The sequence below is a fragment of the Citrobacter sp. NCU1 genome, assembly GCF_010231475.1.
GTDB lineage: Bacteria > Pseudomonadota > Gammaproteobacteria > Enterobacterales > Enterobacteriaceae > Citrobacter_D.
The window spans coordinates 1-57,671 of record NZ_NRDO01000036.1 but is presented as its reverse complement, the minus strand read 5'-3'; the positions used below and the strand labels follow the sequence as shown (position 1 = coordinate 57,671).

Here is a 57,671-nt window from a genome sequence, read left to right as displayed (position 1 = left end):
GACCCCCGCGATCCCTGTCAGCAGACCACAGAAGGCGTAGACGAAAACTTTGACACGCTGGACTTTGATCCCGGAAAGGTGAGCCGCCACTTCATTACTACCAACAGCGTAAACATAGCGACCAATAACGGTTTTCTTCAGAATGTAGCTGGCCACCAGCGCCACGATGACGAGGTAAAACACGGGATAGGGAAGTACATCGAATAACCGTCCCTGCGCCAGCATTTTGAATGACGGGTAGTCAGCAAAATAAATCGCGCGACCATCGGTCATGACCATATTGATCCCTCTGATAGACATCATCAGACCCAACGTCGCAATAAAAGGAGGGATGGTTGCTTTCGTCACCAGCAGCGCATTGGCATAACCGCACAGTCCGCCCGCCAATACCCCCGCCAGAATGCAGACAGGCAACGGCATACCAAAACTGGCGCAAATCCCGACAGCGACGCCGGAAAAAGCCACCACCGATCCCAGAGAAAGATCGATCCCGGCAGTAATAATCACAAAGGTGACGCCAATGGCCATAATCCCGATAACCGACGTTTGCAAAGCAATTGTCATAATGTTTTCGGTGTTAAAGAAAAAAGGTGAACTGAAACTGAAAAACACCACTAAAATAATCAGACTAAAGAGTGGCGCAAGGCGCATTAAAAGTTCTTTATTAATTTTAATCTTCTTATTATTGCTGTCTGAAGAGGTTACAGAGATAGTCATAATTTAATCCTCTAACGTCGCATATTGCATGATTTTTTCTTGTGTGGCGTCATCAGAAGTTAACTCTCCGGTAATACGTCCATTACGCATCACTAAAATGCGATCGCACATACCCAGTACTTCCGGTAATTCAGAGGAAATCATAATAATTGATTTCCCTTTTGCCACAAGGCGATTCATTAATTCATAAATTTCCAGTTTGGCACCGACATCAATACCTCGGGTAGGCTCATCAAAAATGAGAATATCGGTATCCTTACACACCCAACGAGCAATAATTATTTTCTGCTGATTGCCACCACTTAAATTTAAGGCCGCTTGTTCCAGGTGCGGAGTTTTAATCCTTAGCGCGCTGACCTGCTCCTGGCTTGTGGTCTGACAGCGTTTGCTGTCCACATTGCCATAGCGATCGGAATATTCAGGGTAATTTCCCAGCATGATATTGCGTTCAACGGATAAGCCTAATGCCAGACCTTCTTTTTTACGGTCTTCTGTTAAATAGCTAATCCCCTGTTTGATCGCATCCGGGATATCTTTAATCACCGTCACTTTACCGTTGAGTTTGAGGGTTCCGGCATCAATCGGGTCTGCGCCAAAAATGGCTCTGGCCAGTTCCGTACGCCCGGCGCCCATCAGACCGGCAAATCCTAAAATCTCACCACGATAAAGCGTAAAATCGATATTGTTCAGGACGCCTTTTCGCGTCAAGCCGCTGACTTCCAGGACAGGCGTCGGGTGAGGCTGCGCTTCACGACGCGGATAGATGTTCCCCAGATCGCGTCCAACCATCATCGCAATCAGGTCACTGATATTGACCGCATCATAGTCGACGGTATCAATGTACTGCCCATCACGCATCACCGTGGCGCGATCGGCAATCAACGCCAGCTCCTCCAGTCGATGCGAAATGTAGACAATTCCCGTCCCCTGTGATTTAAGCAAGCGCGTCACCTGAAATAAACTTTCTATTTCAGTTTCCGTCAGGGCAGCCGTTGGTTCATCCATAATAAGGATTTTGGCATTTACCGAAATCGCTTTCGCAATTTCAACCATTTGCTGTTGTGCAACAGTCAGGTCGGCAACCAGAGTATCCGGTGAAATATTCAGGTTCAATTTTTGCAAAATTTCCGTCGCAGCCTGCCGCTGTTGTTTTTCGTCCAGCCGCCAGCGATTATTTTTGCAAAACTCCCTGCCAATAAATATATTTTCTTCAACTGTTAATTCGGGGAAGAGATTAAATTCCTGGTGAATAATCGTAATTCCAGCCTGCTGCGCACTTAGCGGGCTTGAAAATGAAACGGGCTGATCTTCAAAAACAATATCACCTTCATCAGGCTGGTAAACACCTGATAAGATTTTCATCAGAGTGGATTTTCCCGCACCATTCTCACCTAATAGCGCATGAACTTCGCCTCTGCGTAAACTAAAATCCACATTACTCAACGCCAATACGCCAGGGAATCGTTTAGTAATATGACTCATTTGTAAAAATGTTTCGGACATTGCTGCTTTCCTCAATCATCAGAAATGGCAGTCAGTGAATCAGGCGCAGAACATGCCAGGGAACCCTCGTCACCGTTAATGCGAATACGTCCAGTCAACACACCTTATTTTGCTAACTCGAGTTAGCGATTGCCTTTTAAAGCTATTTTAGCCGCCCAAAATAACCAAATCATTTGAATTAAAATTGTGACGGCGAACAAGCAATTTATTATAACTAGATGATTTTAAAAGAATTAAAATCAATAAACCACCGTTATTTATTTGACGGAGATCGAATTTCAACCAGTTCTCGTGAAGCCACTCACATATCCACAATAAAAAAGTTGTGTAAAAAACGCCACAATACCTAAGCTAACTCGAGTTAGCAAAATGAGCAATTCAGCCGACTGCTGAGGTGGGGTCCAAACGTCACCAGAGCAGAGCGCCATAAAGTGAGATGAGGAACCACGAATGAAGAAAATCAGCCTACCGAAAATTGGTATTCGCCCGGTCATTGATGGACGCCGTATGGGCGTTCGTGAATCGCTGGAAACGCAGACCATGAATATGGCGAAGGCCACCGCGGCGCTTCTTACAGAGAAGCTCCGCCACGCCTGCGGTACCCCCGTTGAGTGCGTCATTTCGGATACCTGTATTGCAGGTATGGCAGAATCTGCAGCCTGTGAAGAGAAATTCAGCAGTCAAAATGTTGGCTTAACCATTACCGTCACCCCGTGTTGGTGCTACGGCAGTGAAACAATCGACATGGATCCCACACGGCCAAAAGCCATTTGGGGATTCAATGGTACGGAACGTCCGGGAGCCGTGTATCTCGCCGCCGCGCTGGCCGCCCACAGTCAAAAAGGGCTCCCCGCGTTTTCGATTTACGGTCAGGACGTACAGGACGCCAACGACACCTCGATTCCGGCCGATGTTGAAGAAAAACTGCTGCGCTTCTCCAGAGCGGGTTTAGCGGTCGCCAGTATGAAAGGCAAAAGCTATCTCTCACTGGGCGGGGTTTCGATGGGCATTGCGGGTTCCATCGTCGATCACAATTTCTTCGAATCGTGGCTGGGTATGAAAGTACAGTCCGTTGACATGACTGAACTACGCCGCCGCATCGATCATAAAATTTATGACGAAACCGAGCTGGAAATGGCGCTGGCCTGGGCCGATCAGCACTTCCGCTATGGTGAAGATAAAAACGCCGAGCAGTATCAGCGCAACGCCGAACAAAACCGGGAGATCCTGCGCGAAAGTCTGCTGATGGCAATGTGTATTCGCGACATGATGCAGGGCAACAGTAAACTTGCGGAAATCGGTCGCGTAGAAGAATCATTAGGCTACAACGCCATTGCTGCGGGCTTCCAGGGACAGCGTCACTGGACCGATCAATACCCCAATGGCGACACCGCCGAAGCGCTGCTGAACAGCTCTTTTGACTGGAATGGCGTACGCGAACCTTTTGTCGTTGCGACCGAAAACGACAGTCTGAATGGTGTGGCGATGCTGTTTGGGCATCAACTCACCGGCACGGCGCAAGTGTTTGCCGATGTGCGCACCTACTGGTCGCCGGAAGCCGTACAGCGCGTGACGGGACAACCGCTGACCGGGCTTGCGGAACACGGCATCATCCACCTGATCAACTCAGGTTCTGCCGCCCTCGACGGCACGTGCAAACAGCGCGATAACGAAGGCAGACCGACCATGAAACCTCACTGGGAGATCAGTCCTAAAGAGGTGGATGATTGTCTGGCTGCAACCGAATGGTGCCCGGCGATCCACGAATATTTCCGTGGCGGCGGCTACTCTTCGCGCTTCCTGACCGAAGGTGGCGTGCCGTTCACCATGACGCGCGTAAACATCATTAAAGGTCTGGGCCCGGTACTGCAAATTGCCGAAGGCTGGAGCGTCGAGTTACCGAAAGAGGTTCATGACACCCTCGACAAACGTACCGACTCCAGTTGGCCAACGACCTGGTTCGCTCCACGTCTGACGGGACAAGGCCCCTTCACCGATGTCTATTCCGTGATGGCAAACTGGGGAGCAAACCACGGTGTGCTGACCATTGGTCACGTCGGGGCTGATTTCATTACCCTCGCCTCGATGCTGCGCATTCCGGTCTGCATGCACAACGTGGAAGCGGCGAAGATCTATCGTCCCTCTTCCTGGTCAGCGCACGGTATGGACATCGAAGGCCAGGATTACCGCGCCTGCCAGAACTACGGTCCGCTGTACAAACGTTGATGCATCCCGCTCTCTAATTTCTTTGCCCGGTGGCGCAAGCTTGCCGGGCCTACATCACCGCATTTTTGAGTGATTTTGTAGGCCGGATAAGCGCAATGCCATCCGGCAAAGATCCAGGAGTTTTTATGAAGCAAGAGGTTATTCTGGTTCTCGACTGCGGCGCAACCAACGTGCGGGCCATCGCCGTCGACCGCCAGGGAAACATTGTCGCCAGGGCCGCAACCCCTAATGCCAGCGAGCTCGCCACGGAAAATACCGCCTGGCATCAGTGGTCGCTGGAGGCCATTTTGCAACGCTTTGCCGATTGCTGCCAAACGCTCTCTGCCCAACTCTCTGCATGCCAGATACGCGGTATTACAGTCACCACGTTTGGTGTCGATGGCGCGCTGGTTGATGACCAGGGCACGCTGCTTTATCCGATCATCAGTTGGAAATGTCCACGCACCGCCGTGGTGATGAACACTATCCGCCACACGATGACGCCACAGCAGTTGCAGGAAATTTCCGGTGTCGGCGCATTCAGCTTCAACACATTGTATAAGCTGCTGTGGCTCAAGGAGAATCACCCTCACCTGACTGAACAGGCTCACGCCTGGCTATTTATTTCATCCTTAATCAACCATCGTCTGACCGGTGAGTTCACCACCGACATCACCATGGCAGGAACCAGCCAGTTACTGGATATTCACCAGCGAGATTTCAGCCCGGAGATCTTGCAGGCCGCCCGTTTGCCTCGCCGTCTGTTTCCACGCTTAGTCGAAGCGGGAGAGAAGATCGGCACGCTACAGCCCGATACTGCTCATCTTCTGGGATTACCTGCGGGTATTCCGGTTATCTCCGCCGGGCACGACACGCAATTTGCCTTGTTTGGCGCAGGCGCCCAACAGGATGAGCCCGTGTTGTCATCCGGAACATGGGAAATTCTAATGGTACGCAGTTCCCGGGTGGATACCCCGTTATTAAGTCAGTATCCCGGTTCGACCGCTGAGCTGGACAGCCAGCGCGGCCTCACGAATCCGGGAATGCAGTGGCTGGCGTCCGGGGTGCTGGAGTGGGTACGCAAACTGCTGTGGACCCCAGAGACACCGTGGCAAACGCTGATTGATGAGGCGCGCGCCATCCCCGCAGGCGCCGACGGCGTGAAAATGCACAGCGATCTGCTGACCAACGCGCATGCAGGATGGCAGGGCGTCACGCTTACCAGCACCCGGGGGCACTTTTATCGTGCCGCGCTCGAGTCACTCACCGCGCAACTCAGGCAAAACCTGCACACGCTGGAAAAGATCGGTCAGTTCAAGGCGACAGAACTGCTGCTGGTGGGCGGTGGCAGCCGTAACGCGCTGTGGAATCAAATCAAAGCCGACACGCTTGGCATTCCGATCAAAGTCCTGGATGAGGCAGAAACCACCGTTGCCGGTGCGGCAATGTTCGCCTGGTTCGGCGTGGGTGAATTTGCCAGCCCGGAACAGGCCAGAGCACAGGTACGTTATCAGTATCGTTATTTTTATCCGCAAACCGAATTCGAACGCATTGAGGAAGTGTGAAATGCTGAAAACAATTTCGCCGTTAATTTCCCCTGAACTATTGAAAGTCATGGCGCAAATGGGCCACGGGGATGAAATTATCTTTTCTGACGCCCATTTCCCGGCTCACAGCCTGGGGCCTCAGGTTATACGTGCCGACGGTCTGATGGTCAGCGACCTGCTCAGGGCGATCATTCCACTGTTTGAACTGGACAGCTACGCGCCGCCGTTGGTGATGATGGCCGCCGTTGAGGGGGATTCGCTCGACCCGGCGGTAGAGTCTCGCTATCGTGATGCGCTCTCATTACAAGGAGTCTGCCCTGATATTTCCCGTATCGACCGCTTTGCATTCTACGAACGGGCGCAAAAAGCCTTTGCGATCGTCATTACCGGTGAACGGGCAAAGTACGGCAATATTCTTTTAAAGAAAGGTGTTACGCCGTAATCTCATCCCCAGGCAGGTGTACACGAATGAGGGAGTGGAAACATGAAGACGACACGCCAGCAAGCGATTGTAGACCTGCTCATTCATCACCAGAGCCTGACCACCGGGGAGCTGGCTGTACGGCTTAACGTCAGTCAGGAGACCGTTCGACGCGATCTGAACGCGCTGCAATCGCAGGGAAAAATACGACGTCATCACGGATGCGCCACAGTGATTCATCGGGAAAATCCGGACGGTGGCGCGCCCTTTCATCTTCGACGGAAAAGTCACTACGCGCACAAAGCGGATATTGGCCGCGAAGCGCTGACCTGGATAGAAGAAGGTATGGTGATAGCCCTGGATGCCAGCTCGACTTGCTGGCATCTGGCCCGTCAACTCCCGGACATAAACCTGCAGGTGTTCACCAACAGCCACCCGATTTGCCTTGAATTGGGTAAGCGCGAACAGATCCAACTCATCAGTTCTGGCGGCACGCTACAGCGCAAACACGGCTGCTATGTCAATCCGTCGCTGCTCTCGCAGCTAAAACCGCTCGACATTGACCTGTTTATTTTTTCCTGCGAAGGAATCGATAACAGCGGCGTGTTGTGGGATTCCAGCACCTTCAATGCGGATTTCAAATCAACGTTGCTCCGGCGTGCATCGCAATCGTTATTGCTCATCGATAAGCGTAAATTTAATCGCTCGGGTGAGGCACAGATTGGACATCTGGATGATGTGACACATATTGTGTCGGATACACGGCAGGTCGAGGCCGGGTAACACACCCGGCCTTCAGATGTTATCGTTCGTCGCGACGACCACCGACGGCAGCCCACAAACGACGTACATGCACCGTCACTTCTTCACGGTCATGATAAAGCTGACGCGCCTGAATTTGCGCATTCACGCCGTGTTCATCCAGTTGTGCCTGAATGTACGCCAGGTTCTGCGAAACCTCTTCATAACGCTTTTTCATTGGCAGCTTGAGGTTGAAGATCGTCTCACGGCACCAGCCATTGACCAGCCACTGCGCCATCAGCGCGGCCACTTTTGCTGGCTTCTCTACCATATCGCAGACCATCCACGAGATGTTGTTGCGATTCGGGCGGTACTTAAATCCATCTTCACGCAACCAGGTCACCTGCCCGGTGTCCATCAGGCTTTGCGCCATCGGACCATTATCAACGGAGTAAACCCACATATTGCGTTTCACCAGTTGATAGGTCCAACCGCCAGGACAGGCACCTAAATCCACCGCATACATCCCGTTTGCCAGACGCTCATCCCACTCATCTGCCGGAATAAAGACATGCAGCGCTTCTTCCAGCTTCAGCGTTGAACGGCTCGGCGCATCGGCCGGGAACTTCAGACGCGGGATACCCATGTAAAACGGTGAGTTATTGTCAGGCCAGGAATAACCGGTGTAACAACACCCTGGCGCAATAAAGAAAACATGGACGACCGGACGTTTTGGCGTTTCATATTTTGCCAGTACGCCTGCTTCGCGCAGCGCCGCGCGCAGCGGTACGGTAAATTTGCGACAAAACTTGACCAGCTCTTTGCTTTCGTTGGTGTCAGCCACTTCGACACGCAGGTCACCGCCTTTCTCCACGACGCCCTGCAACATACCGACAATCGGTGTAATGCGGTCTTCCGGCGGCAAATATTGTAGCAACTCACCGACGACAAACATTTGACGGGCAAAAATCAGCGAACTGAACGGCAGTTCTTTCACTAACTTTTCAGCATCATCCTGTTGATAGCACTCAAAAATGACGTAACCCGCATTGTCTTTTACGCGAGCGAAACCAAACACTTCCCGACGAGTTGCTTTATCCGTGATTTCTGCGGCACACTCTTTTTCAAACCCCGGGCGACACAACAACACAACCTTATTCATGACTAACGCTCTTACGTTTCAAACGGATGGCGCCAATTAACATCAGCACCCAACCTGCCAGAAAACTTACGCCGCCGACAGGAGTAACAAACGCCCACAGGCGTAAATGGGACAGCGCCAGACAATAGAGGCTGCCGCTAAACAGCACCGTGCCTAATGCCAGAAAAACACTGCTCCAGTAAAACCAGATACTGATGCGTCGCTGCATTGCAACGGCAAGACCAAAAATCGCCAGCGTGTGGAATGCCTGATATTCAAGGCCGGTCTGGATCCACCCCATTTCAACCACGCCAAGGGTCTTGCTCAGGACATGCGACCCAAAGGCACCCAGAGCAACAAAAATGAAGCCGCTAATGGCGGCGAAAATCAGCATAAAACGGCTGGTCATTGGCAGTACCTACGTAAATTATTGGTCGTAACGAAAGCGGAATTTTTCTTGTTCAGTGGCCGCTTTTGCCAGTATCCACTGACGAAAAGCAGCTATTTTACCCAGTTCTGCCTGACTGTCATGACAAACCAGATAAAAAGCATTTTTGCTGACCAGAACATCATTAAACGGACAAACAAGGCGTCCAGCCTCAATTTCGGACTGCGCCATCACGTTATTGGCCAACGCAACACCCTGTCCATGGATGGCAGCCTGTAGCACCATTGCGCTATGACTGAAGATAGGTCCCTGCTGCACATTAATATGATTCAGCCCCAACTGGCGCGTATAGGTTTGCCAGTCACGCCGCGACGCATCATGCAGTAACGTATGCTGTGCCAGATCCTCCGGCGTCTTCAGCGGTTTGTCGCCAGTGAGCAGCAAAGGCGAACAGACGGGCAGTAAATATTCTGCGTACAATTTTTCGACACGTAAACCCGGCCAGTTTCCACGGCCATAAAAAATGGCGACGTCGACATCATCCGCCAGTTTATCTTCCTGGCGATCCACTGCCTGAATTCTGACATCGATCCCCGGATAAGCTGAATTAAAGCTTGTGAGTCTGGGCACCAGCCATTGAATGGCAAAACTGGGCAATAAACTGACCGTTAGAGCGCCTTTTGCACTACGCGCCTGAAGTTTACGCGTCGCTTCGGTTAATTGCGAAAAAATCTCTTTGATGTCGAGGAAATAGCTTTGCCCTTCCTCCGTCAGCAAAAGCGAACGGTTGCGACGGCGAAACAGCTTAAGTCCCAAAAAGTCCTCAAGAGACTTGATTTGGTGGCTTACTGCGGCTTGCGTCACAAAAAGCTCTTCTGCCGCGCGAGTGAAGCTCAAATGCCTTGCTGCGGCATCAAAAACACGTAATGCATTCAGGGGTGGTAATCGTTTTGACATGGCTTTTAAACTTTGATGTTAAAAGAATTTAACAATTAGGTAACGCTATGTAACCTATTAGTTTTTTTAATCTGAGCCATTATAATTTGTCCGTTGAGGTTCTACCAGCAAATACCTATAGTGGCGTCACTTCCTGAGCCGGAACGAAAAGTTTTATCGGAATGCGTGTTCTGGTGAACTTTTGGCTTACGGTTGTGATGTTGTGTTGTTGTGTTTGCAATTGGTCTGCGATTCAGACCACGGTAGCAAGGCTACCCTTTTTCACTTCCTGTACATTTACCCTGTCTGTCCATAGTGATTAATGTAGCACCGCCAAATTGCGGTGCTTTTTTTTGCCCATGACTGACCGGTTACTGATCCAGTTCTACCATCTCTTTCACGTCAGTACGATTAATCTGCTGCTTGTTGCCGTTAGCGTCCTGATACGAAATCATCCCCGTTTCATCATCAGTCTTCGGTTTCCCCTCAGAGACAATGGTTCGCCCATCATTGGTGTGCATCACGTAATTGGAACCGGAACAGGCGCTGAGGGCAAACGTCAGCATACAGGTAGAGATAATGGCGGCTGTCTTATTCATCTTCTTCTCCTTACAGCGATTTATGCTATCTAAATAAATGTTCAAAACAGGCAAAAGTATTTGCCCAATACTGTTCAGCATAAACAACTGGTCGGATTTCACATGGATAAGCAGACGATTCCGAGGGTCAGGACAAACCTTGTATCAGGGCTCTTTTTGCGCCACGATCTGTTGACTGAACAGAGGAAATCCATGAACGCTTTTAATCCCGCACAGTTTCGCGCGCAGTTTCCCGCACTCGTTGATGCCGGTGTCTATCTCGACAGCGCCGCTACTGCCCTCAAACCGCAGGCGGTTATCGACGCCACGCATCAGTTTTACAGTCTGAGCGCCGGAAACGTCCATCGTAGCCAGTTTGCCGAAGCCCAGCGCCTGACCGCACGTTACGAGGCGGCCAGAGAAAAAGTCGCTCAGTTGATCAATGCCCCCGACGATAAAGCGATAGTCTGGACCCGCGGCACCACCGAAGCGATCAACATGGTGGCGCAAAGCTATGCCCGCCCTCGCCTGCAACCGGGTGATGAAATTATTGTGAGCGCGGCCGAGCATCATGCCAATCTCGTGCCCTGGCTGATGGTGGCAGAACAGACGGGCGCAAACGTCGTCAAACTGCCGCTCGATGCGAATTTTGTTCCTGATATTGAGTGTCTGTCCGACCTGATTACCCCACGCAGTCGCATTCTGGCGTTGGGACAAATGTCCAACGTGACGGGCGGATGCCCGGATTTGGCCCGCGCGATCGCGCTGGCGCATGCTGCTGGGATGATCGTGATGGTCGATGGCGCGCAAGGGGCTGTGCATTTCCCCGTCGACGTACAGTTGCTCGACATCGATTTCTACGCCTTTTCGGGTCACAAACTGTATGGCCCGACCGGTATTGGCGTGCTCTATGGTAAACCCGCACTGCTGGACGCGATGTCGCCCTGGCTCGGTGGCGGCAAAATGATCAGCGAAGTCAGCTTCGAGGGATTTACCACGCAATCCGCACCGTGGAAGCTGGAGGCCGGCACGCCGAATGTCGCTGGGGTTATTGGCCTGAGTGCCGCGCTGGAATGGCTGGCGGAGATCGATATCGTGCAGGCCGAAAGCTGGAGTCGCGGGCTGGCTACGCTGGCTGAAGAAGCGCTGGCGACACGTCCGGGGTTTCGCTCATTCCGCTGCCAGGACTCCAGTCTTCTGGCCTTCGACTTTGCCGGGGTACACCACAGCGATATGGTGACGTTACTGGCAGAATATGGCATCGCGCTGCGCGCCGGCCAACACTGCGCTCAACCGTTGTTGGCGGAAATGGGCGTCACCGGGACTTTGCGCGCCTCTTTCGCGCCGTATAATACAAAGAGCGATGTCGATGCGTTGGTCAATGCGGTTGACCGCGCGCTGGAAATACTGGTGGATTAATGACAAACCCTCTGTACGCTGGACACCCGTTTGGCACAACCGTAACCGAAAAGACGTTACGTAATACATTCACCCCACTGACACAGTGGGAGGATAAATATCGCCAACTTATCTTGCTGGGTAAGCAGCTTCCCGCATTACCGGAAGCATTAAAAGCGCAGGCAAAAGAGATTGCCGGATGTGAAAACCGTGTCTGGCTGGGGCATACCCTGTCGGCCAATGGCACCCTGCACTTTTTCGGTGATAGTGAAGGCCGTATTGTGCGCGGCCTGTTGGCCGTATTGCTGACCGCTGTGGAAGGTAAAACGGCGGCGGAAATTTTGGCCCGCTCGCCGCTGGCGCTGTTTGATGAGTTAGGCCTGAAAGCGCAACTCAGCGCTTCGCGTAGCCAGGGGCTGAACGCACTTAACGAGGCTGTTATGGAGGCGGCCCGCAACGTGTGAGGGTTGTTGTGCCGGATGGCGCTATCGCGTCAGATCCGGCCTACAACGCCGTACGAACCGTGGTCGGATACGCGTAGCGCCATCCGACGCCATCAAGCCTCGCGCGCCGCTTTCGCCATCATCTTCTTCAGCGCATGGGAAACAGCGACAAAACCAAAAGTGGCGGTCACCATCGTCGCCGCACCGAATCCAGAAGCGCAGTCCATGCGCTTTGGCCCTTCTGCCGTCGCTTTCATGGCGCAGACAGAACCGTCCGACTGTGGATACACCAGCGCTTCGGTTGAAAACACGCAGTCAACGCCCAACTTACCTTTGCTGTTTTTCACCACGCCAAAATCACTTTTCAATCGCTCACGCAGTTTTGCTGCCAGCGGATCCTGAATGGTTTTCGCTAAATCGACGACCTGAATCTGCGTGGGGTCTACCTGACCGCCCGCACCGCCGGTGGTGACCAGCGGAATTTTATTACGCCGGCAATACGCAATCAGCGCCGCTTTCGGCCGCACGCTGTCAATCGCGTCAATCACATAGGAAAAAACTGCATTCATATATTCAGCAACGTTATCCGGCGTAACGAAATCATCAACAACATTCACCCGGCATTCCGGGTTAATCAGACGAATACGATCCGCCATCACTTCCGCTTTCGCCAGCCCCACGTTATCGCGCAGGGCATGAATTTGACGATTCGTATTGGTGACGCAAACGTCATCCATATCAATCAGCGTGATCGCGCCGATTCCGGTTCGCGCCAGCGCTTCTGCCGCCCACGAACCTACACCACCGATCCCGACCACGCAGATATGCGCGTCGGCAAACAGTTGCAGCGCTTTTTCACCATACAGGCGCGCGGTGCCGCCAAAACGCTGACGCCAGGCATCACTTATCACAACAGACATACAACCTCAGAATTAAAAAGGGTGAGAATATCCTCACCCTGTCTTATTCGTAGAAATGGTGTTCAGAATACCATAATCAGCCGCTAAACACGTTACCTGCGCCCGGCGCGTTCTTCAGCACCCAGACACGACCATAGTGATTATACCAGCCTGCACGGTGCCCGGCGTCCGCGCCGATACCCTGGTAAATGTCAAAGTGTTGGCCTTTAATTGCGCCGCCGACGTCCAGCGCCACCATCAGGCGCAGTTCATACTGGTCGGTAAACTTACCGTCATTATCCAGCAGCGGCACTTCCGCCAGCAGCGTTGTACCCGGTGGAATAATGCTACGGTCAGACGCCACAGAGGCGCGACCAATCAACGGTACCGCGCTGGCGCCTTTCACCGGGGCATACGATTGTGGTTTAAAGAAGACAAAAGAAGGGTTCTGCTCCAGCAGCTCACGCACTTCTGCTTCGCTGTGCGTTTCACCCCAATGGCGAATCGCCTGCATCGACATATCTTCTTTCTTTACTTCACCACGGTCGATCAGCACTTTACCGATACTGCGATAAGCATGGCCATTTTTCCCGGCATAGCTGAAGAAGTTGAGCGGGCTGCCGTCGCCAAAATCAATATAACCGCTGCCCTGTACATCCATGATGAAGTTATCCATCAACGAGTTACTGTAAGCCAGAATGTAGCTGTCGCTCAGTGCGCCAGAGTAGATCTCCGCACGGGATGGCAGGCGTCCGCGTTTTGGCGGCATCCGGTAAATGGGGTACTGGAACTCTCCCTGACGCGTATGGCGCGCCTGGATAACAGGCGTGTAGTAGCCGGTAAACTGTACGTTGCCGTAGTTATCCGCGCCTTCCATCTGCCAGGCATCAATGCCGAACTGACGCATACTCCGCGTATCGCCGCCAGCACGCAGCCAGTCCTGAACAGCGTTATAAACGTTACTCTGATTACCATATAAACGCGGTGATGCACTGCGAATCTGATTCACCTGCTCGGCAAAATCGCCCGCGTTAATCGGTGCGCCTACCGCATCAGGTTGGTTCACCAGTGAGAAAGGCTGGGTAAACTTCCCGTCTTTATACTGCTGTCCGCGATCGGTGGGTTTAGAGGAACACGCAGCAAGCATCGCCACGACGGCTCCGGTGAGAAGATATTTTGCCCAACGTCCTTTCATTGTTCTCGTCTTTAAGTTGCCAATAATGCGAGATGAAGATAACAAACCCCCGGAACTAATGAAATGCGCATACGGCCCTTGTCGCAAATTTTGTGCAAAAAACGAGCCGAACAGAACCATTTTTAACCACACCCGTACCAAATTTATGATCTGGTTAAAAAAAGGGTTGCATGAAAATGTTAGCAGAGTATAGTGCGCATCCACGGACGCGGGGTGGAGCAGCCTGGTAGCTCGTCGGGCTCATAACCCGAAGGTCGTCGGTTCAAATCCGGCCCCCGCAACCAATACAATGTGAAGAAAGAGTTACTTGATAGCAGAGTAACAGACGGACGCGGGGTGGAGCAGCCTGGTAGCTCGTCGGGCTCATAACCCGAAGGTCGTCGGTTCAAATCCGGCCCCCGCAACCAACACATTGTGAAGAAGAAGTTACTCGATGGAAGAGTAAAAGACGGACGCGGGGTGGAGCAGCCTGGTAGCTCGTCGGGCTCATAACCCGAAGGTCGTCGGTTCAAATCCGGCCCCCGCAACCAACAACATTAAGCACCCTTACGGGTGTTTTTTTGTTTCTGGCGTCGGTAAAAATAGCTGTAAAAAAAGCGCTTTTCAGCGCTTTTTTATTATCCCCTTCTCGCCAACGTCGCCCCATCGGCAAAGTAAGCTTTGATCCCCGCCAGTATCGACTCCGCCACTTCTTGCTGGAACGTCGCTGTTTTGAGCTTGCGCTCTTCTTCAACGTTACTGATAAAGGCGGTTTCAACCAGAATCGAGGGGATGTCTGGCGCTTTCAGCACGGCAAACCCTGCCTGCTCAACCTGATTCTTGTGCAGATTGTTGATCTGGCCAAGTTTTTTCAATACCGCTTTCCCGAACTTCAGGCTATCGGCAATGGTCAGCGATTGCACCATGTCGAACATCGTATGATCGACATAGCGGTCGCCGCTTTTACTGACGCCGCCGACCAAATCCGAGGCGTTCTGGGTTTGCGCCAGGTATTTTGCCGCCGTACTGGTTGCGCCTTTAGTAGAAAGGGCAAACACCGACGACCCGCTGGGCTGTCGACTGGTAAATGCATCCGCATGAATTGAAACGAAAAGGTCGGCGCGCTGTTTTTGGGCTTTCGCTACGCGCACTTTCAGCGGAATGAAGATATCTTCGTTTCGCGTCATATAGACCTTCATGTTGCCCTCTTTCTCGATCAACGCCCGCAGGCGACGAGCAATCTGCAACACCACATCTTTTTCACGCGTCCTGTATTTGCCCACCGCGCCGGAGTCTTCGCCGCCGTGCCCTGGATCGAGCATGATCACAATCGGACGATCGCGCCCCGCCTTACCCGGCTGTGGACCGCTCTGCGCGGGCGGGACCTGTTTCTCCAGATCGCCTTTGTTGTAATCCTCAAGCAACGCCAGCAGCGGATCCTGCATGTCCTGCGCATTAGCAGGATAGAGATCCATCACCAGACGTTCTTTAAAACCCGCCACCGGCGCGAGGGCAAACAGCTGCGGCTTCACATTCTGCTTCAGTTCAAACACCATGCGCACCGTCTGCGGATCAAACTGCCCCACTCTCGCCGACTTGATGTAGGGATCATCCGGGCGAATTTGGGTTCCGATGCCTTTGAGTACAGAATTCAGATTCACCCCTTCAATATCCACCACGACGCGCTCAGGATTACTCAGGGCAAATTGTTTGTATTTCAACTCGCGATTCGATTCCACCGTCACACGGGTGTAACTGGATGCTGGCCAAATACGAACCGCAACGACCTGACTGACCGCAGCCAGACCGACCTGGCTTACGCTCAATAGCCACATGGCGCCCGCCCCTTGCAGTAATCGACGGCGGCTGATTGCTGGATTGGTTCCCGACATGCTTCTCCCGAGCAAAACAAATCTAACGGTGCTGATTTACAAAACATCTGAAGTGACCGGAAACTTTAGCGAATGACGCATAATCTGTCATCTATAAAAGGGTAAACTTTCTTTTTATATTCACGGTATTACTGATAAATACCTTCGACAACAGGCAAATTTGCACTTGCGCCGGAAGAAAAAACAGAATAAAAATACACTTATTACGAATAATCATGCAATGAGGGTGTGCCGTGGTGAAGGAACGTAGAACCGAACTGGTACAGGGATTCCGCCATTCTGTTCCCTATATCAATACCCATCGGGGTAAAACGTTTGTCATTATGCTGGGCGGCGAAGCCATCGAGCATGAGAATTTCTCCAGTATCGTCAATGACATCGGGCTTCTGCATAGCCTCGGCATTCGCCTGGTGGTCGTGTATGGCGCGCGCCCGCAAATCGACGCGAACCTCGCCGCACACCATCATGAACCGGTGTACCACAAAAATACGCGTGTAACGGACGCCAAAACCCTGGAGCTGGTCAAGCAGGCGGCGGGCACATTACAGCTGGATATCACCGCCCGTTTGTCGATGAGCCTCAATAACACGCCCCTACAGGGCGCGCACATCAACGTGGTCAGCGGCAACTTTATCATCGCACAACCCTTGGGCGTTGATGATGGCGTCGATTATTGCCACAGCGGACGTATACGCCGTATTGATGAAGAGGCGATTCACCGCCAGCTCGACAACAGCGCGATTGTCCTGATGGGACCGGTCGCCGTCTCTGTCACCGGTGAAAGCTTTAATCTGACCTCAGAAGAGATCGCCACCCAACTCGCCATCAAATTGAAGGCGGAGAAAATGATTGGCTTCTGCTCCTCACAAGGGGTTACCAACGACGATGGCGACATTGTTTCTGAACTGTTCCCGAATGAAGCGCAGGCCCGTGTTGAAGCTCAGGAAGAGAAAGATGATTACAACTCCGGCACCGTGCGTTTCCTGCGCGGCGCGGTGAAAGCCTGTCGCAGCGGCGTACGTCGCTGCCATTTGATCAGCTATCAGGAAGATGGCGCGCTGTTACAGGAATTGTTCTCGCGAGACGGTATCGGCACGCAAATCGTGATGGAAAGCGCCGAGCAGATCCGCCGCGCCACCATTAATGATATTGGCGGAATTCTCGAGCTTATCCGCCCGCTGGAACAGCAAGGGATTCTGGTGCGCCGTTCCCGCGAACAACTGGAGATGGAGATCGACAAATTCACGATTATTCAACGTGATAACCTGACCATCGCCTGCGCTGCATTGTATCCTTTCCCGGAAGAGAAGATCGGTGAAATGGCCTGCGTGGCGGTACATCCGGATTATCGCAGTTCATCGCGGGGAGAAGTCCTGCTGGAGCGGATCGCCGCGCAAGCCAGACAAATCGGGCTCAGCAAATTGTTTGTGCTGACCACGCGGAGCATTCACTGGTTTCAGGAACGTGGCTTCACGCCGGTCGATATCGACCTGCTCCCCGAAAGCAAAAAAGAGATGTACAACTATCAGCGCCGTTCAAAAGTGTTGATGGCGGATTTGGCGTAGCTGCCTGATAAGTTGTTGGCGCGATACAACGCTTTCGCGCCGACTTCAGACACACTGCCGGATGGCGCTAACGCTTATCCGGCCTACAGTATCGGTCTGATAAAACAGTTTCACGTTGCCCTCTGACACACTGCCGGATGGCGCTAACGCTTATCCAACCTACAGCATCGGTCTGATAAGACAGTTCACGTTGCCCTCTGGCACATCGCCGGATGGCGCTAACGCTTATCCGGCCTACAGTATCGGTCTGATAAGACAGTTCACGTTGCCCTCTGGCACATCGCCGGATGGCGCTAACGCTTATCCGGCCTACAGTATCGGTCTGATAAAACAGTCTCACGTTGCCCTCTGGCACATCGCCGGATGGCGCTAACGCTTATCCGGCCTACAGTATCGGTCTGATAAAACAGTTTCACGTTGCCCTGGCACATCGCCGGATGGCGCTAACGCTTATCCGGCCTACAGCATCGGTCTGATAAAACAGTTTCACGTTGCCCTCTGACACATCGCCGGATGGCGCTAACGCTTATCCGGCCTACAGTATCGGTCTGATAAGACAGTTTACGTTGCCCTCTGACACATCGCCGGATGGCGCTAACGCTTATCCGGCCTACAGTATCGGTCTGATAAGACAGTTCACGTTGCCCTCTGGCACATCGCCGGATGGCGCTAACGCTTATCCGGCCTACAGTATCGGTCTGATAAAACAGTTCACGTTGCCCAGGCACATCGCCGGATGGCGCTAGCGCTTATCCGGCCTACAGCATCGGTCTGATAAAACAGTTTCACGTTGCCCTGGCACATCGCCGGATGGCGCTAACGCTTATCCGGCCTATAAATCCTGGTGTACAATCCCCTCGTTAAACAAGGCCGACAGTCCGCTACGGCGTTCAGTACGGGTTGCTATCGCACCATTGAGCACCCGTTCATCGGTATATAACGACAGGCGACGGCGCGCGCGGGTCACTGCGGTATACACCAACTCACGCGTCACGACAGGCGTACGCTGAGTGGGTAGAATAAGTGCCGCATGATCAAACTCCGAGCCCTGAGATTTATGTACCGTCATCGCCCAGGTCGTTTCATGCTCCGGCAGACGACTCGGCTGCACTGACTTAATGGTACCGTCCGGCATGGCAAACCAGACTCGCAGCCCCTGGCCGCGATCGAGCGCTATGCCGATATCGCCGTTAAATAATCCCAACGCGCTGTCGTTTCGCGCAATCATCACCGGCCGCCCTTCGTACCAGCGCGAGTGCGAAGGCGTGGTAATTTTACGTTTTTCCCGCATCACGTGTTCGATGCGTTCATTCAGTCCTTTCACGCCAAATGGCCCTTCGCGCAGCGCGCACAGCAGTTGGTAATCATTGAACGCCTGAATGATGGCATCGGGTGCCGCGCCCGCCCTCACCAGCTCAAGATACCACCCGTATCCCGCCATGACTTCATCCAGCATCGCCGCATAGTCTTCGCTGCTCAGCAGCGTCCGTTTTTCAATGTCGCTAAATCCCTGCTGGAAGACCGCGTTAACGGCAGATTTATCGCCGCGATTAATGGCGATAGCCAGTTGACCAATGCCGGAATCACTGCCAAAACGGTAGCTTTTTTGCAACAGACAGAGACTGTCGCGCAGTGAAGCGGCGGCGTCTGTTTCTGCTCCAGCCGGAACCCGACTGCTGGTAAGCCGACTGAGCTGCTGCGCACGCGCAGGGGTAAAGCCGTCCTTCACACAGGCACAGATATCCCCCAACACCGCGCCCGCCTCAACGGAGGCAAGCTGGTCGCGATCGCCGAGAAAAATGACCCGCCCGTGCGTCGGCAACGCCTCGATCAGGCGCGACATCATCGGCAAATCGATCATTGATGCTTCATCGACCACCAGCACATCCAGATGCAGCGGGTTGCCCGCATGATGACGCAGGCGCTGACTGCCAGGTTGCGCGCCTAACAGTCGATGCAAGGTGCTGGCATCATCCGGGATCCGTTTTTTTTGCTCATCGGTAAGCGGTAGCTGACGTAATGCTTTCCCCAGCGATTCCGTCAGTCGCGCCGCGGCTTTGCCCGTGGGCGCCGCCAGCCGGATACGACAACGCTCGCCATCAGCCATCTGAATTAACGCCGCCAGCAGCTTAGCCACGGTCGTCGTTTTGCCCGTGCCCGGACCGCCTGAAATCACCGAGATACGGCGGGTCAACGCCACGGCAGCCGCCACTTTTTGCCAGTTGATTTCATCCGTGGCGGGGAAAAGCGCATCAAGCGTCTGGGCGAGCTGCTGCTCATCCAGCGCAATGGGCTGATTCACCTCGCTAAAAAAGCGCGCTACCGTACGTTCGTTACGCCACATCCGGTTCAGATAGAGGCGATCGTCATGCAAAATGAGCGGCGTTGGCCGTTCGCCACGGCTAACCGCCGCAGACGTTAACAGGCGTTGCGTCCAGTCAATGTGCTCTGACGCGTCGTCGAACCATGTCTGCAACAGCGGATGCGCGTCTTCCGTTAAAGCCAGGCGCGAAAGCGGCAGACAGACATGGCCTTCACCCGCATCACGACTGAGTAACGCCGCCGCCAGCGTCACCGCCGGATCGTCATTACCCGCAACCGCCAGCGCAAACTGAGCATCCAGCGGTCTTAACTGCTTTTGTTCTACCGCATCCAGTAAGCGTTTCTGGATTGTCATTACGCCTCCTCCTGTACCGCGCCAGCAAACATCTCGTCCATCTGCGCAATTAATTCGACGTCCGGACGGGTCGCGTAAATGCCTTGCTGCGGTTGTTCGCTATCCACGCCGCGCAGGAAGAGATAAATAACGCCGCCGAAATGACGTTCGTAATCGTAGTCTGCGATGCGATGGCGCAAATACCGATGCAGAGCCAGCGTATACAACTGATATTGCAGGTCGTAACGGTGCGCCTGCATTGCAGAGGCCATCGCCTGTTGGGTATAAGCGGCACTGTCTTCGCCAAGCCAGTTAGATTTGTAATCGAGCAGGTAATATCGCCCTTCATGGCGAAACACCAGATCAATAAAGCCTTTCAACATGCCGCGTACCTGCATGAAGTCCAGCGGCGGACAGCCTGCAGAGAGCGGATCGTACTGGCGAATGAGAGCATCCAGTTGGCTGGCATTCAGCGGCTTCGTTATCGGCAGATAAAACTCCATCTCTACCTGTTTGTCGCGATCGGATAGATGACGCAGACTCACGCCGGTATCGTTCAGCGGCGCCTGTAAAACGGCCTCCAGCCACGCGGTCAGAACCGGTTCCCAGTGCGCGTCGAAGCCTCCCAACGCCAGTTTTTCTTCTACCCAGACGCCATCGACAGGCTGAGTAAAATCAAGATCTTCAAACAAGCTGTGCAGGAATGTGCCCGGCGAGGCGCCGCGTGGAAACTGATGGGGGGTTAACCCCGGCTCAACCGTCGTCTCAACCACACCGGCGGCATCAACATCAAGCCGAGGGATTAAGTCCTGAGCAACGCTGTGACCCCGCTGTTGTAGGCCGGAATAACTGGTTACGCGCCAGCTATCGCTCAGGGCGCGTTGTAACACTTTCGCACTCAGTTCGGCGCGGGAGGCTTGCGCCACCTGCCAGCGTTCGGTATCAGGCGCACCCGCGATTTGCAGGGCGATATCGTCACCACACAGCGATTCAATACAAGCGCGAAGCCCGGCGGCATCTTTCGGTTCACCTTTTTGCAGAAGTCGGCCCAATGCGCTCTGATGCACATCCGTCTCACCTTTTTTATCACTACGCCGACGCACCAACGGCGCAACGCCAAGACTGCAATGCCAGACCGAACGGGTCAGCGCGACATAGAGCAGGCGGAGATCTTCCGCCAGCCGTTCGGCTTCAGCCAGTTCAATGCTCTCCGTAGCCTCGTTGAGATCCAGTACCGCTTCAAATGAGCGGCGATCATGATAAAACGCCTGATCCTGAATACGGAAATGGCTAATAAAGGGCAGCCAGACCAGCGGATACTCCAGCCCTTTTGATTTATGAATAGTGACGATTTGCACCAAATGCTTATCGCTTTCCAGACGCATTTGTTGGCTGGAGGCATTGCTGTCGGGTTCCAGAATATGCTGCGAAAGCCAGCGAACCAGCGCATGCTCGCTCTCCAGTTGCGATCCTGCTTCCTGCAACAGTTCGCTGATGTGCAGAATATCGGTCAGACGGCGCTCGCCTCCCGCTGTCGCCAGCAGGTTTTCCGCAATATTTCTCTGTGACATCAGCGCACGCAACATGGGCATCACACCGCGTTTGCGCCAGGTCTGACGGTAGCCGTCAAACTCCTCCACCACCGCGTCCCAGGCGTTCTCATCATTATTGAGTGTGTCGATGTCCTGCGCATTTAGCCCCATCATCGAGGCGGCAAGCGCGCTGCGTAGCGTGTTTTCACGCTCAGGCGTCATCACCGCCTGTAAAATCCACAGCAATTCTTGCGCTTCCAGGGTGTCAAAAACGCTGTCGCGGTTAGAGAGGTAAACTGACGGGATATCCAATTGCGTCAGCGCATCGCGAATCTGGGCGGCTTCCTGACGACTGCGCACCAGTACGCTGATATCCGAAGCGCGGACGGGTCGCGAGGTTTTACCGTTGTTCAGCAGCACCTGACCGGTTTGCCCGGCCTTCAGCCAGTCACGGATTTGCGCGGCGCAAACCTGCGCCATCGTGGTTTGGTAGTCGCCAATGCCACAGCTCTCGCCGTCCATTAACCACATGCGTATGGCGGGTTGCGTCTCGCCGTTCAACACAAATTGCAGCGCCTGATTTTTATCCGCGGACTTCACCGGCGTAAACGGGATCTCACGAAACATGAAGGCATCATCCATCTGACCAAACAGCGTATTAACGCTGTTGACCATGCCCGGCGCGGAACGCCAGTTCGTGTCGAGCGTATAGTGCGCCGTCACCTCGCTGCGCGCCTTCATGTAGGTGAAGATATCCGCGCCGCGAAACGCGTAAATCGCCTGTTTGGGATCGCCAATCAGCAGCAGCGCCGTCTCCGGCTGATGCTGCCAGATGCGGCGAAAAATTCGGTACTGTTGCGGATCGGTATCCTGAAATTCATCGATCATCGCCACCGGAAAACGGCCGCGAATGGCCGACGCCAGCGCCTCACCGCTTTCACTTCGCAGCGCCGCATCAAGGCGGCTGAGCATGTCATCAAAGCCTAATTCCCCCCGACGCTGCTTTTCCCGGGCGACGGTATCGCGAATCTCCGCCAGTGCCCGGGTGATCACCAGGTCGCGAATCGTCAGCGGCTCGGCAAGAAGCTCATCGATTGCCACAAACAATGCGTGCTCAGGCGTGACACCACCCGCTTTGGTTCGCTCTTCTAAAAAACGTTGGGAGAATTTCTCCAGGGCTTCAGGTAACTGATAGGTCTGCGTTTCTGCCTGCGCCCATGCGCTGATCTTCTCGATCCATTTCGCCTGGTTGCCACGATTGAATTTTCTGCGATCGATACCTGAGGATTCGATCAGCGCGTCAATTTCATCAACCGTTTCGCACCATTGCTGTTTTATCCGGGTGATTCGCGCCAGAATCTGCGCATGGCGCGATGCCAGCGTCTCTTCGTCCGGCGGGGGCGCTTTAATCACCGGCGCTTCACCTTGCAGGTAGCGGTCAATATCCTTCAGCAGCGCCTGCGGGCCTTTCCATGTTTCAAAGACAACCTGAGCAATTTCACGCGGGAGAGGGTAACAGTGACGACGCCAAAAATCCGCACAGGCCTGATAACGCAGAAGGGATTCGTCTTCGATAAGTTGTTGCTCGAACAACATCCCTGACTCAAACGCGTTCAAACTCAGCATCCGCTGGCAAAAACCGTGAATGGTGAAGACCGCAGCTTCATCCATCTGCCGTTCGGCCAACAATAACCACTGTGCGGCCTGTTTTTTATCGTTAATTTCGTCTAACAGGCGGGCATATAGCGGGTTATCGGTCGATTCCCGCAGACAGGCAATGCGCAGTTCATGGATGTTACTGCGGATTCGACCGCGTAGCTCTTCGGTGGCGGCCTCGGTAAAGGTCACCACCAATAACTCTTCGACGGTTAACGGACGGGGAAAGGCGGCAGAACCGCCCAGTCCAAGCAGCAGACGCAGATAAAGCGCTGCGATAGTAAACGTTTTGCCAGTGCCTGCGGATGCTTCAATCAGGCGCTCGCCCGTGAGGGGCAAGCGGAGAGGATCAAGAGACTCAGCGGCATCATTCATTCTTTTCACTCATCAGGGGCAAGGTTTGCTGCAACGCGCTGACGGTCTTCCACACTTTCCCACCATCCAGGCTCGCATATTCTGCTTTCCCGTTCTGGCTTCCGGAAACCTGTGACAGTATCGCCATGCCTTGCGGCTCTACCACCGCCTGATGGAAGAAGTCGGCAAGTTTTTGCGGCGTCAGCAGTTTAATCTGAGCCACGATTTTATCACGCGAATCGAAGTGCATATTACCCCGATCGAAATCTTTGCTTAACTGCGAGGCCTCCGCGCCCAGCGTTTGCGGCGCTTCTAACATTTGCGCAATGACCGCCTGCTGAATTTGTGCAAACTCAGCGGGTTTCATTGCCCGCAACTTTGCTTCCGCCGTCGGGAAAAAGGCTTTATAGCGCTCCCAGAGATAAGCAGGCTGTTTGTCGCTGCTTTGTAACAGGAAACCCATCCCCCACTGACGGCCCACGTTCATCGGAAAAGCAAATACCGCGTAGCCTAACTGTTCTTCCGTACGCAACTGGTTGTAGAACCACGGCTGAACGATTTGCCCCAACATGGCGCTGTACGCAGTGCTGGTGTGTTCATCGTATCCCGCAGGGACAAATACCGCCGCCAGTGCAGAATCCGTACTGCTGCCCGCTTTTTCAAAAATGACCGACTGTTTTTTATCTACCAGCACATCTTTGTTGCGACACCACTCTGTCCCCTTTGCGCCAAGCTGTTTCTGGATATCCTGCGCCATGGTTTTTGCCTGCGCTTCGCTCATGTTGCCGATAACCAGAAACTCCGGACGGGCCCCTACTTTTAACGCCTCGCGGTACGCCATCACCTCTTCCAGAGTGATTGATGGCAACAACTTACGACGTTCATCACGAGAGAAGTAAGGCACCTGAGAAATCATCTGCACGGGCATGATGGCCTGATCATAGGCTTTACCTTTCTCGGCAGAATCCATCATTTGCGCATACCAGGACTTCGCCTGTTCCAGTTGCTCTTGCGTTGCAGAGTAGCTGAAGTAGCCTTCCAGCAACGCCTGGAAAAGCTGTGGCAAACGCTGGGTGTAACCATTGGCGTTCAACATCAAGCCATTATTCGCGTTAGTCGAAAACCCTATCCCGCCCACGGCGGCCTGATTGCTTAACTGATCAAGCGCAATACCTGCCAGATAATCATTCAGCGCAAATATCACCTGATTTCTGGCGCTGTTCATGGCTTTTGGATTACGCAGCACCACGCTCACATCGGCTTTTGGCTCGCTGGCAAAGTAACGGCTCGGCGCATACACCACGCGCAAATCTGGTTTATCGATGATCAATTCCGGATGCGCATATTGCTTCTCGTTCTTAATCAACGAGAAGTCATCAGGAATGTAGGGGTTGAGCTCTGGCAAGGAGAGCGAAATCGCCTGCGCTTTTTGCTGCCATTGTGCAAAGGTTTTATCATCGATTTTGTTGACCTGATAAGGAGCATCAACAAAGTAGGCAGTTTTGTTATGTGGCTCATTCGGGCTGATGTACCAGACGCGGGCATTCTGCGGCGTCATCATCGCCAGACGGGCTTTTACCGCGTCAGCATCATACTGATCGGCGATGTTAACTGCATCCAGGGTATGGGCGACAGGCACACGAATCATCGTGTCTGCCAGCCATTCCACGTAATCCATGTCACGCGTGATGGACGGATAGCGGAAGTCGAGATCCAGGACGTGCGCCAACTCATCAAAATAGCGTTTATCCACGCCCTTTTCGCGTAACAGATTGAGATAGCTGAAAATGGCCGCGACAACTTCATCACGGTTCGCCAGCCCTTTGTCGGTAAGCGTGGCGGAAATGGCCAGCACACCGCTGTTACCGTTAACGACAGGATCGGAATCCGCACGAATACCTTCCACCAGCCCTTGCTTTTGCAACCAGTCAGAAAGAGTGCCTGGGCTACGATTGCCAATCAAATAGGTCACCAGCTCGTCGGTTTTGCTACGGAACTGAGCACTGTTGTTGTCAATACGAAACTCAACGCGCAGCACTTTACGCGGCAGCGCAGGCACATAATGGATGATGACCCCTTTTTGCGCGTCGGTAACCACCGGAACCGTGATTTCCGGTTTTACAGTATTTTTGTTCGGTACCCGACCGTAGGTGTCAGCAGCAATACGCGCCAGCTCTGGCAACGGTTTATTGCTATAAATCACCGCCTTCATCAGGTTGGCTGAATAGTATTTCTCATGAAACGCCTGCAAAGCCTGCAGCACCGGATTACCGGGTTTGTCGCTTAAGGTTTGCAGATTCCCGCCAGAAAAACGTGAGCCTGGGTGCTCCGGGTTAATGGTTTCCGCACTCACTTGCGCCATACGCATACCATCTCGCGTCCGCGCTAATGTCAGCTCAGCGTTCACGGCATTGCGTTCGCGATCGGCATACTTTTTATCAAGCAAAGGCGCTGCGATAGCATCAGCCAGGCGATCCACTGCCCCCACCAGCGCATCGTTCTCAACTTCCAGATAGAAAGCTGTGCGATAAGGCGCGGTGCTGGCATTGTGGCTGCCGCCGTGCATCTTGAGGAATTCAGACAGGCTGTCTGCCTGCGGATATTTTTTCGAGCCCATCAAACTCATGTGCTCAAGATAATGCGCCAGCCCCTGGTGTGCTTGTGGGTCTTCCAGCGATCCCACAGGGACCACTAATGCAGAAAGGGACTTTACGGCTTGCGGATCGGATACCAGCAATACCACCATGCCATTATCCAGGCGTACGGCCTGATACTGGCGGGTGTCTTTATCACTTTTACGGATGGTTTCTGCCAAAGGCTGCCAACCTGTATCTGCCTGACTTAAAGGTGCCCAAAGGGCGACGAACAACAAAAACGCGCTGAACCAGGTGCTGCGGGGCATTCACGAACCTCATCATTAACTTTCATTCCTGCTCGTATCCAACGCCGCGAAGGCGAGTGGTCGAGCAGGGCAACGACTTTGTGCTGAACCCGTCAGCATCTCTTTATGTAAAAATCAGTCCGTGACAGAAAGCGCATCATAGTAGAAGACGCCAGATTGCGCAAATTTTATACAATCATCACGACTGATTAAACCGAAATAACGGTAATAAATAGTCCTTTGACTTTTGGATAATGGCCTCCATCGTCTCTGGTTCCAGTTGACGCCACAGGCGCTGATACCAGATGTCATCCCCTTCGCCACGTACCATCACGTTACCTTCGTAAGCCTGCAGGAACTTAGCCCGGGCTTTTTGCAGCGTGTCGTCGTCATCTACCATGGCATCATTTGCCGCGTCATAACAGGTTTTTATCCACGCACCTCCGCTTTCAGGTAGCACGAATAGCGGGGAAGACATGCCTTCCCGATACCCTTCAATCAACTGCGCCAGATAACCCTGCGCCTGTCCGGCATCCATCGGCGGAAAACGCCATTCCCCTTCTTTACGCAGGAATAAACGACTCTCCCCTGTCCCCCCGGACGCACAATAGACAAGATGTTCCAGCCAAAGTTGCATCCCCTGAGCCACGCTGATTAATGATGGACGCCATCGCAACAACCCATCCTCCTGTACTTGCGATAGCCAACCGGTCAGGTGTACGCCGTTACAGATGAGATCGACTTCCATACTCTGAGCTGGCTGGCGACAGGCAATGACTCGGTTAGCAAGCTCTTGCATTTCCTGATGTTGCGTCTCCCAGAGGATCTCGCCAAACGCGCCATAGGGCAGACTGCCAGCCGCGCGGACCCGACGAAACAGGCGTTCGGCATCCTCCTGCTGCACAAGAGCATTAAGCAACTGCTGGTTGAGCTGATAACGACTTAGTCCCTCGAGGGTAAACGGCTCGGTTTCAGGAATATCAGTCTCTTCGGCGCGGAAGTTCACCTGCAGGCGCATCTGGAAAAACGCGCGTACCGGATGCGCCCAGAACCGCTGCAACGCTTCCAGCGTGAGGGCTTCTGGCATCTCAAAGGACAACGGCTGGACAAAATTCGCATGTGCCTGCCCAGACTGATTTGCCGCTGGCAACCACTCACGAGCATAACTTTGCCACTCACCAGGCAAATAGTTTTGCGCATCAAAAGGCATACGGGTATGCAGGTGGACGATATGCGCTTTTACACGCGCCTCGCTCTCATCGGAGGTCAGTAACGCATCGCCAGGCAAATAGTGGCTTTGGCCGATGTAATCCATCAATTCCTGAACCAGTACTGACGGGAATCGTTCACTGTTATCCTGAATGGAACGCCCAATGTAGCTGATGTAGAGCGTCTGTTGCGCGGAGATCAGCGCCTCAAGAAACAGGTAGCGATCGTCATCACGGCGACTGCGATCCCCGCGCTTCGGTTTCTGACTCATTAGATCAAAACCGAGAGGTGCCAGTTGTCTTGGGTATACCCCGTCGTTCATACCGAGCAGGCACACCACCTTGAAAGGAATAGAACGCATAGGCATCAGCGTACAGATATTCACCGGCCCGGCCAGAAAACGCTGGCTGATGCGTTCTTGATCTAATCGTTGCGCCAGCTCATCGCGTAGCAGAGAAAGCGGTATCGCCTGGGCATACTCAGCGCCGACGCCCTCAGAAATCATCGCCTGCCACTGTTGCTCAATGAGCGTCATCGCGGCTTCCGTTTCAGTGTCTGGCAGGAAAAAATCATTCAGCATGTTACGGCAAACCGGCAGCCAGGAATCCAGCGGACGTTCCTGCGCCAACGCCCGACGCCATTTATTCAACTGCATCAGTAACGAGGCCAGATGACCTACCAGCTCGGCAATCAAACCGCTGGATTCGTCATACGGAAGCACCGACTGCCACTCTCCCTGCGCACTTTCCATTGAGTATCCCAGCAGCATACGCGTCAAACCAAATTGCCAGGTGTGCTGGCCGGTGGCGGGTAGCGCTAACTCGCGGACGTTGTCATCATCAATCCCCCAACGAATTCCCGACTCATTGACCCACAAGCGAAGATAACGCAGTCCTTCCTCATTGATGTTAAAACGCGCCGCCAGAACAGGGACATCCAACAATGCCAGCACATCTTCAGAGACAAAGCGGCTATCCGGTAACGAAAGCAAACTGATAAATGCCTGCAAAACCGGGTGCGACTGACGGGCGCGACGATCCGAAATGGCATAAGGCAGATAGCGTTCAACTGGCGCGCTACCGAACACCGACTGAATAAACGGACTGTAGCTGTCGATATCCGCCACCATGACAATAATGTCACGCGGCGTCAGCGTGGGGTCTGCTTCCAGCATGGTAAGCAGGCGGTCATGCAATATTTCAACTTCTCGCTGCGGACTGTGGCAGACATGAAAGCTCACACTGTTGTCGTTCGGATCGAGCTGTCGTTTGTTGTCGCTACGGGAATACTCTTCAATATTTACCCCCGCCACCGCGTTGCTTTCTAACTCAAGAATGTCTGACTGAATGTTATGCAGCAGATTGTCCGGCGTGATATCAACGAACGCATCCAGCTCCTGCGCACTGTCCAGCTCGGAAAGCAGATAAATATAATCTCGCCCCAGTTTTCCCCATGACGCTAACAGGGGGTTCCCTACGTCCTGTTCGCCGTCACTGTTAAATAATCCCTCTGTGTTTTGGCCGTCGCGAAATAGCGGTAAATGGCGCTCTTCAAAACTGTGCCGACGCTGGCGAGCCATCAGCTTTGCCAGATACGCCGGGTCTTTGATATCGCCCCAATAGTAGCGACACGGGTTGGTAAACAGCAGGTGGATGTCGATATGTTTACCCAGCGCCTGTAGTGCCTGGAGATAAACAGGTGGCAGTGCGGAAATACCACAAATAAAGACACGAGAGGGCAATCCCGCCGGGCAGGTTACTGCGTTTTCCAGCGTCTGAATAAAACGCTGATACAGATTGGCACGATGCCAGCGGGGCTGTTCCAGTTCTTCTGTGTACTCGACCAGCGACTTCCACAAAGGTGCTTGCCAGATTTGGGCTTCTCCCAGCCCCTCCACCAGCCGCCCCGCCTCCCAGTGTGTGAGCCAGTCCGGGCGGTAAACCAGATACTGGTCAAAAAGATCTGCAGCGCGAGAAGAAAGCTGAAACAGCTTACGTTTGTCTGTGTCGTCAATCAGGTAGTGGCGCAATAAGGTAAAGTCTTCCTGATGCAACAGTTGCGGCAGCAAGGCCATTAACTTCCAGCTCATGCTTTGTTTGCTAAAGGCGCTTTCTTTGGGGATATCCGGCAGCACGCGCACGAACATATCCCAGATAAAACTCGCAGGTAGCGGAAAATCAATATTGGCGGCAATGCCAAATTTCTGTGAAAGGGTCATCTGTAACCACTGCGCCATACCGGTGCTCTGAACCAGTATCATCTCCGGCTCAAACGGATCGTCCAGATGCTCGCGCTCGACGATAAATTCCATCAACGCTTCCAGCACGTCCAGACGATTGGAGTGGTAGACCCTTAACATAGAAACTCCTGGCTACTGACTTGTTGGGCAATGTAAGCGCATCATTTGGCCTTGTCTGCCCAGGGGAGAAATAAGTTTACTACTGATGCTGACACATCCCGCCGATGTTGTCTGCATTCGGCTAACTTGCCAGTTCTCAGGCGGTGAAAATGAACGCAGCGCCGTTTGCTGCCAGGTGTTTCGCCACAACTGCTGATACTGACTTTTGACGGCAAAACCGTTCATTAACTCGCGTTGATAACCTGACAGCGCGGTCACGACCATCACCATTAAAAGCAGCGCCAGCATCACTTCCGGTAAGCTAAAACCGCGTTGCGCATTCAGGGTATCTGGCATAATAAATCCTTATTTAATGGACAGAAATCGCTCCAGCCCTGCGGGGAAAACACCAGACGCCCCTCCACAACATCGCCAAGACGCCAAAGGGAAACGCCCTCATAATGTGCAATCAGCAATAACACATCATCAGAAAGCACACGCAGACAAACGCGCGCCGCCGTTGACGAATACGCCCGACACTGTACTGCGGGTTGGCGCTGCCAGGACTGTACTCTTCCCCACTCCATCGCTGATTGCACAACGGCCTGGCGTTGTAATGACTGACTTTCCATTGCGACACGGTTGGTGAAACTCACCTGCTGTTGATTCATCCCCTGAAGCATCAAACTCCCCAGAATCAACAGCAACAGCACCATTACCAGCGACGATACACCCTGCTCACGATTCATTGATTGAACCCGGTGACGCTGTAATCAGCCTCAATGGCTATCTGGGGTTCCGATTTGGTCGCCCCCCACAGATGGAGAGTGAGGATGGGTAAAAACCCCACTATTTTCTGGCGTTCTACCTGAAACGTCGTTATCAGGAGCGTCTCGGGATCGGTCATTTTATCCCACCCTTTACCTTCGCATGACGTCGCCCCGCGCAACGTTTCAAGCGCCTTATCTTTTAACCGAAATCCTGTTTGTTCAGCATCTTTAATTGGTGACGCGTCCCAGACGCCGTTATTGTTTGCATCCCACTGCGTAATAACGCAGTCCCCCTGCCCGGCAATCACCAGCCCAACACCTGCACATTTTCCACGACAATATCCCGCTCGCTGTAGATGCTTTGCCACGATATAGACGCGTTGCCAGACCTCATCCTCCAGCGAAAGCTTACGCGTGTTGTACAAAATCTCACGTTGCAACACAGGTAAAAACTTTGCGGCACCCATCAGTAAAATGCTGCTTATCGCCATGGCGATCATCACCTCCAGCAGTGAAAAGCCCCGCTCGTTTACCGGCATACATCCCCTTCATCACGCTCGCAAAGTCGGATCCGTCCCATCCCGGAGACGATCACTCGCCATTCGCCTGCGGCATTTCCCAGATAAATATGCCCAGCCCACGCGGTGTTTCGTAAACCAAAAAATGCCAGCGACGGTGTTATATCCACTACCTCGATGTCGGGCCATAACGGCGTAAAGACGAAAACGCTTTTTGTGGCGCAGGTGCTTTGTTGGACAACCGAACTGATGAAACACCACGACGTGCCCTCCCTGTTGATGCTGATGACATGGTCCCGGTTATGCCAATTGGCGTCCTCACGCAGTTGCAGCAAATAGTCACGTACCTGAAAGGCGGTTTGCCACAAACGCAGCTGTTGCTGCCAACGTTGCCAGCCATAAAGCCCTGTCGCGCTAAGGACGGCAATCAGGATCATCGCAACCATCATTTCAATAAGCGTGTAACCGCGTTGTTTTTTCATGACGGCAGTATGGAACGATGGGAAATAAACACGAGGGGAGAATTCAGGCGCTGCGAGACGCTACGAGGAGTATTTAGGCTGTTGCAGTTCGTTGCAACATTTCGGGAATCAGCGACGAATCAGAGAAATTTAGGCAAAAAAAAACCGACGCACCCTGGCGTCGGTTATGACAGAGTTATCGCCGTCAGATGGCAACCGGCGCTTTAATGCCCGGATGCGGATCGTAGCCTTCAATCTCGAAGTCTTCGAAACGATAATCGAAGAGAGAGTCGGGCTTACGCTTAATCACCAGCTTCGGCAACGCACGCGGTTCGCGGCTCAGCTGCAGATGCGTCTGTTCCATATGATTGCTGTACAAGTGCGTATCCCCGCCCGTCCAGACAAAGTCGCCAACCTCAAGGTCGCACTGCTGCGCCATCATATGCACCAGCAACGCATAGCTGGCGATGTTGAACGGAAGGCCGAGGAAAACATCGCAGGAGCGCTGATAAAGCTGGCAAGAGAGCTTGCCATCGGCAACATAAAACTGGAAGAAGGCATGGCACGGCGCCAGCGCCATTTTATCCAGTTCGCCCACGTTCCACGCGGAAACAATAATACGGCGGGAATCCGGGTCGTTTTTCAACTGGTTAAGCACGGTGGTGATTTGGTCGACATGGCGACCATCTGGCGTTGGCCACGCACGCCATTGTTTACCGTAAACCGGACCTAAGTTACCGTTTTCGTCAGCCCACTCGTCCCAAATTGAGACATTGTTTTCATGCAGGTACGCAACATTGGTGTCGCCCTGTAAGAACCACAAAAGCTCATGGATGATGGAACGCAAATGGCAGCGTTTCGTCGTCACCAGCGGAAACCCATCCTGCAAATTAAAACGCATCTGATGGCCAAAAATGGACAGCGTTCCAGTGCCTGTACGGTCGTTTTTCTGTGTGCCTTCATCCAGCACTTTTTGCATCAGTTCTAAATACTGTTTCATGGTTCCTCAGGAAACGTGTTGCTGTGGGCTGCGACGATACGCCCAAATCATCATGATAATACCCGCGACAATCATAGGGATAGAGAGGATCTGCCCCATGCTGATGTACTGTACCCATGCACCGGTAAATTGCTGATCCGGTTGGCGGAAAAATTCAACAATGATACGAAACGCACCATAGCCAATCAGGAATAAGCCCGAAACGGCACCCATCGGGCGCGGTTTGCGAATGAACAGGTTAAGGATGATAAACAGCACAATCCCTTCCAGCACCATCTCATAAAGCTGGGAAGCATGACGCGGCAGCGCGCCGTAGGTATCGAAAATAGACTGCCACTGCGGGTTGGTTTGCAGCAGCAAAATATCTTCCGTGCGGGAGCCAGGGAATAACATGGCATACGGGAAGTTCGGGTCAACGCGTCCCCACAACTCACCGTTGATAAAGTTGCCCAGACGCCCCGCGCCCAGACCAAACGGAATCAGCGGTGCAATAAAATCAGACACCTGGAAGAACGAGCGTTTTGTGCGTCTGGCGAAGATAATCATGACCAGAATCACGCCAATAAGACCGCCGTGGAAAGACATACCGCCATCCCAGACGCGGAACAGATAGAGCGGGTTTTCCAGAAACAGCGAGAAGTTATAGAACAGGACATAACCAATACGCCCACCGAGGAAGACCCCAAGGAAGCCTGCATAGAGTAAGTTTTCAACTTCGTTTTTGGTCCAGCCACTGCCAGGACGATTAGCACGGCGAGTTGCCAGCCACATCGCGAAGACAAACCCCACTAAATACATCAAGCCGTACCAGTGAAGAGCGACGGGTCCAATTGAGAAAATGACCGGATCGAATTCCGGAAAATGCAGATAGCTACTGGTCATCTGTCACCACAATTTCTTGTTATTTCGCTGAAATCAGACAGCGATTGATAAGCGCGCCTGAAGGTTACAGGCGCTCCAAAGGTGCGAATAATAGCACAAGGGGTGCATCGGCGATGCCGGGAAGATGTAAAAGATCTGTATAGGCTATCAATGACATATTCAGGAATGCCTGACGGCGTTGCGCATTCCAGGCCTACCGACGAAGCGCAGTCAATCGAGAACGCCGCAATGTGTAGGCTGGAGAAGGCGATTTTGCCGCCATCTGGCAATCAAGGGCAGAGCGCCTGTCACAATCCCCCGCGAATTAAACCTCCCATCCCGCGACGTTCCATAAATGCCGCCACCTGATGACGCACTTCGGTGGCCAGTTGCGCTTCCAGGCTACGTTGGGCAAGGGTTTGCGCTTCGTCAAAATCGATATGGCGTAACAGATATTTCACGCGAGCGACCGAACGACCGTTCATCGACAAATGCCGGAAGCCCAAACCGATCAGGATGACGACGCACATGGGATCGCCCGCCATTTCACCGCACAAACGCAGATCGATGTCGTTTTTCTCCGCTTCCTGAGCGATCATCGCCAATGCGCGTAACATCCCTGGATGCAGACTGTCATAAATACTGGCAACCCGGGTGTTGTTACGATCGACCGCCAGAATATACTGAGTTAAATCGTTCGTCCCCACCGAAATAAAGTCGATCCGATTCGCGAGGTGCGGCAGCATGAACACCATTGAGGGCACTTCCAGCATGATGCCGATTCGCGGTTTTGGGATCGCGTAACCAATCATCTCTTCCACTTCGCGTCCGGCACGTTCAATCAGACGGCGCGCTTCATCCACTTCATCAATGCTGGTCACCATTGGCAGCAAAATGCTCAAATTGCCGGTCGCCGCATTGGCACGCAACATCGCGCGCACCTGGATCAAAAAGATCTCTGGTTGATCGAGCGTTATGCGGATCCCGCGCCAGCCCAGGCACGGATTTTCTTCGCTGATTGGCATGTAGGGCAATTGCTTATCCGCTCCGACATCCAGCGTACGCAGCGTTACCGGTTTGTCGTTGAACATCTGCAGCATGCCCTGATACTGCGCAACCTGTTCTTCTTCCGATGGAAAACCGCTTTGCAACATGAAGGGGATTTCGGTGCGATACAGCCCAATACCGTCGATCCGGGCGCCCAGTTTCTCTTCATGCTCTGGACTCAGACCGGCGTTAAGCATGACCTTCACCCGCTCGCCGCTTTTCAGTTGCGCCGGGAGATTAACGTCATCTTCCGCCAGACGGCTTAGCTCGATCTCTTCACTGATAAGGCGCTGATATTCCTGAATCAATACAGGTTCAGGGTCCACCAACAATTCACCGCGATAACCATCAACCACCAGCGTACGGCGGTGTAAAACGGACGGTTGAATGTCTGCGCCCATGACGGTTGGAATACCGAGCGCACGCACCATTATCGCCGCATGCGAGTTGGCCGCGCCGTCACGTACCACGACACCCACCAGTCTGTCCTGGGGCAGTTCGGCCAGCGTCGTTGCGGAAAGTTCGTCCGCCACCAGCACAAAGCGTTCAGGCCAGGCGTTGGTTCCCTGAATGGAATCATCGAGGTGAAACAGCAATCGCTGGCCCAGCGTACGTAAATCGCCGGCGCGTTCCTTGAGATACACATCCGTTAATGCGGCAAACTGTTCAGCAAACTTTTCGATGATCTTTTTGACGGCCCACTCGGCGACCGATCCTTTGTCGACCTCGGCGAACAGTTCCCGACGCAGTCGGGCATCCGAAAGCAGATGCGAATAGAGATCAAAGATAGCCGCCGTCTCTTTCTGCGCACCGGCAGCGAAACGCTTGCTGTAGCGGCGGAATTCATTTGCCGCTTCTTCGAGCGCCCCGGTCAGTCGTTCTCGCTCAAGCGCCGCATCCAGCGTCGAGGCTTCATAGACCTGTTCCATCAGCGGCAACGTGGCATCCTGCCAGCCTTCAGCTATCGCCACTCCAGGCGCTGCGGGCAGCGCTCGAATTCGCGTCTGTCGGTATTGACCAAACAGAGCGGTTAGCTGGGACTGGGAAAGAATGGCCGCCATTTGTGTGGCAAGCGTCACCAGGAAAGACTCTTCGCTTTCATCGTACTGACGCAGCTCACGCTGCTGTACAACCAGCACGCCTAAAAGCTGCCGACGCTGAATGATCGGCACACCTAAAAACGCGCGAAAGCGCTCTTCTTTTACAGAAGGAATATATTTAAAGCTGGGGTGTTTTTGCGCATCAGCAAGGTTGATCGGCTCCGCCAGCCTGCCGACCAGGCCGACGATACCTTCATCAAATGCGAGCGCGACCGTGCGACCACGTGGTTTTTTTAGCCCCCGGGTCGCCATCAGGTAATAACAACGTCGGTCATGGTCGGCGAGATATACCGAACAGACCTCAGTGTCCATCGCAAGACAGATGTCAGTGACCAGAATATTAAGCGCCTCATTGAGACGCGGGGCACTGGCCACCTTTTCGACTATTTCTCGCAGGCGGGTGAGCATAATTTGCGTGGCTTAACCTCTTTTACGTCGATAAGCAGGTGCACTTTGCGGCTTAGGAGTACTTTCCTGAAGCGCCATCACAACACTTGCGAACTCTTTCATCACCCTGCGATAGACATCGCGTTTAAATGATACCACCTGTCGGACGGGGTACCAGTAACTCACCCAGCGCCAACCATCGAACTCAGGAGTACTGCTGGTTTGCATATTGATTTCCGCGTCACCGCTCATCAGTTGCAGCAGAAACCATTTCTGTTTCTGGCCGATACACACCGGCTTCGTATCCCAACGCACCAAACGTTTCGGTAACTTGTAACGCAACCAGTTGCGAGTAGATGCAAGGATCCGCACATCTTTGCGGCTTAACCCTACCTCTTCAAACAGTTCCCGGTACATCGCCTGTTCTGCTGATTCTCCTGGATTGATTCCACCTTGTGGGAATTGCCAGGAGTGCTGACCAAACCGCCGGGCCCACATTACCTGCCCCTGACGATTACAAATTACGATCCCTACATTTGGGCGGTAGCCATCGTCATCAATCACCGGACTACCTCAACATAAACCTTATTTATGAACGATTGTTTCACACTACAGAGAGACGGTAAACCACTCTCTTAACCGCACACATTTCTAATAACAATTGAATAACTCACAGTTAAGTACCGAGTTATAAACAGAGAGAGGGAGTTACTGGCAATTTTATTCACCTTTTCTGTGGATATAGTTGTGCAGAAGTATGGAATTACCACGGGAAAACCCGGAACAGTCTGAATCTCACTCTGGCTTGCGCAAAAAAATAGCCACGTATATTCATTGAGTTAACTGTTATATTCGCAACTCAAACCATAGAATCGTGATATGCGTCACATCCAGGATCATCGGACTGATGAAAGATCGAACAGCGTCGGTTTTATCCACAGATTGTGCCAATAAGTTAGGCACAATTTGTGTGAAAATTCGATTTTCGTCTCACGTCAAGGCTGTAAATTGAAACAGTAGTGAGGGTTTTGCACAGTTATCCCATCTTTCTGTGGATAACATGGTGTAAGATCCTGTTTATTTTCAGTGACCAGAATTGGAAAACTCATTTTGCAGTTGCGCAATTCATCGATCGGAAAACTAAAAATCAATATAAATCATGAGATTGAACATAGCGTGTGGAAAAAGATAAACTCTGGTCACACGGTATAAAATCATTGCTCATTTTTTCACCTAAGGGATAACCCGATGTCCGGACTCCATCCATTACTCTCGCCACCTGAATCCGAGGCTCTGTTGCTGGCCCAGGCACAGCGGCTTTCAGGCTATACATTAGGTGAACTGGCAGCGCTGGCAGGGATCGTGACGCCAAAGGATCTGAAACGGGATAAGGGCTGGATCGGCGTACTATTAGAGATTTGGCTTGGCGCCAGCGCAGGCAGTAAGCCAGAGCAAGATTTCGCAGCATTAGGCGTGGAGCTGAAAACCATCCCGGTGGACAGTCAGGGACGGCCTCTTGAAACCACCTTCGTGTGTGTTGCGCCATTGACCGGCAACAGCGGCGTGACATGGGAAACCAGCCACGTTCGCCATAAGTTAAAGCGGGTGCTGTGGATCCCCGTTGAGGGCGAGCGATCCATTCCGCTGGCAGAGCGTCGTGTCGGTTCGCCGCTACTCTGGAGCCCCAATGAAGAAGAAGAGCAGCAGCTACGCCTCGACTGGGAAGAGTTAATGGACATGATCGTACTGGGTCAGGTTGAGCGGATCACCGCCCGCCATGGCGAATTTTTACAACTGCGGCCAAAAGCCGCCAACGCGAAAGCGCTGACAGAAGCCATTGGCGCGCAGGGCCAGCTAATCCTGACGTTACCGCGAGGTTTTTACCTGAAAAAAAGCTTCACTCGCCCACTTCTGGAACGCCATTTTTTAATACAGAGTGATTAGGCACACCCTGGCCTTTCCCCTGTCGCGATAGACGCATATAATCACCGCTTCATTTTTTTTTGCAGGACTTTGTTCGATGTTATTTGCATGGGTATCCGATCCTAACGCCTGGCTTGCGCTCGGTACGCTGACGATTCTGGAAATCGTTCTCGGGATTGACAACATCATTTTCCTTTCTCTGGTCGTCGCAAAACTCCCGACAGCGCAACGCAACTACGCCCGTCGTCTTGGGCTGGCGGGTGCCATGTTGATGCGTTTAGGGTTACTGGCGTCAATTTCCTGGGTCATTAGTCTGACTAATCCGCTGTTTGAGGTGATGGGTCAAGCCATTTCTGCACGCGATCTGATTCTGTTTCTGGGGGGCTTGTTCCTTATCTGGAAAGCCAGCAAAGAGATCCATGAATCAATCGAGGGCGGAGAGGAAGGACTTAAAACACGCGTGAGCTCCTTCCTGGGCGCCATTGTGCAGATCATGATGCTGGACATTATCTTCAGTCTGGATTCGGTGATCACCGCAGTTGGTCTTTCCGATCATCTGTTCATTATGATGACGGCGGTCGTCATTTCTGTTGGCGTGATGATGTTTGCCGCGCGCTCAATCGGTGATTTTGTCGACCGTCACCCTTCGGTGAAAATGCTGGCGCTTGCGTTCCTGATTCTGGTGGGCTTCACCCTGATTCTGGAAAGCTTCGAGATACATGTTCCGAAAGGATACATTTATTTCGCCATGTTCTTCTCTATTGCCGTAGAGACCCTGAACCTGTTACGCAATAAAAAGAACCCTCTCTGATTGCCCCTTCGCTCCTCTTCGGAGGAGCGAACACTCACTTCCCTCTCCGATTCTCACAGTTTCAGATTTTACTGCTTTCGCAAGGCATAACTTCGCGTTATTACTAGACTATTATCAGACGCAAGCCACGTGAGGATAAATGGATGAAAAAATGGGCAGTCGTAATTTCCGCTGTAGGACTGGCTTTTGCTGTATCTGGATGTAGCAGTGATTATGTCATGGCAACGAAAGATGGTCGCATGATCCTGACCGACGGCAAACCAGAAATAGATGATGATACCGGTCTGGTGAGCTATCACGATCAGCAGGGCAATGCCATGCAGATTAACCGTGATGATGTCTCCCAAATTATCGAACGCTAACATAACCCCCCGAGATTGAGGTCAGCCTCCTGCTGGCCTTTAGAATTTTCGCTTCCCCTTTTCCCTTCCCTCTGCCATTTTTATAGTCCTTATGTCGTAATAATAAAAAGGAAACGGCTATGCACTATCACCGTATACCCCACAGCTCGCTTGAAATAAGTACACTGGGGCTGGGCACAATGACGTTTGGTGAACAAAATAGCGAAGCCGACGCACATGCACAGCTCGACTATGCCGTGGCTAATGGCATCAATCTGATTGACGTTGCTGAGATGTATCCGGTGCCGCCTCGCCCGGAAACACAGGGATTAACAGAAACGTATGTCGGTAACTGGCTCACCAAACACGGCAGCCGTGAGAAACTGATCGTCGCCACCAAAGTCAGCGGTCCTGCGCGTAATAATGACAACAGTATTCGCCCCAATCAGGCACTGGATCGTAAAAATATCCGCGAGGCGTTGCACAACAGCCTCAGGCGTCTACAGACCGATTATATCGATTTATACCAGGTTCACTGGCCGCAGCGTCCGACCAACTGCTTCGGAAAACTGGGTTATAGCTGGGCGGATTCCGCGCCGGTTATTTCACTGCTTGATACTCTGGAAGCGCTGACCGAATTCCAGCGGGCGGGCAAAATTCGCTATATCGGCGTTTCCAACGAAACAGCCTTCGGTGTGATGCGATACCTGCATCTGGCGGATAAACACGATCTGCCGCGTATCGTTACCATCCAGAATCCTTACAGCCTGATCAACCGCAGCTTTGAAGTCGGCCTGGCGGAAGTCAGTCAGTATGAAGGGGTGGAACTGCTGGCGTATTCCTGTCTTGGGTTTGGAACACTGAGCGGCAAATATTTGAATGGCGCAAAACCGGTTGGCGCACGTAATACTCTGTTTAGCCGCTTTACGCGCTACAGTGGCGAACAGACGCAAAAAGCTGTCGCGGCGTATGTTGATATCGCAAAACGCCATAACCTTGATCCGGCACAGATGGCGCTGGCCTTTGTCCGTCGTCAGCCGTTTGTCGCCAGCACTCTGCTCGGCGCAACGACCCTCGATCAACTGAAAACCAACATAGAGAGCTTGCATCTGGAATTAACGGAAGAGGTGCTGGCAGAGATTGACGCGGTACATCAGGTTTATACCTACCCGGCACCGTGATGGACAGCGCCTGATGGCGCTACGCTGATCGGGCCTGCAACACGCTTTATGCGCTGGCCGGGTAAGGCAAAACCGTTACCCGGCACAGACATTACTGACGGCGCTGCCAGATCCACAGCGCCGTTATTGCCAACGCAAACAGCGCCCCAAATCCAATACCAATCGCGACCGCCGGAATACCCACCAGAACGGCTAGCGAGTAAATGCCCAGCATCAGCAACATCGCACTGTTTTCGCCGAGATTCTGCACGGCGATAGCATTCCCTGCACCAACGCTTTTTTTACCGCGCTCCTGTAACAACGCATTGAGCGGTACCACAAAAAAACCACCCAGAACGCCAATCAGCATCAGTAAGGCATAGGCCGGGAGCAGCGCGTGCTGGAGGGAGAAGACAAGCACCACCACGCCAATCAGAATCCCCGCAGGCATACAACGTGCCACAGACTCCAGCGTGACCAGTTTTGCCGCCGCACCCGCGCCGACCACAATCCCGATCGCCACCATCGCATTAAGATAGGTCGGGGTGGCGTTATCGGTGATCCCCAGCGCCACAGGCACCCACAGCACCAACAGGAAACGCAGCGTAACGCCAGCCCCCCAAAAGAGACTGGTGCCGACCAGAGAGAATCGCGTTTCACCATTGCGCCACAGCGAGGTACAGGCGCGGAAAAAGCTACGCGCCATCTTGCCCAGGTGCCAGGATTGCCCAGGACGCGCGGCAGCCAGTTTTGGAATAAAGACGTTTGCCGCCACCGCGCCGCCGTACGCCAGAACACAGGCCACCAGCGCGGCAATCACGTGCCAGTCAGCCAGCACGCCGCCCGCAACAGACCCCAATAAGATTGCCGCAATGGTCGATGCTTCCATCAGGCCGTTGGCTTTCACTAACTTGTCGCCCGTCGTCAACTCGCCAAGGATGCCGTATTTCGCCGGAGAGTAAGCCGCGGCGCCAATCCCAACCAGCGTATAGCCAACAAACGGGTTAACCCCAAAGCAGATACTGGCAGCGCCCAGCAGTTTAAGGCCATTGGCGAACATCATGACCCGACCTTTAGCAAAGCTGTCCGCAACCTGCCCGACAAAAGGAGCAAACAGAATGTAAGCGCCCACAAACACCATTTGCAGGATCGGCTGACTCCAGTCCGGATAAAACTGCGCTTTCAACAACGCCAGCGTGGCAAAGAGCAGTGCGTTATCGCCAAACGCAGAGAGAAACTGCGCGACGATCACGGACATCATTCCTTTCGACCAAATTGAAGTGTTAGTGTGCACTGACTCACTCATTATGTTTTTCCGGTTCATCCACCCAGCTTTTCAGCGTCACAAAATCGGGTTTGCCGCTGCCAAGAAGCGGGAGTTGTTTCAGGTAACGAATATCCCGTGGGACAGCCAGTTCAGGAATTCCATGAGCGCGGGCATACTGCAGCAGTTTTTCACGCGTGAGTTCGCTATCGGTTGTGAAAAGCACCAGCGCTTCCCCTTTGCTGGCGTCACTCTTGATGGCCGTAGCATGCATTTTTTCAGTCGACACGCCCAGCGCCAGTTGTTCCACCATTTCAAGTGAGACCATCTCGCCTGCAATTTTAGCAAAGCGTTTGGCGCGCCCTTGAATTTGCACAAAACCATTTTCATCAAAACGCACAATATCGCCGGTGTCATACCAGCCGCGTTCTGTTTCTCCCTGCGCATTTTCAGCGGTAGGGACCTCCAGCACGCCCGGTTTCTCGACCCGCAAATATCCGCTCATGATATTGGGACCTTTAAGTTGCAGACGACCGCCCTCTTCAATCCCGGGAACCGCCAGCAAACGCGCATCCATGCCAGGCAAGATGCGACCAACTGTGCCCGGTTTTGCCGCCATCGGAACGTTAATTGAGACGACTGGCGCGCATTCAGTGACGCCATACCCTTCCAGAATACGCAGGCCGAATTTGTCCTGCCAAAGTTGTTTGGTACTGTCTTGCAGTTTTTCCGCGCCCGCCACTACATAGCGCAGACGGTGGAAGTCATACGGATTGGCAAAACGCGCGTAGTTGCCGAGGAACGTCGATGTACCAAACAGGACGGTACAGTTACGGTCGTAAACCAACTCCGGTACGATGCGATAGTGCAGTGGGCTCGGATAGAGGAATACTTCTGCGCCAGTCAGCAGTGGTGTGAATAACCCGACCGTCAGCCCAAATGAGTGGAACAGCGGCAATGCGGACATAAAACGGTCATTGGAGGTGAAGTCTGCGATGGTTTTGATCTGCTCTACGTTTGCCAACAAGCTCTTATGGCTGTGTACCACCCCTTTCGGGTGTCCCTCAGAACCAGAGGTGAAAAGGATCATCGCAGCATCTTCAGGCTGCTGTTTCACTTGTGCGAGACGCGGCATCAGCAAATGGGCAAAAATCCACACTTTATCGACAGTCGTAACATCCGCTTTGAGATCTTCCAGATACACCCAACGAACCTGCGTCAGTTGCTCAGGGAGATGCCAGAGTTTGCCTTTATCAAGGAACTGGCGAGAGGTAAAAATGGTTTTGATTTCAGCGGCAGTAATCGCGCTGGTCAGCCCTTTGACGCCCGCCGTGTAGTTCATCATCGCCGGAATACGGCGACGCGCAACCGCGCCGAAAATCACCGCCGCGCTGATGCCTGCATTCGGCAGCATCAGGCCAATTTTCTCGCCTTCGACGCTGTACTTTTCCAGAATGCGGCCAACAAACAGCGTCTTAGTGAGCAGTTTACGGTATGTATCCGGCGTGAAGTTGACATCTTCAATACAGTTTTTACCCGCACCGTAGCGATACTGAGCCGCGAGGAGCGACTCATACAGAGTTTCACGCGGTCGCACGGCCATGCGCGCTTCCATCATTATCTGATGCAGCATCTCCCCTGCCAGTTTTCGGCGATCGCGCGCACGCGGCGCTTCTGGCATCGGTAATTGCGTCGGTGGCAGGATGTGCAGGCGAATCTGTGGGAAAAAGCGCTGCTTCACCAACCCCTTCAAACGGCTAAAACGTGTGAGTTCAGCGCCTTCAATTCGGACCGGCACCACCGTCGCACCTGATTTCGCCGCCACAAATCCGGCGCCATCGTAGATTTTCATCAACGATCCGCTCATTGAAATACGGCCTTCCGGGAAGATCACGACCGGACGTCCCTGCTCAACCAGACGTACCAGATGTTTAATAGCCATCGGTTTGGTGGGGTCGAGTGGAACAAAATCAATCAGTGGCGTGAGCCAACGCATGTACCATTGCTGGCTAATAGAGGTGTAGACCGCAAAAACAGGGCGAACCGGTAAAAACAGCGCCAGCAGCATGCCATCAATAAAAGAAACGTGATTTGGGGTGATTAAAACACGCTGTCCCTGCAACGCTCCGGCATCCCCCGTGACGCGTACGCGGTACAGCACGCGGAACAGGTTACGAAAAAATCCAAATAGCATTACCACACCCTTTGTCCATCAGTTCGGTAAAAATAGGTGGAGGCAGATTACACGAGATGGGCAGTGGGGGCGACAGTCGGCGTAAAACAGAGGCAAAAAAACCTGCGCATCTGCGCAGGTCGGTGCAAGAGACAGGGTACGAAGTGCGTACCGAATAATCTCACCAATCAATACCTCTGGGATCTTGATTGTGGTCTCCACACTGAATGTGCGCCAGTGCAAAAACGCAAAGGAATGAACGCAAATGAAACGAGTTGTGTAAATTATGTGTTACTGTTTACAGATCGCCGTAGGCGCAAAAAAAAACCTGCGCATCTGCGCAGGCTGGTGTAATTCGTGTGATCAACCCGAAAGCTGATTTCACCTATCAATACCTCTGGGATCCCAACTCTATCAATTCGCGCTAATTCCTCACCAGCGAACAATCGAAACAGCCTTTAGCAAAGTGTAACTAAAGGTTTGTGTTCTCTATTTTCTGTCTTACTTCATTCGTGTGCGCTCACATTTGCGAGGTCAGGATGGGCAATCTGCTTGTATAGCCCCTCTTTTTCCGTAACACTGGCAGGATGTAAGCGTTTACCCTCAATAGGTACTAGTGTCATGGCGACCATAAAGGATGTGGCCCGACTGGCTGGTGTTTCAGTCGCCACCGTTTCTCGCGTGATCAATGATTCCCCGAAAGCCAGTGAGGCGTCTCGTCTTGCGGTGACCAGCGCGATGGAATCTCTCAGTTATCACCCCAATGCCAATGCCCGCGCCCTTGCCCAGCAATCGACAGAGACGGTTGGTCTGGTGGTGGGTGATGTTTCCGATCCTTTTTTTGGCGCGATGGTGAAAGCTGTTGAGCAAGTGGCCTATCACACCGGTAATTTTTTACTGATTGGCAACGGCTACCACAACGAACACAAAGAGCGTCAGGCGATTGAACAGCTGATCCGTCACCGCTGCGCCGCACTGGTGGTTCACGCCAAAATGCTCCCGGATGCCGAGCTGGCCTCGCTGATGAAGCAAATTCCCGGCATGGTCTTGATCAACCGGATCCTGCCCGGATTTGAGAAACGCTGTGTGGCCCTGGACGATCGCTACGGCGCGTGGCTTGCCACCCGCCACCTCATTCAACAAGGGCACACCCGAATTGGCTATCTGTGTTCAAACCACACTATCTCTGACGCGGAAGACCGTCTGCAAGGTTATTACGACGCGCTGGCCGAGAGCCAACTGCCGTGTAATGATCGGCTGGTGACCTTTGGCGAACCCGACGAAAGCGGGGGTGAACAGGCCATGATGGAACTGTTAGGCCGTGGACGAAACTTCACTGCTGTCGCCTGTTATAACGACTCCATGGCGGCAGGTGCTATGGGGGTATTAAATGATAACGGCATCGACGTCCCTTCGAAGATTTCCCTGATTGGCTTTGATGACGTGCTGGTTTCCCGCTATGTACGCCCACGGTTAACCACCGTTCGTTATCCGATTGTGACGATGGCGACTCAGGCAGCGGAACTAGCGCTCGCGTTGGCGGATCAACGTCCTGCGCCGGAAATCCCCCATGTGTTTAGCCCCACTCTGGTCCGTCGACACTCTGTGTCGACGCCAACGGAGTCAGGGAATCCTTCGTCAAACGAATCATCGGAATAGCGTCATGACAACAATGCTGGATGTTTCACGTCGTGCGGGCGTATCAAAAGCGACTGTTTCTCGCGTGCTTAACGGGACGGGACAAGTAAAAGAGAGCACGCGACAAAAGGTCTTTAAAGCAATGCAGGCCTTAGATTATCGCCCCAATTTTTTGGCGCGATCGCTGGCGAACCGTACCAGTAACAGCATTGGTCTCGTGGTGTCGACGTTTGACGGATTCTACTTCGGTCGACTGTTGCAACAAGCCTCACGTCAAACGGAATCTCACGGTAAGCAACTGATCGTCACCGACGGGCACGACACACCGGAGCGCGAGCAGGAAGCGGTACAGATGCTTGCCGACAGACAATGTGACGCCATCATTCTCTATACCCGTTATATGAGTGAAAAGGCGATCATGACGCTGATTAATACGACAGCCATGCCGCTGGTGGTTATAAATCGCGACGTCAGCCTGGCACGGGATCGCGCGGTCTTTTTCGAACAAGAAGATGCGGCCTTTCAGGTCGTGGATTATCTGATCTCGCAGGGGCATCGCGATATCGCCTGCATTACCGTTCCCATTCACACCCCAACCGGAAAATCTCGCTTAATGGGGTATCGTAAAGCACTGGAGAAAAACGGCATCGCCTGGGATCCGGCAAAAGTAAAATACGGGGACTCCAGCATGATACGCGGGTACGATGCGTGCCGCGAATTGCTCGATGAAGGTGTCGCGTTTAGCGCCCTTTTCGCCTGTAACGACGATATGGCGTTGGGCGCATCAAAAGCACTACACCAGGCTGGACTTCGGATCCCGCAGGATATTTCACTGTTTGGCTTTGACGATGCCCCCAGCGCAAAATGGCTTGAGCCGGGGCTTTCTACAGTCTATCTGCCTATTGATAGTATGATCACCACGGCGATTGATCAGGCCATACGGCTGGTCAGCGGCAAGGCGCTGGAGCCCATTCCTCCCTTTACGGGAACGCTGGTGCTCCGCGATTCCGTCACCACCGGGCCGTATTACCGATCAGAATAACTCCAGCGCCAGCAGTTCTTCGATAGTCTGACGACGGCGGATCAGTTTTGCTTCGCCGTTATCAAACAGCACTTCCGGCAGCAGCGGGCGGCTGTTGTAGTTTGAGGACATGGAGGCGCCATACGCACCCGTATCGTGCAGCACCAGGTAATCACCGGGAGCCACCGCCGGTAACGCGCGCGTTTCCACTTTGCCCCCTTCCTGTTGAGTAAACACATCGCCTGATTCACACAACGGGCCCGCAACGACAGTATCCACCTGAGGCGCCGTTTCCAGCGAGCGCCCATCTGCCGCGAGGGCGCTGATACGGTGATAACTGCCGTACATGGCCGGACGCATGAGATCGTTAAAGCCGGCATCCACCAACACAAAGTGTCGGCTCCCCATCTGTTTTACGCTGCGCACCTGCGTTACCAGAACACCAGATTGCGCAACCAGAAAGCGCCCAGGTTCAATTTCCAGCGCCACATGATGCCCAAGGTGGCGCGCAATTTGCTCGCGCGCGGCATTCCACAAACCGTAATAGTGCTGCGTATCAACAGACTCTTCGTCGTCGCGGTAGGGAATCGACAACCCACCGCCTGCGGAAATCGCCTCCAGATCCTGACCACATTCGATAACCTGACGCACCATCGCGCCGCACACCTGCTCCAGGTGACCATAGTCAACGCCAGAACCGATATGCATATGAATACCCACGAGTTTAAGCTGGTGACGTTGTATCACCGCCAGGGCTGCGGGTAAGTCGGAATGCCAGATACCGTGTTTGCTGTTTTCGCCGCCGGTGTTGGTTTTGTGGCTATGGCCATGACCAAACCCCGGATTCACACGCAGCCAAACCCGATGTCCGGGGGAAACCTGGCCGAGCTGATCCAGCATGTCCACGGACCCCGCATTGACAGGAATACGCAATTCGCTCACTCGGGCGATCGTAGCGGCGTCAATGACATCTGCCGTGAATACAATGTCATCCGGATGCGTTTGGGGATTGTACCCCGCCGCCAACGCGCGCTCGATCTCGCCCAAAGAGACGGAGTCAACTTTCACTCCTTGCTCACGCATCAGGCGCAAAATATGGATGTTCGAGCAGGCTTTCTGTGCGAAACGCACCACATCAAACTGTTGCAGGGCGGCAATCTGGCGGCGAATGACCTGTGCGTCATACACCCAGACTGGGCAACCAAACTCAGCCGGTAAGTGAAGCAAATTCTCAGCGTTAAGCGAAGTTTCTGTACAGTTCAGCGAATGTGGCATAGCGGGCTCCGGACAAGATATTTTTTAGCATTACGCCACAACCTGAAGAGAATAAAAAATATCTCTTTATCGAAAGTCTATGCAAAAATGATATGGAATATCTCCATTAAGGAAAACCGATGGCCGCCGTAAATCTTCGTCATATTGAAATCTTCCATGCGGTGATGACCGCCGGGAATCTGACCGAGGCGGCGACCCTGCTGCATACCTCGCAACCGACCGTCAGCCGGGAACTGGCGCGGTTCGAAAAAGTGTTGGGATTAAAGCTCTTTGAACGGACTCGCGGGCGACTACACCCCACAGTACAAGGGCTGAGACTGTTCGAGGAAGTGCAGCGTTCCTGGTATGGACTGGATCGCATTGTGAGCGCGGCGGAAAGTTTACGTGAATTCCGTCAGGGGGAGTTGTCGATTGTCTGTCTGCCGGTGTTCTCACAATCCTTTTTACCGACGCTGCTACAGCCTTTTCTTGCCCGTTATCCGGATGTCAGCCTGAACATTGTGCCGCAGGAGTCGCCGTTGCTGGAAGAGTGGCTTTCCGCGCAGCGTCATGATCTCGGCCTGACAGAAACGCTACATGCGCCGGCGGGGACTGAACGTACCGCATTGCTCACGCGAAATGAAGTCTGCGTCCTGCCGTCAGGTCATCCACTTGCGGCAAAGTCCGTACTGACACCTGAAGATTTTCAGGGGGAAAACTACATTAGCCTGTCGCGCACAGACAGTTACCGCCAGTTGCTGGACACGCTGTTCAATGAGCATCAGGTTAAGCGCCGGATGGTCATTGAAACCCACAGCGCCGCCTCGGTCTGCGCGATGGTGCGCGCGGGAGCGGGGATCTCCGTCGTCAACCCGTTTACCGCCCTGGATTATGCGGCAAGCGGCGTTATCGTGCGGCGTTTCAGCATCGACGTACCGTTTACCGTCAGCCTGATCCGCCCTTTACACCGCCCATCGTCCGCGCTGGTAGATGCGTTCAGTAAACATCTACAAGCCTCGTTGCCGCGCCTTGTCGATCCGCTGGAGGCTATTCTCTCGCAGACGACGAAAGCATAAACTCCACCGCATCCGTGGCATGAATTGCGGCGGTATCAAACACCGGGAGCGCGCTGTCCGCTTCCGGGACCAGCAAGCCAATCTCGGTGCAACCAAAAATGACCCCCTGCGCGCCTTGTGCCGCCAGACTTTCGATCACCTGCAGGTAATAATGGCGTGACTGCGCGGAAAACTCGCCAAGGCACAGCTCATCGAAAATAATCTGGTTAATTTTGCCACGCGCGTCAGCGTCCGGGACCAGGGTTTCAATAGCAAACTGCTGCGCCAGTCGTCCCCGGTAGAAATCCTGCTCCATGGTATAGCGCGTTCCCAGCAAGGCGACGCGCGTCATATTTTGACGGGTAATGGCGCGCCCCGTCGCATCGGCAATATGCAAAAACGGCAACCGACAACGGGATTCAATGGCATCCGCCACTTTATGCATCGTATTGGTACACAACACGATCCCTTCCGCGCCTGCCTGCTCAAGGCCCAGCGCCGCCTGTGCCAGAATATCGCCCGCCTTGTCCCACTCACCCCGGCTTTGGCAGGCTTCAATTTCATGAAAATCAACGCTATGCAACAACAGACTTGCAGAGTGCAAACCGCCCAGACGTTGCTTAATCCCTTCGTTGATTAAACGGTAGTAGGGAATGGTGGATTCCCAACTCATGCCGCCCAGCAAGCCAATCGTTTTCATTGCGTACTCCTTCGTTGGAAACTGATAGCAGTGAAACAAAGTTATGATTAAGTTTCCAGTTCAATTGTGATGTGGTGAGCGCAGAAGGCACGTCTGTCTGAGAATGTCAGGCCAGCGGAAAGACAAAGGGAAGAAGAGAAAGAAGGGAAAAAGAGAAACAAATGCCCGACCCGCTTTCGCAGTATCGGGCATTAACGGTTGGCGAATTAACGCGCCAGCCAGCCGCCGTCAACAGCCACGGTATAGCCGTTGATGTAATCAGATGCGCTGGAAGCCAGGAAGACAATCGGCCCCATCAGATCGCTCGGCAGACCCCAACGTCCCGCCGGGATACGGTCGAGGATCGCCGCGCTACGCTCTTCATCAGCACGCAGCTGCTGCGTATTGTTGGTCGCCATATAGCCCGGCGCAATCGCGTTCACGTTGATGTTGTGCTTCGCCCACTCGTTCGCCATCAGACGGGTTACGCCCATGACGCCGCTTTTTGATGCGGTGTAAGACGGAACGCGGATGCCGCCCTGGAAGGAGAGCATAGACGCGATGTTGATGATCTTGCCGCCGTTACCCTGTGCAATAAAGTGCTTCGCCGCTGCCTGAGACATGAAGAACACGCTCTTAATGTTCAGGTTCATCACGTCGTCCCAGTCTTTTTCACTGAAATCGATCGCATCTTCACGACGGATCAGACCCGCGTTGTTGACCAGGATGTCGATATGACCAAATTCCGCCACTGCACGTTCCAGCAGAGCCGGAATACCGTCGATCTGGCGCAAATCAGCAGTCAGACTTAAAAAGCGACGACCCAGCGCGGTAACGCGTTCAATCGTTTCAGTCGGTTCAACGATGTTAATCCCGACAATATCGCAGCCCGCTTCTGCCAGACCAACCGCCATACCCTGACCAAGACCGGTATCACAACCCGTGACGACGGCAACTTTACCTTCGAGAGAAAATGCATTCAGAATCATTGTAAACCCTTAAATTTTTAATGGCCTGTCACCGACAGGCATCATTGCCGTTCGCGACTAGCGCAGATCTTTTACTGCGACGTGGTCCATGTCATCAAAGACCTGGTTTTCGCCCACCATGCCCCAGATGAACGTATACGCTTTGGTGCCTACACCAGAGTGAATAGACCAGCTAGGCGAGATCACCGCCTGTTCGTTGTGCATCACGATATGACGCGTTTCCTGCGGTTGCCCCATCATGTGGAAGACGCAAGTGTCTTCATCCATGTTGAAGTAGAAGTACACTTCCATACGGCGCTCATGGGTATGGCACGGCATGGTATTCCACAGGTTGCCTGGCGCCAGTTCGGTCAGCCCCATGCTCAACTGGCAGGTTTCCAGAACATCCGGAACAAAATATTTGTTGATGGTGCGACGGTTGCTGGTGACGTTGTCGCCTAAAGTGACTGGCGCCACATCGGCTGGCGTCACTTTTTTGGTTGGATAGGTGGTGTGCGCCGGTGCGCAGTTGTAATAGAACTTCGCAGGTTTTGCCGCATCTACGCTGGCAAAAATCACTTCCTGCGCGCCTTTACCCACATATAACGCATCGCGATGACCAATTTCATAGCACTGGCCGTCAACGGTAATCGTGCCCGGGCCGCCAATGTTGATCACGCCTAATTCGCGACGTTCCAGGAAGTAAGTAACACCCAGTTGCTTACCAACTTCACCGCCTACCGAAACTGATTTCGCCACCGGCATAATACCACCGACGATAATGCGATCGATGTGGCTGTAAACCATGGTGTATTCGTCAGCCACAAATACGCTTTCAACTAAAAACTCTTTGCGCAGTTCCTGGGTGTCCAGCGTTTTCGCGTGCGCACTGTGGATACTCTGTCTTACGTCCATATTTACCTCCAATGATAAATTGACCGTGATAATTCCTGAACGGAGAGCGAAACGCTGTTCCGTTTTACTTAATGAGGCCATGATATCCCTCTGCGAATCTGTTTTCAATTATAAATAAAACAACGTTTCATTTTTGCGGATGTTATTGTCAAAAGTGTCGTCCTGATCACGGTCGGACGCAGCGCATCAAAAAAATCAAAAGCAATTCATTTGAAAACAAAGAGATAAAAACAAAAATTGAGTTTATTACCCTGCGAAAAGGCCTGATACAGAAAATGGTGCGGAGATAAAGGAGCGGTTATGACGTGTTTTTTCATCAAGTTGCGTTATGAATCACAAATAATGAAACGTCGTTTTGATAAATTATTCTTTGTTCGAGTGTTTCTGTAACTGGTCTTGCCCTCCGTAAGGAGGGCTTTTTTATGCGAGCGGCAAGGTGATGATCAGTCTCTCTCGATGGCCAGCGCCACACCCTGCCCACCGCCGATGCATAACGTCGCCAGCCCTTTGCGCGCTTTACGTTTGACCATTTCATGCACCAGCGAAACCAAAATTCGACAACCCGAAGCGCCAATGGGATGACCGAGGGCAATCGCGCCACCGTTGACGTTCACCCGGCGTTCATCCCACTCCAGCATTTTCCCCACGGAGAGCGCCTGAGCGGCAAACGCTTCGTTGGCTTCGATAAGATCCACATCTGCAAGCTGCCAGCCAACCCGTTCCAGGCAGCGACGAGTGGCATAAACGGGGGCGATTCCCATCAGCGCCGGGTCCACGCCGACACTGGCAAAAGCACGAATACGCGCCAGTATGGGTAAATTCAACTCTTGCGCTTTGGCTTCACTCATCATCATAACGGCGGCAGCGCCATCGTTAATTGACGAGGCATTTCCTGCCGTGACCGATCCCAGACGATCAAACGTGGGGTCCAGTCTGGCCAGTCCTTCTGCGCTGGCATCGGTCCTCGGCTGTTCATCCGTATCAATCACTCTTGATTGCCCATTGCGCTGAGTGGTAACAGGCACGATTTCATCTTTAAAGCGGCCGGCATCGATTGCAGCACGCGCTTTTTGCTGAGAGCTGAGCGCATAGGCATCCTGTAACTCGCGGCTGATCCCGTATTCCCGCGCCAGATTTTCAGCGGTGACACCCATGTGGTAATCGTTGAACGCATCCCACAAACCGTCGTGAACCAGGCTGTCGACCAGTTGGCTGTTGCCCAGTTGCGCGCCGGTGCGGCTGTCAGTAAGGACATGCGGCGCGCGGCTCATGTTTTCTTGTCCGCCCGCAATCACAATATCCGCTTCACCGCACTGGATAGCCTGGGTTGCCAGATGCAACGCTTTTAGCCCTGAGCCACACACATCATTAATCGTGATAGCGGAAACCGTATTAGGCAACCCACCTTTGATGGCGGACTGACGAGCAGGATTCTGCCCTGCTCCTGCGGTGAGAACCTGACCGAGGATAACTTCATCGATGGCATGTACATCAACACCCGTGCGCGCCAATAACGCTTTCACGACCACGCTGCCAAGCTCAACGGCAGAATGACGTGCCAACGTTCCCTGGAAGCAGCCAATGGGTGTCCGTAATGCCCCAACTATCACAACCTCTTTCATTAGCACCTCTGCGCAAAATAACACCGCAATAGTAGAGGATTGTTAAAGATAGTTATCCTGAATGTTTAAAAAAAGTGAGTTTTATCACAAAGGAAATGCGTATCGTTGTGGCTACGCCGTGACACGCCCCTGTTGTAAATGGTATCGGAGCCAGCTTCCCGCAGCTCCTGGGGGAGATTTCTTATTCCAGAGGAGATCAATAGAGATAGCCCTGGGCCAGCCTGGCACATCCAGTTGAACCAACGGTTTCTCGGCGGCAAATTCTTCGACCAACGCACAAGGCAGCGCGCACCAGCCGAAGCCCTGTACGGCCATACTGAGCAACAATAAATAGTTAGGCGCGGACCAGACCGGACCTCTCGCCACGTTGGCGCCGCTTTCAAAATAGGTATTCAGTCGCAGTTCACGCCAGGTATGCAGTTGATCCCAGGAGACTTTTTCCTGCATCGCCAGCGGATGCGTCGCGGCGACATACAACCCCATCCAGGTCTGCATCGGCAAGCGCGTGACGCCCATATCCGTCGGGTAGTCGTCGCGGGCCTCTATCAGCCCCACCTGCGCACGTCCTTTTTGCAGCAGATCGATAACATCCTCATCTTCACCGATCAGACATTCAAACTCGGTGTGCGGAAACTGCCGATCAAACTGCACCATCAGTTCTTCGAGAACATCCGGGTGCAGAGTGTCGGAAAGGACAAAGGTCAGGCGCGCTTCCGTTTCTCCAGATAACGACAATGCCACTTCATCCAGACGGTCGCTCGCCGACAAAATAGCCTGTACATAACCGAGTACCCGCTTTCCCTCTTCCGTCAGCACCGGTTGCCGCGACGTCCGGTCAAACAGTGAAAATCCGAGATCGGCCTCCAGGTGCGCTATCGCCGTACTGATGGTCGACTGGCTTTTACGCAGCCGTCGCGCCGCCGCAGAAAAGGAACCGCAGGAGACCGTTTCTACAAATGCCGTTAATGCTTCAGGAGAGTAGCGCATGAACTATCTACTTTATCGATGGATACTATCTTTTAGATATCACATTAAGCGATAAAATGCGCAGAATTCCATATGATTCCAAACAAAAAAAGAAGGTTTCACGCTATGCAACACGATGCAGTACAACGCCGCTCCTTACCTGAGCGTATTTTTCATGCCGTCTGTTTTGAGGGTATCGCGACGGCTATTCTCGCCCCCACAACGGCTTGGTTGATGCAGCGCTCCGTTCTCGAAATGGGCGGACTCACCGTCTTACTGGCGACCACGGCGATGATCTGGAATATCATCTATAACGCGCTGTTTGACCGTTTTTGGCCTGCGCATCTGGTCAAACGTACCGCCAAAGTCCGCGCCTTTCATGCCCTGGGATTTGAAAGCGGTTTTATCGTCATTGGGGTGAGTATTGTGGCGTATGTGCTGAGTGTCAGTTTGCTACAAGCATTCACACTGGAAATAGGCTTCTTCCTGTTCTTCCTGCCCTACACCATGCTCTATAACTGGGCCTACGATACCTTGCGCCATCGCGTGGTAAAACATCGACAGCAACGTGTTACTGCCTGATGACGCTCTGATTTGCCGGAGTCACTGCGATTCCGGCATTTTACCTGTTCATTCCCTCTCGGTTTAAGCCTCCCTCAACACCCCCTGTTTATGGTAAATTATGCTACTTTTTTGTTTATTTTATAGTTGATACATTCAGACAATGTCGAAGATTTGGTCAAAAGAAGAGACTCTCTGGAGTTTCGCGTTATATGGAACTGCCGTTGGTGCAGGAACCCTCTTCCTCCCCATACAATTGGGTTCAGCGGGTGCGATTGTTCTGTTTATCACCGCGCTGGTCGCCTGGCCATTGACTTACTGGCCGCATAAGGCGCTGTGTCAATTCATTCTCTCTTCAAAAACGTCGGCAGGAGAAGGGATCACTGGCGCGGTAACACACTACTACGGTAAAAAGATCGGTAGCCTGATCACCTCGCTGTACTTTATTGCCTTCTTTGTGGTCGTACTGATTTATGCCGTGGCGATCACCAACTCGCTCACCGAGCAGGTGGCAAAGCATCTGCAGGTAGACCTCTGCATTCGTATGCTGGTCAGTCTGGGTGTCGTGGTGACGCTAAACCTGATTTTTCTGATGGGACGCCATACCACGCTTCGTGTGATGGGATTTCTGGTGTTTCCGCTTATTGCGTACTTTTTATTTCTCTCATTCTATTTGACCGGAAGCTGGCAGCCCTCTTTATTGACCAGCCAGATGTCTTTCGATCAGCACACGCTTCATCAGGTATGGATATCTATTCCAGTGATGGTTTTCGCTTTTAGCCATACACCAATTATTTCTACGTTTGCCATCGACAGACGTGAAAAATATGGCGAGCAGGCCATGGGTAAATGCAAAAAAATCATGAAGGTCGCCTACCTAATCATCAGCCTGAGCGTGTTGTTTTTCGTCTTCAGCTGTCTGCTCTCCATTCCGCCCGCTTACATTGAAGCGGCCAAACATGAGGGCGTCACCATTCTGTCTGCGCTGTCGATGATGCAAAATGCTCCCGCCTGGCTGTCGATTTCCGGGATTATTGTCGCCGTTGTCGCCATGTCGAAGTCGTTTCTCGGCACCTATTTCGGTGTGATCGAAGGGGCAACCGAGGTGGTAAAAACTGGCTTACAGCAGGTTGGTGTGAAAAAAAGCCGCGCCTTTTATCGCGCGCTTTCCATTATGCTGGTTTCGGCGATCACGTTTATTGTGTGCTGCATTAACCCAAATGCAATCTCAATGATTTATGCGATAAGCGGCCCACTCATCGCCATGATTTTATTCATCATGCCGACGCTGTCGACCTATCTGATCCCAACGCTAAAACCCTACCGCTCACTGAGTAATCTGATTACCCTGATTGTCGGTTTACTCTGCGTTTCCGTGATGTTTTTTGGCTAAGGACAACCGTAATGGCTCACACACCTGAAGGGGGTGAGCCATTGACTCCTCCCGCCCATTACCGTGAGCTCGCATCAGTCTGCTCTGCCAGAAGCGCAAACCGTCGCCTGTCTGTTACTGGCGCTGGAGTCGATCAGCGGCTTTAAACATGTTGAATGCTGTATTACGCAGCGGAACCTGGTATCCGTTTGCTGCTAATGATCCGCATAGTCGGGCATCATCCCGACTATTTGATATAGGAATCCAGCACTTTCAAGATCACATCCAGATCTTCTTCGCGCTTTATTTCATCGCCCTGATGCACGATATGTTCGGTCAGATGACCTTTTATCACTTCCCGCATAAGCCCGTTCACCGCGCCACGTATCGCCGCTATTTGTTGTAAAACCGCCGCGCATTCATGCGGTTCATCCAGCATTTTTTTTAAGGCAACCACCTGCCCCTGAATTTTGCTGGTACGCGCTTTAAGCTTTTGTTTGTCGCGGATCGTATGTGACATAGCAATATCCCAGTTGCATCAATCATGGTTAACTATACCTTGCAGATCTACTGGGGGGTAGTATTTGGTACTGGGGGGGAGTAGAATCAGCCGAAACAAAACAACTAAGAATCATTCTCATGGGTGAATTTTCTACGCTGCTTCAGCAAGGCAACGCCTGGTTTTTTATTCCCAGCGCAATTTTGTTAGGCATATTGCATGGGCTTGAGCCTGGGCACTCCAAGACGATGATGGCGGCATTTATCATCGCCATTAAAGGCACCATCAGGCAGGCGGTAATGCTGGGGCTGGCGGCCACACTCTCGCATACCGCGGTGGTGTGGCTGATTGCGCTTGGGGGCATGTATATCAGCCGGGCATTTACTGCCGAATCGGTTGAACCCTGGCTTCAGTTTATTTCCGCGATCATTATTCTGGGAACCGCGACCTGGATGTTCTGGCGCACATGGCAAGGGGAACGAAACTGGCTGGCAGAAGCGCATGGCCATCATCATGATGAGCACGATCACCACCATGAGCACCATCACCATGATCATGAGCATCACCACGACCATGAGCATCACCACGATCATGAGCATCATGACCATGCGGGACTGGAAGGGTTAACCGCAGGTTCAAAAGACTATCAGGATGCTCATGAGCTCGCGCATGCCAGTGACATCCAGCGCCGCTTTCACGGCAGAGAGGTGACGAACGGGCAGATACTGTTATTTGGCCTGACTGGCGGGCTTATCCCCTGCCCTGCGGCAATAACCGTCCTGCTGATTTGCATCCAGCTTAAAGCCTTCACCCTGGGAGCAACGATGGTGCTCTGCTTCAGTGTGGGTCTTGCGCTCACGCTGGTGGCGGTAGGTGTGGGAGCGGCAATCAGTGTCCAGCAAGCCGCTAAACGCTGGAGCGGATTTAATACCCTCGCCAGAAAAGCCCCTTACTTTTCCAGCCTGTTAATCGGCCTGGTCGGTCTCTATATGGGCATTCATGGCTATATGGGGATCGTCAATTAAATCAGGGTCTGCCCGATTACGGGCGCTGCCACCCAAGGCAGTTGAATAAATATCCTCCGGCATAGCCGGAGGTTTTTCAAATGCGCCTGTAAGGCTCTGTTACCAG

General features: G+C 53.0%; 49 protein-coding genes and 3 tRNA genes (1 of these 52 running past the window's edge). 22 read left to right on the top strand and 30 right to left on the bottom strand.

The window, feature by feature from the left end; translation table 11 throughout:
• Positions 1-717, bottom strand: partial view of an ABC transporter permease gene (locus CJP72_RS12315; RefSeq protein ID WP_162381487.1) — the 5' portion only. It extends 267 nt beyond the left edge of the window; 717 of the gene's 984 nt are visible here — the first part of the coding sequence; the start codon lies at positions 715-717; its stop codon lies beyond the left edge, outside the window.
• A gap of 3 nt (positions 718-720) precedes the next feature.
• Complete coding sequence (locus CJP72_RS12310; protein WP_162381485.1) at positions 721-2,220, bottom strand: sugar ABC transporter ATP-binding protein; 1,500 nt, start codon at positions 2,218-2,220, stop codon at positions 721-723.
• A gap of 450 nt (positions 2,221-2,670) precedes the next feature.
• On the opposite strand from CJP72_RS12310, the gene fucI reads away from it, so the two are divergent.
• The 4 genes from fucI to fucR all read left to right on the top strand — a co-directional run bounded on the left by fucI (position 2,671) and on the right by fucR (position 7,176).
• Positions 2,671-4,446 carry an L-fucose isomerase gene (fucI, locus tag CJP72_RS12305; protein WP_162381483.1) on the top strand — a complete coding sequence of 592 codons (1,776 nt, stop codon included), beginning with the start codon at positions 2,671-2,673 and terminating at the stop codon, positions 4,444-4,446.
• Positions 4,447-4,571: 125 nt separating this feature from the next.
• Positions 4,572-5,990, top strand: coding sequence for an L-fuculokinase (gene fucK / locus CJP72_RS12300; RefSeq protein ID WP_162381481.1), 1,419 nt, complete (start codon positions 4,572-4,574; stop codon positions 5,988-5,990).
• A gap of 1 nt (position 5,991) precedes the next feature.
• Complete coding sequence (gene fucU / locus CJP72_RS12295; protein ID WP_162381479.1) at positions 5,992-6,414, top strand: L-fucose mutarotase; 423 nt, start codon at positions 5,992-5,994, stop codon at positions 6,412-6,414.
• A 42-nt stretch (positions 6,415-6,456) separates the two neighbouring features.
• The gene (fucR, locus tag CJP72_RS12290; RefSeq protein WP_162381477.1) at positions 6,457-7,176 is read left to right on the top strand and encodes an L-fucose operon activator; all 720 of its coding nucleotides are present in this window, start codon (positions 6,457-6,459) and stop codon (positions 7,174-7,176) included.
• Positions 7,177-7,195: 19 nt separating this feature from the next.
• On the opposite strand, the gene rlmM is transcribed toward fucR, so the two are convergent.
• From rlmM to CJP72_RS12270, 4 genes are all read right to left on the bottom strand, one after another.
• Complete coding sequence (gene rlmM, locus CJP72_RS12285) at positions 7,196-8,296, bottom strand: 23S rRNA (cytidine(2498)-2'-O)-methyltransferase RlmM (protein WP_162381475.1); 1,101 nt, start codon at positions 8,294-8,296, stop codon at positions 7,196-7,198.
• Entirely contained in the window at positions 8,289-8,684 is a 396-nt protein-coding gene (locus tag CJP72_RS12280) for a DUF423 domain-containing protein (protein ID WP_162381473.1), read from the bottom strand. The genes rlmM and CJP72_RS12280 overlap by 8 nt, the downstream gene beginning before the upstream one ends.
• An 18-nt stretch (positions 8,685-8,702) precedes the next feature.
• Positions 8,703-9,620 carry a glycine cleavage system transcriptional regulator GcvA gene (gcvA, locus tag CJP72_RS12275; protein ID WP_162381471.1) on the bottom strand — a complete coding sequence of 306 codons (918 nt, stop codon included), beginning with the start codon at positions 9,618-9,620 and terminating at the stop codon, positions 8,703-8,705.
• A gap of 350 nt (positions 9,621-9,970) precedes the next feature.
• Positions 9,971-10,198 carry a YgdI/YgdR family lipoprotein gene (locus tag CJP72_RS12270; RefSeq protein ID WP_162381469.1) on the bottom strand — a complete coding sequence of 76 codons (228 nt, stop codon included), beginning with the start codon at positions 10,196-10,198 and terminating at the stop codon, positions 9,971-9,973.
• Positions 10,199-10,390: 192 nt separating this feature from the next.
• Here CJP72_RS12270 and csdA point away from each other — a divergent pair, with 192 nt between their 5' ends.
• Positions 10,391-11,596, top strand: coding sequence for a cysteine desulfurase CsdA (gene csdA / locus CJP72_RS12265; protein ID WP_162381467.1), 1,206 nt, complete (start codon positions 10,391-10,393; stop codon positions 11,594-11,596).
• Positions 11,596-12,039, top strand: a complete 444-nt coding sequence (csdE, locus tag CJP72_RS12260; RefSeq protein ID WP_162381465.1) for a cysteine desulfurase sulfur acceptor subunit CsdE — start codon at positions 11,596-11,598, stop codon at positions 12,037-12,039. The genes csdA and csdE overlap by 1 nt, the downstream gene beginning before the upstream one ends.
• Before the next feature lie 92 nt (positions 12,040-12,131).
• Here the strand turns inward: csdE and tcdA are convergent, their stop codons facing one another.
• Both tcdA and mltA read right to left on the bottom strand, forming a co-directional pair.
• A complete protein-coding gene (tcdA, locus tag CJP72_RS12255; protein ID WP_162381463.1) occupies positions 12,132-12,938 on the bottom strand; it encodes a tRNA cyclic N6-threonylcarbamoyladenosine(37) synthase TcdA in 807 nt (268 codons plus the stop codon).
• A 76-nt stretch (positions 12,939-13,014) separates the two neighbouring features.
• On the bottom strand, positions 13,015-14,112 hold the full coding sequence (mltA, locus tag CJP72_RS12250) for a murein transglycosylase A (RefSeq protein ID WP_162381461.1): 1,098 nt from the start codon (positions 14,110-14,112) through the stop codon (positions 13,015-13,017).
• Positions 14,113-14,319: 207 nt separating this feature from the next.
• Here mltA and CJP72_RS12245 point away from each other — a divergent pair.
• From CJP72_RS12245 to CJP72_RS12235, 3 genes are all read left to right on the top strand, one after another.
• Positions 14,320-14,396: transfer RNA gene (locus tag CJP72_RS12245), tRNA-Met, on the top strand.
• A gap of 46 nt (positions 14,397-14,442) precedes the next feature.
• Positions 14,443-14,519 (top strand) — tRNA-Met (locus CJP72_RS12240).
• A gap of 46 nt (positions 14,520-14,565) precedes the next feature.
• A tRNA-Met gene (locus CJP72_RS12235) sits at positions 14,566-14,642 on the top strand.
• A gap of 87 nt (positions 14,643-14,729) precedes the next feature.
• Here CJP72_RS12235 and amiC read toward each other — a convergent pair.
• Entirely contained in the window at positions 14,730-15,983 is a 1,254-nt protein-coding gene (gene amiC, locus CJP72_RS12230) for an N-acetylmuramoyl-L-alanine amidase AmiC (protein ID WP_162381459.1), read from the bottom strand.
• Between the two features lie 233 nt (positions 15,984-16,216).
• Between amiC and argA the strand changes: the two genes are divergently transcribed.
• From argA to CJP72_RS12215, 3 genes are all read left to right on the top strand, one after another.
• Positions 16,217-17,548: an amino-acid N-acetyltransferase gene (gene argA / locus CJP72_RS12225; RefSeq protein WP_162381457.1), complete on the top strand. Its 1,332-nt coding sequence runs from the start codon at positions 16,217-16,219 to the stop codon at positions 17,546-17,548.
• 115 nt (positions 17,549-17,663) lie between these two features.
• Positions 17,664-17,921 carry a hypothetical protein gene (locus tag CJP72_RS12220; RefSeq protein WP_162381456.1) on the top strand — a complete coding sequence of 86 codons (258 nt, stop codon included), beginning with the start codon at positions 17,664-17,666 and terminating at the stop codon, positions 17,919-17,921.
• Between the two features lie 118 nt (positions 17,922-18,039).
• Positions 18,040-18,294, top strand: a complete 255-nt coding sequence (locus CJP72_RS12215; protein WP_162381454.1) for a hypothetical protein — start codon at positions 18,040-18,042, stop codon at positions 18,292-18,294.
• A gap of 86 nt (positions 18,295-18,380) precedes the next feature.
• Here the strand turns inward: CJP72_RS12215 and recD are convergent, their stop codons facing one another.
• From recD to rppH, 12 genes are all read right to left on the bottom strand, one after another.
• Positions 18,381-20,225, bottom strand: coding sequence for an exodeoxyribonuclease V subunit alpha (gene recD / locus CJP72_RS12210; RefSeq protein ID WP_162381453.1), 1,845 nt, complete (start codon positions 20,223-20,225; stop codon positions 18,381-18,383).
• A complete protein-coding gene (gene recB, locus CJP72_RS12205) occupies positions 20,225-23,767 on the bottom strand; it encodes an exodeoxyribonuclease V subunit beta (protein ID WP_162381451.1) in 3,543 nt (1,180 codons plus the stop codon). The genes recD and recB overlap by 1 nt, the downstream gene beginning before the upstream one ends.
• Positions 23,760-26,648 carry a pitrilysin gene (ptrA, locus tag CJP72_RS12200; RefSeq protein WP_162381449.1) on the bottom strand — a complete coding sequence of 963 codons (2,889 nt, stop codon included), beginning with the start codon at positions 26,646-26,648 and terminating at the stop codon, positions 23,760-23,762. The genes recB and ptrA overlap by 8 nt, the downstream gene beginning before the upstream one ends.
• Positions 26,649-26,826: 178 nt before the next feature.
• Entirely contained in the window at positions 26,827-30,195 is a 3,369-nt protein-coding gene (recC, locus tag CJP72_RS12195; protein ID WP_162381447.1) for an exodeoxyribonuclease V subunit gamma, read from the bottom strand.
• Positions 30,196-30,207: 12 nt separating this feature from the next.
• On the bottom strand, positions 30,208-30,531 hold the full coding sequence (locus CJP72_RS12190) for a prepilin-type N-terminal cleavage/methylation domain-containing protein (RefSeq protein WP_162381445.1): 324 nt from the start codon (positions 30,529-30,531) through the stop codon (positions 30,208-30,210).
• Positions 30,516-30,923: a DUF2509 family protein gene (locus CJP72_RS12185; protein ID WP_162381436.1), complete on the bottom strand. Its 408-nt coding sequence runs from the start codon at positions 30,921-30,923 to the stop codon at positions 30,516-30,518. Before CJP72_RS12185 ends, CJP72_RS12190 begins: the two co-directional genes overlap by 16 nt.
• Positions 30,920-31,483 (bottom strand): prepilin peptidase-dependent protein, encoded by a 564-nt coding sequence (locus CJP72_RS12180; RefSeq protein WP_162381434.1) that lies wholly within the window; start codon positions 31,481-31,483, stop codon positions 30,920-30,922. Before CJP72_RS12180 ends, CJP72_RS12185 begins: the two co-directional genes overlap by 4 nt.
• A complete protein-coding gene (locus CJP72_RS12175; RefSeq protein ID WP_162381432.1) occupies positions 31,474-31,944 on the bottom strand; it encodes a prepilin peptidase-dependent protein in 471 nt (156 codons plus the stop codon). Before CJP72_RS12175 ends, CJP72_RS12180 begins: the two co-directional genes overlap by 10 nt.
• A gap of 184 nt (positions 31,945-32,128) precedes the next feature.
• The gene (gene thyA, locus CJP72_RS12170) at positions 32,129-32,923 is read right to left on the bottom strand and encodes a thymidylate synthase (RefSeq protein ID WP_162381430.1); all 795 of its coding nucleotides are present in this window, start codon (positions 32,921-32,923) and stop codon (positions 32,129-32,131) included.
• Between the two features lie 6 nt (positions 32,924-32,929).
• Positions 32,930-33,805, bottom strand: a complete 876-nt coding sequence (lgt, locus tag CJP72_RS12165) for a prolipoprotein diacylglyceryl transferase (protein ID WP_162381429.1) — start codon at positions 33,803-33,805, stop codon at positions 32,930-32,932.
• A 287-nt stretch (positions 33,806-34,092) separates the two neighbouring features.
• A complete protein-coding gene (gene ptsP / locus CJP72_RS12160; RefSeq protein ID WP_162381428.1) occupies positions 34,093-36,339 on the bottom strand; it encodes a phosphoenolpyruvate--protein phosphotransferase in 2,247 nt (748 codons plus the stop codon).
• Between the two features lie 12 nt (positions 36,340-36,351).
• Positions 36,352-36,882 (bottom strand): RNA pyrophosphohydrolase, encoded by a 531-nt coding sequence (gene rppH / locus CJP72_RS12155; RefSeq protein WP_162381426.1) that lies wholly within the window; start codon positions 36,880-36,882, stop codon positions 36,352-36,354.
• Between the two features lie 684 nt (positions 36,883-37,566).
• Here rppH and mutH point away from each other — a divergent pair.
• The 4 genes from mutH to CJP72_RS12135 all read left to right on the top strand — a co-directional run bounded on the left by mutH (position 37,567) and on the right by CJP72_RS12135 (position 40,574).
• Positions 37,567-38,262: a DNA mismatch repair endonuclease MutH gene (mutH, locus tag CJP72_RS12150; RefSeq protein ID WP_162381424.1), complete on the top strand. Its 696-nt coding sequence runs from the start codon at positions 37,567-37,569 to the stop codon at positions 38,260-38,262.
• Between the two features lie 76 nt (positions 38,263-38,338).
• Positions 38,339-39,052 carry a TerC family protein gene (locus CJP72_RS12145; RefSeq protein WP_162381422.1) on the top strand — a complete coding sequence of 238 codons (714 nt, stop codon included), beginning with the start codon at positions 38,339-38,341 and terminating at the stop codon, positions 39,050-39,052.
• A 143-nt stretch (positions 39,053-39,195) separates the two neighbouring features.
• Positions 39,196-39,414: a lipoprotein YgdR gene (ygdR, locus tag CJP72_RS12140; RefSeq protein ID WP_042288923.1), complete on the top strand. Its 219-nt coding sequence runs from the start codon at positions 39,196-39,198 to the stop codon at positions 39,412-39,414.
• Positions 39,415-39,533: 119 nt separating this feature from the next.
• Complete coding sequence (locus CJP72_RS12135) at positions 39,534-40,574, top strand: NADP(H)-dependent aldo-keto reductase (RefSeq protein ID WP_162381412.1); 1,041 nt, start codon at positions 39,534-39,536, stop codon at positions 40,572-40,574.
• A 91-nt stretch (positions 40,575-40,665) separates the two neighbouring features.
• Here CJP72_RS12135 and lplT read toward each other — a convergent pair whose 3' ends face one another.
• Both lplT and aas read right to left on the bottom strand, forming a co-directional pair.
• A complete protein-coding gene (gene lplT, locus CJP72_RS12130; protein WP_162381410.1) occupies positions 40,666-41,859 on the bottom strand; it encodes a lysophospholipid transporter LplT in 1,194 nt (397 codons plus the stop codon).
• Positions 41,852-44,011: a bifunctional acyl-ACP--phospholipid O-acyltransferase/long-chain-fatty-acid--ACP ligase gene (aas, locus tag CJP72_RS12125; protein ID WP_162381409.1), complete on the bottom strand. Its 2,160-nt coding sequence runs from the start codon at positions 44,009-44,011 to the stop codon at positions 41,852-41,854. The genes lplT and aas overlap by 8 nt, the downstream gene beginning before the upstream one ends.
• A 600-nt stretch (positions 44,012-44,611) precedes the next feature.
• On the opposite strand from aas, the gene galR reads away from it, so the two are divergent.
• The gene (gene galR / locus CJP72_RS12120; RefSeq protein WP_162381407.1) at positions 44,612-45,649 is read left to right on the top strand and encodes an HTH-type transcriptional regulator GalR; all 1,038 of its coding nucleotides are present in this window, start codon (positions 44,612-44,614) and stop codon (positions 45,647-45,649) included.
• A gap of 4 nt (positions 45,650-45,653) precedes the next feature.
• Positions 45,654-46,670, top strand: a complete 1,017-nt coding sequence (locus CJP72_RS12115) for a LacI family DNA-binding transcriptional regulator (protein WP_162381405.1) — start codon at positions 45,654-45,656, stop codon at positions 46,668-46,670.
• On the opposite strand, the gene lysA is transcribed toward CJP72_RS12115, so the two are convergent.
• Positions 46,662-47,924, bottom strand: coding sequence for a diaminopimelate decarboxylase (lysA, locus tag CJP72_RS12110; RefSeq protein WP_162381403.1), 1,263 nt, complete (start codon positions 47,922-47,924; stop codon positions 46,662-46,664). The two genes, CJP72_RS12115 and lysA, sit on opposite strands and share 9 nt — an antisense overlap.
• A gap of 119 nt (positions 47,925-48,043) precedes the next feature.
• Between lysA and CJP72_RS12105 the strand changes: the two genes are divergently transcribed.
• Positions 48,044-48,979: a LysR family transcriptional regulator gene (locus CJP72_RS12105; protein ID WP_162381401.1), complete on the top strand. Its 936-nt coding sequence runs from the start codon at positions 48,044-48,046 to the stop codon at positions 48,977-48,979.
• Here the strand turns inward: CJP72_RS12105 and CJP72_RS12100 are convergent.
• From CJP72_RS12100 to CJP72_RS12080, 5 genes are all read right to left on the bottom strand, one after another.
• Positions 48,951-49,658 (bottom strand): aspartate/glutamate racemase, encoded by a 708-nt coding sequence (locus CJP72_RS12100; protein ID WP_162381399.1) that lies wholly within the window; start codon positions 49,656-49,658, stop codon positions 48,951-48,953. The genes CJP72_RS12105 and CJP72_RS12100 overlap by 29 nt on opposite strands.
• Positions 49,659-49,864: 206 nt before the next feature.
• Positions 49,865-50,626 carry a 2-dehydro-3-deoxy-D-gluconate 5-dehydrogenase KduD gene (gene kduD / locus CJP72_RS12095; RefSeq protein WP_162381397.1) on the bottom strand — a complete coding sequence of 254 codons (762 nt, stop codon included), beginning with the start codon at positions 50,624-50,626 and terminating at the stop codon, positions 49,865-49,867.
• 57 nt (positions 50,627-50,683) lie between these two features.
• Positions 50,684-51,520, bottom strand: coding sequence for a 5-dehydro-4-deoxy-D-glucuronate isomerase (kduI, locus tag CJP72_RS12090; RefSeq protein WP_162381395.1), 837 nt, complete (start codon positions 51,518-51,520; stop codon positions 50,684-50,686).
• A gap of 443 nt (positions 51,521-51,963) precedes the next feature.
• Positions 51,964-53,142 (bottom strand): acetyl-CoA C-acetyltransferase, encoded by a 1,179-nt coding sequence (locus tag CJP72_RS12085; RefSeq protein ID WP_162381393.1) that lies wholly within the window; start codon positions 53,140-53,142, stop codon positions 51,964-51,966.
• A 111-nt stretch (positions 53,143-53,253) separates the two neighbouring features.
• Positions 53,254-54,129, bottom strand: a complete 876-nt coding sequence (locus CJP72_RS12080; protein ID WP_162381391.1) for a LysR family transcriptional regulator — start codon at positions 54,127-54,129, stop codon at positions 53,254-53,256.
• Positions 54,130-54,234: 105 nt separating this feature from the next.
• On the opposite strand from CJP72_RS12080, the gene CJP72_RS12075 reads away from it, so the two are divergent.
• Both CJP72_RS12075 and CJP72_RS12070 read left to right on the top strand, forming a co-directional pair.
• Positions 54,235-54,690 carry a multidrug/biocide efflux PACE transporter gene (locus CJP72_RS12075; RefSeq protein WP_162381389.1) on the top strand — a complete coding sequence of 152 codons (456 nt, stop codon included), beginning with the start codon at positions 54,235-54,237 and terminating at the stop codon, positions 54,688-54,690.
• A 142-nt stretch (positions 54,691-54,832) separates the two neighbouring features.
• Positions 54,833-56,062, top strand: coding sequence for an amino acid permease (locus tag CJP72_RS12070; RefSeq protein ID WP_162381387.1), 1,230 nt, complete (start codon positions 54,833-54,835; stop codon positions 56,060-56,062).
• A 226-nt stretch (positions 56,063-56,288) separates the two neighbouring features.
• Here CJP72_RS12070 and rcnR read toward each other — a convergent pair whose 3' ends face one another.
• Positions 56,289-56,561: a Ni(II)/Co(II)-binding transcriptional repressor RcnR gene (rcnR, locus tag CJP72_RS12065; RefSeq protein WP_162381386.1), complete on the bottom strand. Its 273-nt coding sequence runs from the start codon at positions 56,559-56,561 to the stop codon at positions 56,289-56,291.
• Between the two features lie 119 nt (positions 56,562-56,680).
• Between rcnR and CJP72_RS12060 the strand changes: the two genes are divergently transcribed.
• Positions 56,681-57,565 (top strand): nickel/cobalt efflux protein RcnA, encoded by an 885-nt coding sequence (locus CJP72_RS12060; RefSeq protein WP_162381384.1) that lies wholly within the window; start codon positions 56,681-56,683, stop codon positions 57,563-57,565.
• The last annotated feature ends 106 nt before the right edge of the window (positions 57,566-57,671 follow it).

What these genes read in the sequence shown, in the direction of transcription:
- CJP72_RS12310 (WP_162381485.1), bottom strand. Translation starts at nt 2,220, where the DNA reads ATGTCCGAAACATTTTTACAAATGAGTCATATTACTAAACGATTCCCT.
- fucI (WP_162381483.1), top strand. Translation starts at nt 2,671, where the DNA reads ATGAAGAAAATCAGCCTACCGAAAATTGGTATTCGCCCGGTCATTGAT.
- fucK (WP_162381481.1), top strand. Translation starts at nt 4,572, where the DNA reads ATGAAGCAAGAGGTTATTCTGGTTCTCGACTGCGGCGCAACCAACGTG.
- fucU (WP_162381479.1), top strand. Translation starts at nt 5,992, where the DNA reads ATGCTGAAAACAATTTCGCCGTTAATTTCCCCTGAACTATTGAAAGTC.
- fucR (WP_162381477.1), top strand. Translation starts at nt 6,457, where the DNA reads ATGAAGACGACACGCCAGCAAGCGATTGTAGACCTGCTCATTCATCAC.
- rlmM (WP_162381475.1), bottom strand. Translation starts at nt 8,296, where the DNA reads ATGAATAAGGTTGTGTTGTTGTGTCGCCCGGGGTTTGAAAAAGAGTGT.
- CJP72_RS12280 (WP_162381473.1), bottom strand. Translation starts at nt 8,684, where the DNA reads ATGACCAGCCGTTTTATGCTGATTTTCGCCGCCATTAGCGGCTTCATT.
- gcvA (WP_162381471.1), bottom strand. Translation starts at nt 9,620, where the DNA reads ATGTCAAAACGATTACCACCCCTGAATGCATTACGTGTTTTTGATGCC.
- CJP72_RS12270 (WP_162381469.1), bottom strand. Translation starts at nt 10,198, where the DNA reads ATGAATAAGACAGCCGCCATTATCTCTACCTGTATGCTGACGTTTGCC.
- csdA (WP_162381467.1), top strand. Translation starts at nt 10,391, where the DNA reads ATGAACGCTTTTAATCCCGCACAGTTTCGCGCGCAGTTTCCCGCACTC.
- csdE (WP_162381465.1), top strand. Translation starts at nt 11,596, where the DNA reads ATGACAAACCCTCTGTACGCTGGACACCCGTTTGGCACAACCGTAACC.
- tcdA (WP_162381463.1), bottom strand. Translation starts at nt 12,938, where the DNA reads ATGTCTGTTGTGATAAGTGATGCCTGGCGTCAGCGTTTTGGCGGCACC.
- mltA (WP_162381461.1), bottom strand. Translation starts at nt 14,112, where the DNA reads ATGAAAGGACGTTGGGCAAAATATCTTCTCACCGGAGCCGTCGTGGCG.
- amiC (WP_162381459.1), bottom strand. Translation starts at nt 15,983, where the DNA reads ATGTCGGGAACCAATCCAGCAATCAGCCGCCGTCGATTACTGCAAGGG.
- recD (WP_162381453.1), bottom strand. Translation starts at nt 20,225, where the DNA reads ATGACAATCCAGAAACGCTTACTGGATGCGGTAGAACAAAAGCAGTTA.
- recB (WP_162381451.1), bottom strand. Translation starts at nt 23,767, where the DNA reads ATGAATGATGCCGCTGAGTCTCTTGATCCTCTCCGCTTGCCCCTCACG.
- ptrA (WP_162381449.1), bottom strand. Translation starts at nt 26,648, where the DNA reads ATGCCCCGCAGCACCTGGTTCAGCGCGTTTTTGTTGTTCGTCGCCCTT.
- recC (WP_162381447.1), bottom strand. Translation starts at nt 30,195, where the DNA reads ATGTTAAGGGTCTACCACTCCAATCGTCTGGACGTGCTGGAAGCGTTG.
- CJP72_RS12190 (WP_162381445.1), bottom strand. Translation starts at nt 30,531, where the DNA reads ATGCCAGATACCCTGAATGCGCAACGCGGTTTTAGCTTACCGGAAGTG.
- CJP72_RS12185 (WP_162381436.1), bottom strand. Translation starts at nt 30,923, where the DNA reads ATGAATCGTGAGCAGGGTGTATCGTCGCTGGTAATGGTGCTGTTGCTG.
- CJP72_RS12180 (WP_162381434.1), bottom strand. Translation starts at nt 31,483, where the DNA reads ATGCCGGTAAACGAGCGGGGCTTTTCACTGCTGGAGGTGATGATCGCC.
- CJP72_RS12175 (WP_162381432.1), bottom strand. Translation starts at nt 31,944, where the DNA reads ATGAAAAAACAACGCGGTTACACGCTTATTGAAATGATGGTTGCGATG.
- thyA (WP_162381430.1), bottom strand. Translation starts at nt 32,923, where the DNA reads ATGAAACAGTATTTAGAACTGATGCAAAAAGTGCTGGATGAAGGCACA.
- lgt (WP_162381429.1), bottom strand. Translation starts at nt 33,805, where the DNA reads ATGACCAGTAGCTATCTGCATTTTCCGGAATTCGATCCGGTCATTTTC.
- ptsP (WP_162381428.1), bottom strand. Translation starts at nt 36,339, where the DNA reads ATGCTCACCCGCCTGCGAGAAATAGTCGAAAAGGTGGCCAGTGCCCCG.
- mutH (WP_162381424.1), top strand. Translation starts at nt 37,567, where the DNA reads ATGTCCGGACTCCATCCATTACTCTCGCCACCTGAATCCGAGGCTCTG.
- CJP72_RS12145 (WP_162381422.1), top strand. Translation starts at nt 38,339, where the DNA reads ATGTTATTTGCATGGGTATCCGATCCTAACGCCTGGCTTGCGCTCGGT.
- ygdR (WP_042288923.1), top strand. Translation starts at nt 39,196, where the DNA reads ATGAAAAAATGGGCAGTCGTAATTTCCGCTGTAGGACTGGCTTTTGCT.
- CJP72_RS12135 (WP_162381412.1), top strand. Translation starts at nt 39,534, where the DNA reads ATGCACTATCACCGTATACCCCACAGCTCGCTTGAAATAAGTACACTG.
- lplT (WP_162381410.1), bottom strand. Translation starts at nt 41,859, where the DNA reads ATGAGTGAGTCAGTGCACACTAACACTTCAATTTGGTCGAAAGGAATG.
- aas (WP_162381409.1), bottom strand. Translation starts at nt 44,011, where the DNA reads ATGCTATTTGGATTTTTTCGTAACCTGTTCCGCGTGCTGTACCGCGTA.
- galR (WP_162381407.1), top strand. Translation starts at nt 44,612, where the DNA reads ATGGCGACCATAAAGGATGTGGCCCGACTGGCTGGTGTTTCAGTCGCC.
- CJP72_RS12115 (WP_162381405.1), top strand. Translation starts at nt 45,654, where the DNA reads ATGACAACAATGCTGGATGTTTCACGTCGTGCGGGCGTATCAAAAGCG.
- lysA (WP_162381403.1), bottom strand. Translation starts at nt 47,924, where the DNA reads ATGCCACATTCGCTGAACTGTACAGAAACTTCGCTTAACGCTGAGAAT.
- CJP72_RS12105 (WP_162381401.1), top strand. Translation starts at nt 48,044, where the DNA reads ATGGCCGCCGTAAATCTTCGTCATATTGAAATCTTCCATGCGGTGATG.
- CJP72_RS12100 (WP_162381399.1), bottom strand. Translation starts at nt 49,658, where the DNA reads ATGAAAACGATTGGCTTGCTGGGCGGCATGAGTTGGGAATCCACCATT.
- kduD (WP_162381397.1), bottom strand. Translation starts at nt 50,626, where the DNA reads ATGATTCTGAATGCATTTTCTCTCGAAGGTAAAGTTGCCGTCGTCACG.
- kduI (WP_162381395.1), bottom strand. Translation starts at nt 51,520, where the DNA reads ATGGACGTAAGACAGAGTATCCACAGTGCGCACGCGAAAACGCTGGAC.
- CJP72_RS12085 (WP_162381393.1), bottom strand. Translation starts at nt 53,142, where the DNA reads ATGAAAGAGGTTGTGATAGTTGGGGCATTACGGACACCCATTGGCTGC.
- CJP72_RS12080 (WP_162381391.1), bottom strand. Translation starts at nt 54,129, where the DNA reads ATGCGCTACTCTCCTGAAGCATTAACGGCATTTGTAGAAACGGTCTCC.
- CJP72_RS12075 (WP_162381389.1), top strand. Translation starts at nt 54,235, where the DNA reads ATGCAACACGATGCAGTACAACGCCGCTCCTTACCTGAGCGTATTTTT.
- CJP72_RS12070 (WP_162381387.1), top strand. Translation starts at nt 54,833, where the DNA reads ATGTCGAAGATTTGGTCAAAAGAAGAGACTCTCTGGAGTTTCGCGTTA.
- rcnR (WP_162381386.1), bottom strand. Translation starts at nt 56,561, where the DNA reads ATGTCACATACGATCCGCGACAAACAAAAGCTTAAAGCGCGTACCAGC.
- CJP72_RS12060 (WP_162381384.1), top strand. Translation starts at nt 56,681, where the DNA reads ATGGGTGAATTTTCTACGCTGCTTCAGCAAGGCAACGCCTGGTTTTTT.